Below are 57,156 nucleotides of genomic sequence, written 5' to 3'. Positions count from 1 at the left end.
GTGAAGGTGGTAAAGCGCAAAACGTGGATCAGGGGGCGGGTTTGGGAACGACGATCTTCAAACCCTTGAAGTAATCGCGGAAGAAGCCCTCGTCGCGGGTGATCAACCCGTCGCACTGGAGCATCGCGTGGGCGCCGATCAGAAAGTCGGCCACCACCCGCTCGCGCTTGCCGCCGCGCGCGCGAAAGCGCTTGTTCATATGGCCGGCGCGCACTGCCGCCGCTTCCTGGGTGGCTTCGTAGCGCACGCCGATCGAGGCCAGGGTTTCCATCAGGTCGACCTGGGTGTCGAGCATGGCCAGCACCTCGGCCACCACCGCGTCGCAGACCACCACTTCGTCGCGCGCCAGGGCGTCGCCGATGCAGATCTCCGACACTTCGCCATAGACCGGGTCGCCGATCAGGATGTCCAGCAGGACCGAGGAATCCAGGGCGATCATGGGTCGAACGGGTCTCCGGGGGCGCGGCCACGGATCACGCGCATCGCCTCGTCGGTGCTGGTCAGGCCGTCGACCAGCTTGAACTTGCCGCGCACCTTGCGCAGCGCCTCGCTGACGTCCTTGCGCAGGATGATGCGCCCGCCGTCGAGCTCGATCTTCAACGTGGTGCCCTTGGTCAGGCCCAGCGCATCGCGCACGGCCTTTGGCAGCGTGATCTGTCCGCGTTCGGCAACGGTGGCTTCCATGAGCATGCTCCAGAAAGTATGCATGCATGATACGTACTTACGCCGTCCTACTCAAGTTCGCAGATCTGTCTGGACACACCGTACGTACACACTGAATCGCTCAGAATGAGCGCCTACCTAAAGCCTTCGATGCCATAGGAGTGATGCATGAGCGATTCCTTTTCCACCCGCACCTCGCTTGAGGTCCACGGCAAGCGCTACGCGTACTACAGCCTGCCGAAGCTGGGCGAACGCTTCGATATCGGCCACCTGCCCTATTCGATGAAGATCCTGCTGGAGAACCTGCTACGCCATGAAGACGGCGGCGTGACCGTTGGCAAGGACCATATCGAAGCGGTTGCCAAGTGGGACCCTAGCGCCGAGCCCGATACCGAAATCGCCTTCATGCCGGCGCGCGTGGTGCTGCAGGATTTCACCGGCGTGCCCTGCGTGGTCGACCTGGCCGCAATGCGCGATGCGGTGGTCAAGCTCGGCGGCAATGCCGACCAGATCAACCCGCAGATTCCCTCCGAACTGGTCATCGACCACTCGGTACAGGTGGATGTATTCGGCAAGCCGGACGCGCTCGACCTCAACGGCAAGATCGAATTCCAGCGTAACCAGGAACGCTACGGCTTCCTGCGCTGGGGCCAGAAGGCGTTCGAGAACTTCAAGGTGGTGCCGCCCAACACCGGCATCGTTCACCAGGTGAACCTGGAAAACCTGGCGCGCGTGGTGATGAGCGCCGACAAGGACGGCACCTTGGTCGCCTACCCCGACACCGTGTTCGGTACCGACAGCCACACCACCATGATCAATGGCATCGGCGTGCTGGGCTGGGGCGTGGGCGGCATCGAGGCCGAAGCGGCCATGCTGGGGCAGCCCTCCTCGATGCTGATTCCGCAGGTCGTGGGCTTCAAGCTCACTGGCAAGTTGCCCGAGGGCGCCACTGCCACCGACCTGGTGCTGACGGTCACCCAGATGCTGCGCAAGCTCGGCGTGGTGGGCAAGTTCGTCGAGTTCTATGGCGACGGCCTGCAGCACCTGCCGCTGGCCGACCGCGCCACCATCGGCAACATGGCGCCCGAATACGGCGCCACCTGCGGCATCTTCCCGGTCGACGAGGAGTCGCTGACCTATCTGCGCCTGTCCGGCCGCAGCGAGGAGCAGATTGCGTTGGTCGAGGCCTATGCCAAGGCGCAGGGCCTGTGGCACGACGCCGCCACCCCACCCGCCCGGTACAGCGCCACGCTGGAACTGGACATGGGCCAGGTCAAGCCATCGCTGGCCGGCCCCAAGCGCCCGCAGGACCGCGTGCTGCTGGAAGACATGCAGTCCAACTACCGCGAAAGCCTCAAGCCGTTCGCCGACGCGCGCAGCAAGAAGCTGGCCGATCTCAAGCAGGAAGACCGCCTCAAGAACGAAGGTGGCGGCGGCACCGCCGTCGGTGCGAAGGCGTCGCAGGCAGAAAGCGCCAGCGCCAGCGGTGCCGGTTGGCAGCTGCGCGATGGCTCGGTGGTCATCGCCGCGATCACCTCCTGCACCAACACCTCCAACCCGGCTGTGATGCTGGGCGCCGGGCTGCTCGCGCGCAATGCCGCAGCCAAGGGACTGACGGCGCAGCCGTGGGTCAAGACCTCGCTCGGACCGGGTTCGCGCGTGGTCACCGACTATCTTGAAAAGGCCGGCGTGCTCGCCGACCTGGAAAAGCTTGGTTTCTACGTGGTCGGCTACGGCTGCACCACCTGCATCGGCAACTCCGGCCCGCTGCCGGACGATGTGTCTGCGGCGATCGCCAAGGACGACCTGGTGGTGTCTTCGGTGTTGTCGGGCAACCGCAACTTCGAAGGCCGCGTGCATCCCGAAGTGAAGATGAACTACCTCGCCTCGCCGCCGCTGGTGGTGGCGTATGCGATCGCCGGTACCACCGACATCAACCTCACCACCGATCCGCTGGGCACCGGTAGCGACGGGCAGCCGGTGTATCTGCGCGACATCTGGCCGAGCAACAAGGAAATCGGCGACACCATCGCCGCCACCGTCGGCCCGGAAATGTTCAAGCAGAACTACGCCGACGTGTTCAAGGGCGACAGCCGCTGGAACACCATCGCCTCCCCGGATGGTGCGCTGTACGAATGGGACGCGGCCTCGACCTACATCAAGAACCCGCCCTACTTCGACGGCATGACCATGCAGGTCGGCCATGTCGAGGACGTGCACGGTGCGCGCATCATGGGCCTGTTCGGCGACTCGATCACCACCGATCACATCTCCCCGGCCGGCAACATCAAGAAGGATTCGCCGGCGGGCCGCTTCCTGCAGGAGCGCGGCGTGCAACCGGCCGACTTCAATAGCTACGGCAGCCGGCGCGGCAATGACGATGTGATGGTGCGCGGTACCTTCGCCAACATCCGCATCAAGAACCTGATGTTCGGCGGCGAAGAAGGCGGCAACACGCTGTATTACCCAGCCAACGGCGGCCAGCCGGAAAAGCTGGCCATCTACGATGCCGCGATGAAGTACAAGGCCGATGGCGTGCCGCTGGTGGTGCTGGCGGGCAAGGAATACGGCACCGGGTCCTCACGCGACTGGGCGGCCAAGGGCACCAACCTGCTCGGGGTCAAGGCCGTGATCGCCGAAAGCTTCGAGCGCATCCATCGCTCCAACCTGGTGGGCATGGGCGTGCTGCCGCTGCAGTTCCTGGAAAACGAAAACGCCCAGACGCTCGGCCTGGATGGTTCGGAAGTGCTGGACATCACCGGCCTGCAGGACGGCGCCAGCCGCCGTGCCACCGTCAATGCGAAAAAGCCCGATGGCAGCGTCAAACAGTTCCAGGTCAAGGTGCTGCTGCTGACACCCAAGGAGGTGGAGTACTTCAAGCACGGCGGCCTGCTGCAGTATGTGCTGCGTCAGCTAGCGGCACGCAAGGCCGCCTGACCACAACGCGTATCGCGCTCCAACGATGCAACGCACTCCCGCCGCTCGGCGGGAGCGGCGTTTCAGGCCTTGTGAAACCGGCGATCACGCCGCGGTAAGCAACGCGCGCATGGCCTCCCCGCCGTTGGTGTTGCCCTATGCCATCGCCGGCACCACGGACATCGATCACCGCCGAAATGCTTGGCCGAGAAGATGGCGGCGACACCCTTGGATGACCCAGCTAACGGCGGCCAGCCGGATGAGCCACCTCTGAGCTCAGCGCCACGCGCCGGCATTACCGGGCGACCCGCGCCTGGACCGAATGCCCCACGCGCCCCGCCCATGCACCGGCACCAGGGGTCGGCCGTACCACACGGCCAGCCGCGCCCCCGCTGCGTCGGCGCGTTCAGTGCGCTGCCGGCACCCATTGCGCGTGATACAGCTGCCAGTCGCTGCCCTGCCATCGCCAACCGGTGGTGACCTGGTAGGTCTGCGCCTGATCGGGCACCCAGCGCCCGCTGCCGCCCGTCAACAACGCCGTGAAGCGCACCGTGGCGGTATCACCGGCGAGCGCCACGTCGACCGGCCCCATGGTCACGCCGATCTGTTGGTTGCCCAGCATCTGCACTCGCATCAAGCGCCGTAACCCATCGGCGTCCAATCCGTTTTCGCCAACAAAATCCTCCGCCACCGGCGCCATCGCATCGCCGATCTCGCGTGCTTCGATTGCCTGATGCATCTGCTCCAGCGTCGCGCGCAGACGTTGTTCCGGCGCAGCACGTGTGCAGCCGAGCAAGACCAGCATGCAAAACCCCACCCACACCACGCGCCACTGCCCTTGAATGCTGCTCTGCATCACGCTTCGCCTTTTCCATGCATGACGGTATGCTGCCAGCTGTTGTAGCGCCGTGGAACACACTGCGGCACGTCGAGAACACCCTGGAGGGGGGCAGATGAATCAGGCACGTCCTTGGTTGCAAAGTTATCCGGCCGGCGTTGCCGCCGAAATCGATCTTGAGCAGTTCCGCACGGTGGCCGAGGTGTTTGCCACCTCCGTGAAACGCTTCGCCGACCGGCCTGCGTACCACAGCTTCGGCAAGACCATCACCTACCGCGAGGCGGATCAGCTGGTCGAGCACTTCGCCGCTTATCTGCTTGGCGAGTTGCAGTTGAAGAAAGGCGACCGCGTCGCCCTGATGATGCCCAACTGCCTGCAATACCCCATCGCGACCTTCGGCGTGCTGCGTGCCGGCCTGACCGTGGTCAACGTCAATCCGCTGTACACCCCCCGCGAACTCAAGCATCAGTTGATCGACTCCGGCGCCAGCGTGCTGGTGGTCATCGACAACTTCGGCACCACCGTGCAGCAGGTCATCGCCGACACGCCGGTCAGGCAAGTCATCACCACCGGCCTGGGCGACATGCTGGGCTTCCCGAAGGCGGCGCTGCTCAACTTCGTGGTCAAGTACGTCAAGAAGCTGGTGCCCGATTACCGCATCAACGGCGCGATTCGCTTCCGCGAGGCGCTGGCGCTGGGCCGCAAGCACCGCGTGCCGACGCTGCAGATCGAACCCGACGACATCGCCTTCCTGCAGTACACCGGCGGCACCACCGGCGTGGCCAAGGGCGCCATGCTGACCCACCGCAATCTCGTCGCCAACATGCAGCAGGCGCACCAGTGGCTGGCGGGCACCGGCAAGCTGGAAGAAGGCAACGAAGTGGTGATCACCGCGCTGCCGCTGTACCACATCTTCGCATTGACTGCGAACGGCCTGGTGTTCATGAAGATCGGCGGCTGCAATCACCTGATCAGCAACCCGCGCGACATGCCAGGTTTCGTCAAGGAGCTGAAAAAGACCCGCTTCACCGCGTTCACCGGCGTCAACACGCTGTTCAATGGGCTGCTCAATACGCCCGGATTCGATCAGGTGGATTTCTCCTCGCTCAAGATGACCCTTGGCGGCGGCATGGCCGTCCAGCGCTCGGTCGCCGAGCGCTGGAAGAAAGTCACCGGCCTGACCTTGGTCGAAGCCTACGGCCTGACCGAAACCTCGCCGGCCGCATGCATCAACCCGATGGATCTGAAGGACTACAACGGTTCGATCGGCCTGCCGATTCCGTCCACCGATGCCTGCATCAAGGACGACGCCGGCGCGGAACTGCCGTTGGGCGAGATCGGCGAGCTGTGCATCAGGGGCCCGCAGGTCATGAAGGGCTACTGGAAGAAGCCCGATGAAACCGCCAAGGTCATGGACGCCGAAGGCTGGCTGCATACCGGCGACATCGCGCGCATGGACGCACAGGGCTTCGTCTACATCGTCGATCGCAAGAAGGACATGATTCTGGTATCCGGTTTCAACGTGTACCCCAACGAGATCGAGGACGTGATCGCCGAAATGCCCGGCGTGCTGGAAGTGGCAGCCGTCGGCGTGCCGGATGACAAGTCAGGTGAGATCGTCAAGGCGGTCATCGTGAAGAAGGACCCGGCCCTGACCGCCGACGCTGTGAAGGCGCACTGCCGCGCCAACCTCACCGGCTACAAGCAGCCGCGCGTGATCGAATTCCGCAAGGAATTGCCCAAGACCAATGTCGGCAAGATCCTGCGCCGCGAGCTACGGGACGCGCCGAAGGCGTAATACCGCTTATGCCGCAGCCGAAGGCGTTCAGCCTTCTTTGACGCCCGCAACGCCGCAAGGCCTTGCGGGCGTTCGCTTTTGCACGCATAGAATCCGATGTCGGCGCACGCTCACGCGTTCAACCTCATCTCCGTCCGAAAGGCGGCCGGCCGGACGGTCATCACGGAGAACCACCATGTCTGCAGTTCAACCCTTCATTCGCACCAACATCGGCTCGACCCTACGCATCGTTGAAGAACCGCAGCGTGACGTGTACTGGATCCATATGCATGCCGACCTCGCCGTCAACCCGGGGCGTGCCTGCTTTTCGACGCGCCTGGTCGACGACATCACCGGCTACCAGAGCAACCTTGGTCAACGACTGAACAACGCCGGCGTGCTGGCTCCGCACGTGGTGCTGGCATCCGACAGCGACGTGTTCAACCTGGGCGGCGATCTGGCGTTGTTCTGCCAACTCATTCGCGAAGGCGACCGTGCTCGACTGCTTGATTACGCCCAACGCTGTGTACGCGGTGTGCACGCATTCCATGTCGGCCTCGGCGCACGCGCGCACAGCATCGCCCTGGTGCAGGGCAACGCGCTCGGCGGCGGTTTCGAAGCAGCATTGAGTTGCCACACCATCGTCGCCGAGGAAGGCGTGATGATGGGATTGCCCGAGGTGCTGTTCGACCTGTTCCCGGGGATGGGCGCCTACTCTTTCATGTGCCAGCGCGTCAGTGCGCAACTGGCGCAAAAAATCATGCTCGAAGGCAATCTGTACTCCGCCGAAGAGTTGCTCGGCATGGGCCTGGTCGATCGCGTCGTGCCGCGCGGTCAGGGCGTGGCGGCCGTCGAACAAGTGATCCGCGAAAGCAAGCGCACACCGCATGCCTGGGCGGCGATGCAGCAAGTGCGCGAAATGACCACGGCGGTACCGCTGGAGGAAATGATGCGCATCACCGAAATCTGGGTCGATACGGCAATGCAGTTGGGCGAAAAGTCATTGCGCACCATGGACCGTCTGGTCCGCGCGCAATCGCGCCGCTCAGGGCTCGACGCCGGCTGATGCGTCGGCGGGCTATTCGCTACTCCGGGGGGAGCGCTCGTCGTCGTTGGCGCCTTGTACGCGCGCGGCGAGTGCGTCCTTTCCGGTCTGCAGCTGTTCGCGCAACGCCGACAGCCGCTGTCGCCATTCGGCCTGCAGCTGCCAATCGGCCATGCGCATCAGCTCACCGCCGCTGCCGGCCAGCTGGGCCAGCCCCAGATTGCTGGCAACGCCGCGCAACGCGTGGGCGCTTTCGCGCAGTTGTTCCCAATCCGAGCGCGTACCATCGCGCTCGATCGCGCCCACGCAGTTGTGCGCATCATCCAGACATTGCCGGACGAACTGCCGTTCGAATTCTTCGCCCATGCCCAGCGCAGCGAGTTCGTCCAGCACGCTGGCATCGAGCACGCCCTCGAAACTGGTCGATGCCTGCACCACCGGCGCCGGCGTTGCCAGTGCACGTGTGCTGACGGCAAGTTCGGCCAGCGTATCGAGCAGCTTGGCGGCCACGACGGGCTTGGCCAGGAACGCGCGTGCGCCAGCTTGTTCGCAAGCGCGGATCGCTTCTGGCGTGACGTCGGCACTGAGCACCACCACCGGGGTGTAGCGTATGCCGCTGGCCTGCATCACGCGCAACTGCTTGAGCATGTCCAGGCCGCTCATGCCCGGCATGTGCAGATCCACGATCACCGCATCGAAATCTTCGTCGGCCATCACGTCCAGCACCTGCTCGGCGCCGTTGACGCACGTCACCTTATGCCCTGCCTTCTCCAGCAATCGCTGCAACACCATGCGATTGGCTTCATGGTCGTCGGCCACCAGCATGCGCATGCTGCGCACGCGCGCGCGATGACGCAGGAACGGGTTGGAAAAGGCGATGACGTTGGAGGCTTCCAGCTCGTCGGGAGTCTCCAGTAGCGCCCCGACCGGCGAGCGATCCGGCGTCGCCGCGTCCAATACGCCGATCTCCAGCGGCAACTCGAACCAGAACACGCTGCCGCCGGATGGATTGGGCGCAAAGCCAATCGCGCCGCCCATGGCCTCGACCAGGCCCTTGGCGATCGTGGTGCCCAGGCCGGTGCCTTCATAGCGGCGCGACAAACCCACGTCCGCCTGCTCGAACGCCTCGAACAGACGGGAACGCATGTCCATCGGCACGCCGATGCCGCTGTCCTCGACATCGAAACGCAGCCGCACCGTGTCGGCACCATTGCCGGAGAGCCGCGCGACCCGCAGCAGCACATGCCCGTGTTCGGTGAACTTGACCGCATTGCCCAGCAGGTTGAGCAACACCTGGCGCAGATGGCCGGTGTCGCCCTTGAGCAGATCCGGCACGTCGGTGGCGACCTCGGTGCCGTAATCCAGTCCGCGCGTCTTGGCCTGCGGCTGCAGAATCATGTTGACCGAGCCGATCATCTCGCGCAGCGAGAAGTCGCGGCGATCGATACGGATCTTGCCCGCCTCGATCGCAGAAATATCGAGCACTTCTTCCACCAGCGACAGCAGGCTGCGCGCCGAAGCCTGGATGGTATTCAGGCATTCCTTCTGCTCTGCATCCAGACGCGTGGTGGCCAGCACTTCTGTCATGCCCGACAACCCATTCAACGGGGTGCGGAATTCGTGACTCATATTGGCCAGGAAGCGGCTCTTGGCCTGGTTGGCATGCCGCGCCTCGCGTACTGCGCGCGTCATCGCACGCAACAACGAATCGAAGTACAGCGGCACCGCGATCAAACCCAGCAACAAGCCCCAGCTCAGATAGGGGTTGGCCTTCCAGTAAGGCGAAATCAGGATGGCGCTGAGAAAACTCAGGCTGGCCATCGCCGTGGCGGCACGCAGATAGGGACTGCCATAGCGCAAGCCATTGCCGATGGTCACCCACATGCAGACCGCATACAGCGGCGACGCCGGTTCGCCCTGGATTGCCATGATCGCGCCGGTGCAGGTGTAGTCGAGCACCATGCCGATCAGGCGCCGCGTATGCGACACCTGCGGCCGCAGCAGGATCGCCACCATCAGCCCCAGCGACACCACCAGCTCGCCGACCAGGATCAACCAAGTGGCCATCAACGTGTCGCCGTGGGTGTGGTGGTAGCGCCAACCCAGGTAGGAAATGAAAAGCGTGGTGATGATGATGCGGATCAGATTCTGCGCGTGTTCCGAATCCGCCCGCCCCGAAAGACGCCGCTTCAACCATGGCAATGGAGACTTCATAGACGCCTCAGACCTGCGGTCGCTTCGATGAGGATGAAAGTGCGCTGCGCGGTCCTGCAGCATCGGCGCCATGGGCATACGCGGCGATACGCGCAGCGGCATCGGCACCATCGTGCATCGGCCACAGCAACGACAGGGGAATGACCACCAGCGCCGCCAGCAGGGCGATTCCGAACTCGATCCGCTGTTGCCCATACGGGCTGTTGGCGAGCGTCGCCCCGAAACTAAGGACAGCCGTGGCCATCGCCGTGTGCAGCGCATGCCTGCCAAAGCGCAAAACATTGCCGCGCGTGACCCACATCACCACGGCGTAGAAGCAGACCATCGGCGCGGCGAACCAGGTCATCGCCAGGCTGAGCAGGCCATCGTCCGACAGCATGGCGAGCGTCCGGCGCAGATGCGAGGGACGCGGCCTCGCAACGATCCACGCAAACAGCAGCAGTGCCCCGCCGTTCCCGATCGCGATCGGGCGCAGCAATCGCTGCAGAGGCCATCGCTCGGTTGTCGATGCGGGGCGCAGACCAGCGTATAGGCCAGGATCAGCCAGAGCATCAACGCGCACCAACGCCTGACCGTGCTCGCTGTCGGAGCGCCGTGCGAGTCGCCGACGCAGCTGGGCAAGCGCCGCCCTCACCTCACACCCCGGGTCGCGCCGATGCGGTGGAGAACTCGCCACAGATCTGGTCCAACTGCGCACGGCCACGCAACAGCGCATCCACGCAGCGCGGGTCGAACAGACGCCCACGTTGGGCATACAGATAGGCCAGCGCGGCGTCCATGGTCCAGGCTTCCTTGTACGGGCGTGGCGACAGCAGCGCATCGAACACGTCGGCCACCGCCACGATGCGCGCTTCCAGCGGAATCGCCTCGCCGACCAGGCCATCCGGATAACCGGTGCCGTCATAACGTTCGTGGTGACGCAGCGCGATCAAGGCGCCGACCTGGATGAAACGGTTCTGGCTGCCGCTGAGCAGCTCGTAGCCGATGCGCGGATGGCGCCGCATCACGCTCATCTCGTCGTCGGTGAGCTTGCCGGGCTTGAGCAGCACCGAATCGGGAATGGCGATCTTGCCCATGTCGTGCAACGGTGCAGCCATCTCGATGATGCGCACCTCTTCTTCCGACAGCCCCAGTTGCTCGGCGATCAGGCCGGCCACGTGCGACATGCGTTCCAGGAACGCGCTGGTGCCCGAATCGCGATACTCGATCGCGCGCGCAAGCCGCGACAAGGTTTCGCGCTCGCGCTCTTCGACCTCGTTCATGCTGGCCAGCAGGCGCTGCTCCAGCGACAACGCGCGTTGCTTGACGCTTTCGCTCTGCTGGCGCAGCTGCAGCAGGTTGGAACACCGCGCCCGCAACTCGCGCGGACGGATCGGCTTGACCAGGAAGTCGATCACGCCGGCTTCCAGCGCCGCCTGACGAATCGGTTCGTCGCCCACGATGGTGATCAGGATGATCGGAATATCACGGTGGCTGGGCAGCCGGCGCAGCCGACGTGCGAATTCCAGACCGTCCATGCCCGGCATGCGGTAGTCCAGCAGCAACAGGTCCACGCGCCCGGCTTCGCACCAGGCCAAGGCGTCGAGCGGATCGCCGAAGTCGTAGACCTTGAGCTCCGGCGCCATGTCCTCGATGACATGGCGCAGCATCGTCCGAGCGGACATCTGGTCATCGACAATGACGATGTTCAATCCCAGATCCGCCTTTTCCGCCCAGCTTCCCCATGTATCCGTCGACAATGCGCCGCCCGGACCCCCTAAAACATCCTGCATAGCCGTTGCTCCTCTATCTCGAGAACGGAAAAGCGATGACGCCGGCCCCTGTGCCGACTATCCCCAAACGATACGCTGTTCGGGGCTCCGCCCTAGCATATGCAGTATCTGTGCCGTCGGCACACCGCCGGCACAAAAAAATCAGGCTTCCGGACGCATGTACGGGAACAGCAGGACATCGCGGATCGAGGTGCTGCCGGTCAGCAGCATCACCAGACGATCGATACCGATGCCCAGGCCGCCGGTCGGCGCCATGCCGTACTCCAAGGCACGGATGTAATCGGCATCGAAATGCATCGCTTCGTCGTCGCCGCCGTCCTTGGCCTGCACCTGCGCCTGGAAACGTGCGGCCTGGTCTTCGGGGTCGTTGAGCTCGGAAAAGCCGTTGGCCAGCTCCTTACCGTTGATGAACAGCTCGAAGCGGTCGGTGTAACCCGGCTCGGTGTCGCTGGAACGCGCCAGCGGCGACACTTCGACCGGGTGGTCGGTGATGAAGGTCGGCTGCACCAGGGTGTGCTCCACGGTCGCCTCGAAAATCTCCAGCAGCAGCTTGCCCCAGCCATAAGACGGCTTCACGCGGATCTTGAGCCGCTCGCAATGGCGCAGCAGCGCCTCGCGGTCGGTGCAGTCGGCCGCGCTGATCTCCGGATTATGGTGACGAACGGCCTCATCCATGCGCCAGCGCCGGAAAGCCGGCGCCAAATCGATGTCGGCACCATCCCAGCTCACCTGCGTGGTGCCCAACACCGACTGCGCGGTGTCGCGGATCACCTGCTCGGTCAGGTCCATGATCTGGTGGTACGTGGCATAAGCCTCGTAGAGCTCGAGCATGGTGAACTCGGGGTTGTGCCGGGTCGACACGCCTTCGTTGCGGAAATTGCGGTTGATCTCGTAGACGCGCTCCAGGCCACCGACCACCAGACGCTTCAGATACAGCTCTGGGGCGACGCGCAGGTACAAGTCCAGGTCCAGCGCATTGTGGTGGGTAGTGAATGGCTTGGCCGTGGCGCCGCCGGGAATGTAATGCATCATCGGCGTTTCCACTTCCAGGAAGCGGCGCGCGTCCAGCCAGGCGCGCATGGCGCGGATGATCTTGGATCGCTTGATGAAGACCTCGCGCGCTTCCGGTGTCACGATCAGGTCGACATAACGCTGGCGGTAACGCTGCTCAACATCCGACAGGCCATGCCACTTGTCCGGCAACGGGCGCAGCGACTTGGTCAGCAGGCGCAGCGCGCTGGCCTTGACCGACAGCTCGCCGGTCTTGGTGCGGGTGAGCCCTCCCTCCACCGCCACGATGTCGCCCACATCCCAGCCCTTGAACGCGGTATAGGCATCGCCGAGCACATTGCCCTGCAGGAACAGCTGCACACGCCCGGATTCGTCCTGGATCTGCGCAAAGCTGGCCTTGCCCATCACCCGCTTGGCCATCAGGCGACCGGCCATCCTGACCGTACGCCCGCTGGCTTCCAGCGCTTCCGGGGTCCAGGTGTCGGCGTCGGCGAATTCTGCCTGCAGATCGCCGGCGAAGTGTTCGCGCACGAAGTCGTTCGGGTAGGCGATGCCCTGCCCGCGCAACGCGCCCAGTTTCGCGCGGCGCTCGGCGATGAGGCTGTTCTCGTCGGCGGGGGGCTGCGGCGCGGGGGTCTGCTCGGTCATGGCGGGATCGGTCTGCTGTGGGTCGGGCGGGTGCCCGGTGGGGAATGAGGAACCGGCGGTGCCGGCACGCTTATTAGAACGAGGATGTGACGGAGGCAGGCGGTTATCGGGTTACCCTAAAGCCGCAGCGCATGACCACCGCTGCGTCACAGGCACTGCGGCGATGCGCCAGGATGCCGTCGCGACGGTCACCTGGCGCGGCGGTCAGGCATCCAGGCGTTTGGAGCCCGCCGCCAGACCGGCCTTCAGGCTGGCCTCGACGAATTCGTCCAGGTCGCCGTCCAGCACCTTCTGCGTATCGCTGCGCTCGATGCCGGTGCGTAGATCCTTGATGCGGCTCTGGTCGAGCACGTAATTGCGGATCTGGCTGCCCCAGCCGATGTCGGACTTGGTCGCTTCCAAGGCATCCTTCTCGGCGTTGCGCTTTTGCACTTCCAGCTCGTACAACTTGGCGGCCAGCATTTTCATCGCGTTGTCGCGGTTCTGGTGCTGGCTGCGGCCGGTCTGGCAGGCGACCACGGTATTGGTCGGGATGTGCGTGATACGCACCGCCGATTCGGTCTTGTTGACGTGCTGACCACCGGCACCGGACGAGCGATACACGTCGGTACGCAGGTCGGCCGGATTGATGTCGATCTCGATGTTGTCGTCCACTTCCGGCGACACGAACACCGAGGTGAAGCTGGTATGCCGGCGGTTGTCCGAGTCGAACGGCGATTTGCGCACCAGCCGATGCACGCCGATCTCGGTCTTCAGCCAGCCGTAGGCGTATTCGCCCTCGATGCGCACGGTGGCCGACTTGATGCCCGCCACTTCGCCACCGGAGACTTCCATCAACTCGGTTTTCCAGCCGCGCGACTCGGCCCAGCGCAGATACATGCGCAGCAGGATTTCGGCCCAGTCCTGCGCCTCGGTGCCGCCGGCGCCAGCCTGGATGTCGACGAACGCGTTGGCGCTGTCCATCTGGCCGGAGAACATGCGCTGGAATTCCAGCTTTTCGACATGCGCCTGGTAGTTGTCCAGATCGGCGATCACCGCCACCGCAGTGTCTTCGTCCTGTTCGCTCTCGGCCAGCTCCAGCAGGTCGCCCGCATCGGCCAGGCCCGACAGCACATCGGCAATGCCGATCACGGTCTTTTCCAGCATCGAACGCTCGCGGCCCAGGGCCTGCGCGCGTTCGCCGTCGTTCCACACATCCGGACTCTCGAGCTCCCGGCTGACTTCCTCTAGACGCTCTTTCTTGGCGTCGTAGTCAAAGATACCCCCTGAGCGAGAGCACGCGATCGTTGAGATCGGTGATGCGCTGGCGGATCGGATTGGTTTCGATCATGACGGACTTCCGGCAAACAAGCGGGCTAGTTTAGCAAGCGGGCGGCGGCGGCGGAACGCGATGGAACTGCGGCCGCGCGTGCTGGGACACCTGCGACACCCCAGGCTCCTGGCTGCCGCGCGACCGCAGGCTCGGCTGGTGGCCACCATGGCGTGTCGGTGTCGCAGCAGTTGCGACCTTGCGGCGCCTGGGCCAGGGACGAATTTGGGACCAGAGGCTGGTCACCCCAGGCACCCAGCGGGGGTTATGCCACCAGTGCGTCGGATCTCGGCGCAGCGGCGCCCCGCCCGGCATGGGTACGCAAACCGGCCAGGTGGCTGCGACTGCACGGCAGCACGCTGGCATCGCGCAGATGCACGCGTGCGTCGCCGGAATAGGACGGCTCGATCGCCTGCACCTGCCCCAGATTGACCAGATAGCTGCGGTGGATGCGCACGAACACGGCCGGGTCCAGCTTCGCCTCGATCGCCGCCATGGTGCTGCGCAACGGGTAATCGTGACCGCGCACGTGCAGGTTGACGTAGTTGCCCGAGGCCTGGATCCACTCGATATCGGCGGTCGCGACCAGGAAATCGCGTCCCAGCTTGCGCACCAGAAAACGCTCCGGGCGATCCAGCGGCTCCACTGGCGGGCCTTCGTCAGGTGCGGCGAGCAGGTGCGCCTCGCCCTGACGACGCCGTGCGTACCAGGCCAGTGCGTGCTGCACCGCCACCAGCAGTGCAAAGGTGCGCAGGTCCTTGGACAGCTCGTAGACCCACTGCAGCCAGCCGCCGAAGTCGTAGTGTGCACCGGCCAGGGCATAGACCAGCATGCGCAGCACCACCATGCCGGCGACATGCAGCAGCCACCAGCCCAGTGCAGCCATCACATACGCCGGCAGGCGTCGCACCCAGACATCGGCATGCAACGGCCAGCGTGCGCAGAGCCACACCACCGCCGGCAACAGCAGCAGCGCTGCGGTGGCGCTGCTCAGCTCCCAGCTCAGCACCTGCCACACCACGATGGGCTGGCCATCGCGGCGCGCGGCAAGCCAGGCGGTCCAGACGTTGCCCAGCGCGCTCACATAGAACACCAGCGACCAGATCACCACCGCCCAGCGTGTCGCAGCGCGGCCGGCACTGTCGTGGATGATTGGCGGGCGCGCCCCGATCGATTGCATTGCACACGTCCGCAGTTGGCAGCTGCCGATCATAGAGGCCTGCGCTACAAGGCGAAACCGCCATCCCTGCCGGCCCTATTCGTCCCTGGGTGGGCACAACTGGTCACCGCGGGCCGGGCTTTCCGCCCCTGACACCACTGCTGGAGCGGGGCCGCGGGCAGGATGCAGCCACTCCTTCACCAGCCACCGACCATGACCGAGCGCCGCCACGATATCGATGCCTTGCGCGTTTTCGCCTTCGCCCTGCTGATCCTCTACCACGTGGGCATGGCCTATGTGGCCGACTGGGGGTTCCACCTCAAGAGCGTGCACACGGCCGAGTGGTTGCAGTGGCCGATGATCGTGCTCAACCGGTGGCGAATGCCGTTGTTGTTCATGATCTCCGGCATTGCGATCGGGTTGTCGCAGCCGCAAGCCGCGCCCTGGCGCTTCGCGTTGCGTCGCTGCGGGCGGTTGCTGCCGCCCTTGCTGTTCGGCATGTTCGTGGTGGTGGCGGTGCAGGCCTACTGCCAGGGCGTGAGCAACGGCAAGGTCGCCACCGGGTTCGGCAGCTTCCTGCTGCGCTACTGGCAGGTGCGCCCGTGGCCGGCCGGCAGTTTCGATGGTTGGGAACACGGCATCACCTGGAATCACCTGTGGTACCTGGCCTACCTGCTGCCCTACACCGTGGCGTTGATGGCGCTGGTGTCGCTGGCCAGGCTGGTGCGGCTGCCGGCCTTACCACCGCTTCCCGCCGCCGTGGTGGTGCCGGCCCTGCTGGTGTTGCCAATCCTGTGGGAGGCGTTCTGCGTGATGTGGGTGATGCCGCGGCATCCGCCGACCCATGCGTTGGTTGGCGACTGGTTCGTGCATGCCGAATCGTTCCCGCTCTTTCTCTTGGGCTATCTGCTGGCACGCAACCAACGCTTCTGGGCCTGGACCGTGCAACTGCGCTGGCCCACCCTGGGCTGCGCCCTGCTGGCGATCGGCACCGAACTATCGATCCGCTACGTCGGCAGGCACCTGCCTCCCGCACAACTCGACGCGCTGCTGGCAAGCCTGCCGTGGGACCGCATCGAACGCATCGCGCGTTCCGCCTATACCTGGCTCGCGCTGCTGACGCTTCTTGGCTGGGCCAGGCACCGCTTGAACCGACCGTACCGCTGGCTGCCGTATTGCACCGAAGCGGTGTTTCCCTGGTACATCCTGCATCAGAGCCTGATCATCGTGGCACTGTACTGGCTGGCCCCGCTACATCTGAATGCCTGGCTGGAACCGGCGCTGGTGATCGCCGCAACCGTGGTCGGCTGCCTGGCACTGCATGAGTACGTGATCCGCCGGGTGGGTTGGCTGCGGCCGTTGTTTGGATTGCGTGGACGCACGCAGGCGGTGAACCGCCAGGTCGGTGTTACGGCAGCTGCGTCGTAACAATCTTGCGGACGCACGCTGCTTGCAACGTGCGATTCATTGGGTGGGCCATCTTTGGACGCGCCATCTGGCGCAATCCAAGCTGCGTGTCGGGATGCGTTCGAAACCACCATGTGCCCCGCCCTGTGCGCGCCGCCGTACTGCTCGCCCGATTGCAGCTTCGCCGATCCTGTGGTCGGCATCAGGCGCGCTTGAGGCGATCGGGCCGATGCCTGATCTGCCCTCAACTTGGGCCAAGCGAGCGCTTTCAGCAGCCCACCAACTGATGTCCATCGAGATGACGACAAGTGCGACTGTCGCAAACCTTGGGGCGCCAAGACGCAGATCAGCCAGTGACGGTCACCGGCTCGCAATGCTCCACGATCAACTGCACTGCCGTGCCGCCGCGATAGTCGTCGGCGACCAACCGATAGGCCAGCCGCACCAAGCGCGCGGGATCGCTGCCACGCCAACCGTTGAAGTGGATGGCATTGAGCGGTTCCGCGCGTCCGGGGCACCGCAGTGTCAACTTGAGATGGCGTTCCTTGAGCACGCGGTGCTGCAGCACCTCGAACTGACCATCGAACAGCGGCTCGGGAAAGCCCTGCCCCCATGGACCGGCCACGCGCAGCGCTTCGGCGTGCAGGTGATCGAGTTCGTGCGCGGCCAGTTCGCCGTCGCTATGCAATTGGGCATGCAGCAGCGAGGCATCCACCATCGCCGTCACCTGCGCCTGGAAGGCCTGCTCGAACGTGGCCAATGCCGCATGGTCGATACTCAACCCGGCCGCCATCGCATGGCCGCCGAACTTCTGGATCAATCCGGGATGCCGCGCGTCCACCGCCGCCAGCACATCGCGGATATGCAGGCCGGGAATCGAACGCGCCGAACCCCGCAACTGGCTGCTGCCCGGCTCGGCCGGTGCCAGCGCGATCACCGGACGGTGCAGGCGGTCCTTGAGTTTGGAGGCCACCAGACCGATCACGCCCGGGTGCCATTCGGCATCGAACAGGCATGCGGCGATCGGCAATGCACCATCGCCATCCAGCACCACCTTGGTGACGGCGTGCTCGGCATCATCGGTCATCAACTGCTGCACTGCGCGGCGTTCGGCGTTGATCTCTTCCAGCGTGCCGGCAATCTCGCGGGCCTGGCTCCAGTCTTCGCTGAGCAACAGTTCGATACCCAGCGCCATGTCCTCGAGCCGCCCGGCGGCATTGAGGCGTGGCCCGAGCGCAAACCCGATATCGCTGGCGCTCAGCCGCGCCACATCGCGGCCGCTGGCATCGATCAAGGCACGCAACCCGATGCAGCCCTTGCCCTCGCGCAGGCGGCGCAATCCAGCCGACACCAGCGCGCGGTTGTTGGTGTCCAGCGGTACCAAATCGGCAACGGTGCCGACTGCGACCAGATCCAGCAGCACCGACAGGTCAGGCTCGGCACGCTGGGCGAAGGCGCCGCGTGCGCGCAACACCTGTCGCAATGCCAACAACACGTAAAAGATCACCCCGACCCCGGCCAGGGTCTTGCTGGGGAAGGTGTCTTCGGCCAGATTCGGGTCGACGATCGCATCGGCCGGCGGCAGCACCTCGCCCGGCAGATGGTGATCGGTGACCAGCACCGTCCAGCCGCGCGCTTTGGCTGCGGCGACGCCAGCGTGACAGGCGATGCCGTGATCGACGGTGACCAGCACATCCGGCTGCAACCCCGCCAGTTCGTCGACCAACGCAGGCGACAAGCCATAGCCATGCACCATGCGATTGGGCACGGCGTGGTGCACATCCAGCGCACCGAGCATGCGCAGGCCGCGCACACCGACGGCACAGGCGGTGGCGCCATCGCAGTCGAAATCGCCCACCACCAGAATGCGCCGTTGCTGCGCGATCGCGTCGGCCAGTAGCTCGGCGGCCACGCCGCTGTTGTGCAGCAATTCCGGCGACAACAGCTGGCCCAGTCGCGGCTGCGCGCCTTGCGCATCGGTGACACCGCGCGCTGCATAGATGCGGCGCAGCAGCGGCAACATGGTATCGGGCCAACTGCCGGCCTGCCCGGAGGGGCGCCGGACGATCCGCGGACTCGAGGTCATTGCGCCAGCTGTACCCGCGGCTTGCGCCAGAAACGCCAGCGCTGGGCGTGCGTGAGCGACACGCTTTCGCCGTCCTGAAAGTCCAATACCAACCGATCCAGTTCGCCGCGCGCCATCGCCGCCAACAGCGGCGCCACCGCATCGTCGCTGAACTGCTGCAGCGAACGCAGATGACGCAGATCCACCAGCGCATCGACGCGTTGTTCGCCCTGCGCGTCGGCACCTGCCGCCAGCGCCAGCGCGCGCAGCAGCGATTCGCGGCTGCGCACCTGGCGATGCGGCGAACTCACCGCGTGCGGCAGGACGCCGCCGCCCCAGAACCACAGCGAATTGATGGCCGGCTTGCCGCTGGCGATGCGGCCTTCATTCCACGGATGTTGATGCAGCAGCACCTGCGCCTCGGTCAGCAAGGCCCGCCAACGGCGGCCGCTGTCGCCGGCCGGCAGGTGCTCGAACAAGTCGTCGCCAATGGCGATATCGGGCGGCGCGAAGTCCGGCAATTTCGCATCCGGCGACAGGCGCAGATACCAACGCGATGGCGTGGGCGCGTCCAGCAGAAAACCAGCATCGCCGAACATCGGCTTGAGGATGGGCAAGAGCACCGCCAGATCGTCGGCGGTGGGACCGAGCGCCTCGCCGTAGCCCATCAACCGCGCGCCCTGCATATCCGGCACCACATAGGCCGGATCCGCACGCACCCAGGTGGCGCCGGCGGCATCGCCGGCATCCAGCTGGCGCGTCAACGCGGCCACCGGCCAGTGCGCCGGAGTCAGACTGAAATGGCGCTGCAATTGCGCCACTTCGCCGGCGTCGGCGGTGTGCCCGTCGGCGCGCGCAAGCGCACGCGCCACTGCCGTATCGCCCAGGGTTCCGGGCAGGCGGCGTTTTTCCGGCAGCAGCAATGTGGCGGTGGTCATCGCGCAGTGATGCCGGTCAGTCCAGGTAGGCGACGCTGACGACTTCGTACTCGCGCTGGCCGGCCGGCGCATCGATGGTGACCGAATCGCCTTCCAGCTTGCCGATCAGCGCACGCGCCAACGGCGAGGAGATCGCGATCAAGCCCATCTTGATGTCCGCTTCCAGATCGCCAACGATCTGGTAGCGCTTCTCTTCGTCGGTCTCGGTATCGGCCAGCGTCACCGTGGCGCCGAACACGATCTTGGTGCCGGCCGACAACTTGGTGATGTCGATGATTTCGGCATGCGACAGCTCGCTTTCCAGCTGCTTGATGCGGCCTTCGATAAAGCTCTGTTGCTCGCGCGCCGCATGGTATTCGGCGTTTTCCTTCAGATCGCCATGCGCACGCGCTTCGGCGATCGCATTGATCACCTCCGGGCGCTTGACCGACTTCAGGTGTTCCAGCTCTTCGCGCAGGCGCTGCGCGCCCTTCGATGTCATGGGTGCTCTCATGCTTCCAGCTCCTTGTGCAGTTCCTGCAGCGACCACACGGGGCCGGTGCCGCGGAATTCCAGCGATTGCACCAGCGCCTTGGCGCCGGCGACAGTGGTCGAATAGGTCACGCGATGCTGCAGCGCTTCGCGGCGGATCGAGAACGAATCCGAAATGGCAGCGCGACCTTCAGTGGTGTTGACGATGTAGACGATCTCACCGTTCTTGATCGAATCGACGATGTGCGGGCGGCCTTCGGCCACCTTGTTGACGATTTCGCAGCTCAGCCCGTTCTGCTGCAGCCACGCACCGGTACCGCGCGTGGCCACCAGCGTGAAGCCACGCTCCACCAGCGCCTGCGCCACCGGCAGCACGCGTTGCTTGTCCGGGTCGCGCACCGAGACGAAGGCCTTGCCCAGCGGCGGCGCCTTGATGCCACCGGCTTCCTGCGCGCGCGCGAACGCCGCGCTGAAGCTGCGGCCCACGCCCATCACCTCACCGGTGGAGCGCATCTCCGGCCCGAGGATCGGGTCCACGCCCTGGAACTTGGCGAACGGGAAGATCGCTTCCTTCACCGAGTAGTAGTCCGGCACGATTTCCTTGGTGGCGCCCTGCTCGGCCAGCGTCTTGCCGGCCATGCAACGCGCGGCGATCTTGGCCAGCGGCATGCCGATCGCCTTGGACACGAACGGCACCGTGCGCGAGGCACGCGGGTTCACTTCCAGCAGGTACACGATGTCGTCGCCCGCCTCGTTGACCTGCACCGCGAACTGGGTGTTCATCAGGCCCACTACGTTCAAGCCTTCGGCCAGCATCACCACCTGGCGACGCAGCTCGGCCTGGGTCTGCGGCGAGAGCGAATACGGCGGCAGCGAGCAGGACGAATCGCCCGAATGCACGCCGGCTTCTTCGATGTGTTCCATCACCCCGCCGATCAGCACGTTACCGTCCTTGTCGGCAATGATGTCCACGTCCACTTCCACCGCGTTGTCGAGGAAGCGGTCCAGCAGCACCGGCGAATCGTTGGAGACCTTGACCGCATCGCGCACGTAGCGCGCCAGGTCGGACTCGCCGTAGACGATTTCCATCGCACGGCCGCCCAGCACGTAGCTCGGGCGCACCACCAGCGGGTAGCCGATTTCGCGTGCCAGCACCAAGGCTTCTTCGGCATTGCGGGCGATGCGATTCGGCGGCTGCTTCAGGCCGAGCTTGTCGACCAGCTGCTGGAAACGCTCACGGTCTTCGGCCAGGTCGATCGAGTCCGGCGAGGTGCCGATCACCGGCACGCCGTTGGCTTCCAGCGCACGCGCCAGCTTCAGCGGAGTCTGGCCGCCGTACTGCACGATCACGCCCTTGGGTTTTTCCAGCTCGACGATTTCCAGCACGTCTTCCAGCGTCAGCGGCTCGAAGTACAGACGGTCGGAGGTGTCGTAATCGGTGGAGACGGTTTCCGGATTGCAGTTGACCATGATGGTTTCGAAGCCATCATCGCGCAGCGCCAGTGCCGCGTGCACGCAGCAGTAATCGAACTCGATGCCCTGGCCGATGCGGTTGGGGCCACCGCCCAGGATCATGATCTTGTCGCGATCGGTCGGCAGCGCCTCGCATTCGTCCTCGTAGGTCGAATACAGATACGCCGTGCTGGTGGCGAATTCGGCAGCGCACGAATCCACGCGCTTGTAGACCGGGCGTACCTTCAGCGCGCGGCGCAGCGTGCGTACCGATTCTTCGTTGCTGCCGATCAGCTGCGCCATGCGCGCATCGGAGAAACCGGCACGCTTGAGCATGCGCAGGCGCGGTGCATCCAGCGCCGCCATACCGTCGTCGGCCAACTGCTGTTCGTGGCTGACGATTTCTTCGATCTGGTCCAGGAACCAGGGGTCGATGAACGACAGCGCATACACATCGGCCACCGTCATGCCGGCACGGAAGGCATCGGCGACGTAGAACAAGCGCTCCGGGCCCGGTGCCTTCAGTTCGCGCTTGAGCGTGGCGATGTCGTCCTCGCTGCTCAGGTCCAGGCCGGTCGGATCCAGGCCGATCTTGCCGGTTTCCAGGCCACGCAGCGCTTTCTGCAGCGATTCGGAGAAGGTGCGGCCCATCGCCATCACCTCGCCCACCGACTTCATCTGCGTGGTCAGGCGCGCATCGGCCTGCGGGAATTTTTCGAACGCAAAGCGCGGAATCTTGGTGACCACATAGTCGATCGACGGCTCGAACGAGGCCGGGGTCAGACCGCCGGTGATCTCGTTCTTCAATTCGTCCAGCGTGTAGCCCACGGCCAGCTTGGCGGCGACCTTGGCGATCGGGAAGCCGGTGGCCTTGGAGGCCAGCGCCGAGGAACGCGACACGCGCGGATTCATTTCGATGACGACCACGCGGCCGGTGGTCGGGCTGATGCCGAACTGCACATTCGAGCCGCCGGTATCCACGCCGATCTTGCGCAACACCGCGATCGAGGCATCGCGCAGGCGCTGGTATTCCTTGTCGGTGAGCGTCTGCGCCGGCGCAACGGTGATCGAGTCGCCGGTGTGCACACCCATCGGGTCGAGGTTTTCGATGGCGCACACGATGATGCAGTTGTCCGCGGTGTCGCGCACCACTTCCATCTCGAATTCTTTCCAACCCAGCACCGACTCTTCCACCAGCACTTCGGTGGTCGGCGACAGTTCCAGGCCGCGGCCAACGATCTCGATCAGCTCTTCGCGGTTGTAGGCGATGCCGCCACCGCTACCGCCCAGGGTGAAGCTGGGGCGGATGATGGTCGGGTAACCGACGCGGGTCTGGATCTCCAGCGCTTCTTCCAGCGTGTGGGCAACCGCCGCCGTCGGGCAGTCCAGGCCGATCTCGCCCATCGCCACGCGGAACAGCTCGCGGTCTTCGGCCATGCGGATCGCTTCGCGCTTGGCGCCGATCAGCTCGACGTTGTACTTCTCCAGCACCCCGTGGTCGGCCAGGTCCAGCGCGCAGTTCAGCGCGGTCTGCCCGCCCATGGTCGGCAGCAGGGCATCGGGCTTTTCCTTGGCGATGATCTTTTCGACCGTCTGCCAGTTGATCGGCTCGATGTACACGGCGTCGGCCATGTTCGGGTCGGTCATGATGGTGGCCGGATTGCTGTTGACCAGCACCACGCGGTAACCCTCGTCGCGCAGCGCCTTGCACGCCTGCGCGCCGGAGTAGTCGAACTCGCAGGCCTGGCCGATGACGATCGGGCCAGCGCCGATGATCAGGATGGTTTTTAGGTCGGTGCGCTTTGGCATGGGGGTCCTCAGTAAAGTCGGTCCTGCCACGCCGTAGCGGCGAGCCAGGTAATTTGGTCGGGCGATCGGGCATCGATCGCGCCATGGTCGACCGCGGCGCGAACCTCTCGCTGCATCGCGGCCCAGCTGGGAGCGGCGGCGCCGATGCGCGCGCCAATCCCGTTGTTATGCGCATCCATCGCGCGGCTCGGCGTGCCAACGCCACCGCGTTCCATCACGTCAGTCACCCAATCCACGCAACGCGGAGACAAGGTGTAGGCGACGATGGCGCTCGCAAGGCTGTGTCGGTAGGCATCGGCCGGGCCGTTGCGCCCGCCGGGGAGGCCGGAACCCAACCACTGCGAATACACCGCAATCAACACGAACGCCGGATACATCGACAGCGCCAGCATCGCCAACGCAAACACCCGCCAATGGCGTGTGCGCGGCAGCGAGGCCAGCCCTGTTTTCATCAGGCGCGTGCCGCCATCAGATCCACGAACCGATCGAACAACGGCCCCACATCGCGCGGGCCGGGCGAGGCTTCCGGATGGCCCTGGAACGAGAACGCCGGTGCGTCGGTCAGCGCGATGCCCTGGTTGGTGCCATCGAACAGCGACCGATGGGTCACCCGCACATTGGCCGGCAAGGTGCTTTCATCCACTGCAAAACCATGGTTCTGCGAGGTGATCATCACCCGGCCGCCGTCCAGATCCTGCACCGGGTGGTTGGCGCCGTGATGACCGGTGGTCATCTTGAGCGTCTTGGCGCCAGCGGCCAGCGCCAGCAGCTGATGGCCCAGGCAGATGCCGAAGGTCGGCACCTTCTGCGCGATCAGTTCCTTGATCGCATCGATCGCGTAGTCGCACGGCTCCGGGTCGCCCGGGCCGTTGGACAGGAACACGCCATCGGGTTGCAGCGCCAACACCTCGGCCACCGGCGTGCGCGCCGGTACCACGGTGACGTCGCAGCCGCGCTCGGCCAGCATGCGCAGGATGTTGAGCTTCACGCCGTAATCGTAGGCCACGACCTTGAATGCGCGTTCCTCGCCAGAGCCCGCACTTGCATGTGCGGACTTTCCAATATTCAACGCACCCAGACCCAAAAAGCTGTCTGAGTTCAGATCCAGCGAGCCTTCCTTCCAGTTGTACGTGCTCTCGGTCGAGACCACCTTGGCCAGATCCATGCCTTTCAGGCCGGGGAATTTGCGTGCGGCTTCCAGCGCTTTTTCGACGTCGATGTCGCCGGCCATCAGCGCACCGTTCTGGGCGCCCTTCTGCCGCAGCAGGCGGGTCAGCTTGCGGGTGTCGATGCCGGAGATGGCGACCACACCGCGGGCCTGCAGCCATTCCGGCAAGGCCACCTGGCTGCGCCAGTTGCTGGGGCGGCGCGGCACATCGCGCACGATCAGGCCGGCCGCCCAGATCTTGCGGGCTTCGTCGTCCTGATCGGTGAAGCCCGTGTTGCCGATATGCGGATAGGTCAGCGTGACCATCTGGCGGGCGTAGGAGGGATCGGTCAGGACTTCCTGATAGCCGGTCATGGCGGTGTTGAACACCACTTCACCGACGGAAAGCCCGTTGGCGCCTACGGATTCGCCCTCGAACACGGTGCCGTCTTCGAGGACAAGGATTGCGGGTTGGGTCACGTGGGGGTCTCGCTCTGGCTGCCTGGGACTCCGATGCGCTCCCGGCCAAATTCCGGTTGCAGCAAAGCGCGGACGCGGTGCTGGGGACCGGTCCGACGCTGGTTCGGGCAAGCGAGAATTGTAAAGGCAACTGCCCCGCCATGCCAGTCTGAAGAGCATCGGATGCCGTCGCGGCATCAACGTTGAGGCATGAATAGGCCGCGACGTGCGGCTATCGTTCATGCATGGCTGCGGCGCGCCTACAGCACCAGATCGCGTACGCGGTAGCTGCCTGCCGGCTTGCCGATCAGCCGCTTGGCCGCATGCAAGGCACCGCGCGCGAAGATGTCGCGGTTGGTCGCGCGGTGCACCAGCTCGACCCGCTCGCCCAGCCCGGTGAACTGCACGGTGTGCTCGCCAACGATGTCGCCGGCACGCAGGCTGACATAGCGCGGCTGCGCGCCGCTGCCGGTCGCCGCCTCGCCCAGCGTCAATGCGGTGCCGGAGGGCGCGTCCTGCTTGTGCACGTGATGCGATTCGAGGATGTCGCAGTCCCACCCCGGCAAGGTGCCGGCCGCGCGCTCCACCAGCTCTGTCAGCACCGCAACGCCCAGACTGAAGTTGGACGCCCAGACCAGCGCAATCTGCTGGGCGGCATCGCGCAAGGCCGCACGCTGCGCCTCGTCGAGCCCGGTGGTGCCGGACACCAGCGGCTTGCCGCGCTGCGCGCACAACGCCAGGATCGGTGCGAAGCCCTGCGGCAAACTGAAGTCGATCGCCACATCGAACGCAGGCGCGCCGCCGAGTTCGCTGGCAGCGAAAAACGGCACCCCATCGACCACGCGCTGGGAGGGCGAGCGGCCCACCACGGCGCCGACCACCTGCAAGGTCTGGTCTTCGGCAGCCAATCGCAGCAACGCCTTGCCCATCCGCCCGGAGGCGCCGTGGATCAGAACTTTCACAGCAGAGGTTGTCATGGCGGCAGGCTGGCTTGGCGATGTGGGTGGTACACGATAGCCGGGATTGGGGATCTGGGATTAGCGATTCGTCACTGCGGTGCCCCATTGCGCGCGATGCGGCGTTGCGCAGTGATGCGACCGGTTACTTTCGAGGCGGGCGACGAGGCGTGGCGAACGGTTCCTGGAGATGTACTGCCGAACGGAGAGCCGCAGATGCGACTGGACTCTGCCGATTCCGCAAGCCGGCACGCAGCCAACCCTATGAGGCGATGATGTCGGCCGCTCTCCGCGTGGCTATCGCAACGTAGCGCGCAGTCGTCATGCAGGCGCGGACTGCGCGGCGCAAGCGCGTGCACGTGCTGTACTGGCCGACGTACGCAGCGACCACATCCGCCTGACACTACGCAGTAGTCTTGTTATCCCTCCTCAGTCGCCAATACCATCCAGCCGCTTGCTCCAGCTTTCCACTTCGCTGCGCTGCAGGCGGCGTTCGAAAAGGGTGCGCCAGGACGGCACGAGCGGCAGCTGCAATACCGCGGTGACGGCTGCAACATCGACCTGGCGCGCGTACAGCACCTGCTGAAGACGCGACAGCGGCCAATCCGGATGCGGCCGCGCCTGCAGGGTCAGCAGGTCGCCGGCCGCGACGCTGCCCGGCTGCAGCACGCGGTAATACCAGCCGGTACGGCCGGTTTCCTGCACCCGCCGCGCCAGCTGGCGCACACCAAAACGGTCCGACAGCTTCCAGCACGGTTGTCGCAACTGCGACACCTCCACCACCGCCGTGCCCAAGGTGAAGCGATCGCCGAGACAGACATCGGCTTCGGTCACGCCGACACTGCTGAGGTTTTCGCCGAAGGCACCTGCAGCCTCAAGCAACACGTGCGGACCAAGTTCATCGCGCCAGGCAGCGTAGTGATCGCGCGGGTAATGATGGATGGCCTTGTCCGGCCCGCCATGCACGCGCCGGTCGCCTTGCTCATCGCCCTCCAGGCCTTCGAGGCCCACCTGCACCGCTCCCTGCAGCGCGCGCTTGTCGATCGCGCTGCGGCTGCCAGGGCGAGTGAAGTCGCGCGCGCTGCCGATGGCAACATGATCGATCCTGATCGCGATCGGCGCACCCTGCTCCGCCGTCGCCACCGTCACCCGCCCAGCCCTGGCGACTCGGCCAGCGCCTCGCGCAACAGCTCCCCCAGCACCTGGATGCCGGCATCGATCTTCTCGCCGGGCACGGTGACGAACGACAGGCGCAGCGTATTGGTCTGCGGCAAGGTGGCGAAGAACGGCGCGCCGGGAACGAACGCGACATTGCGCGCGATGGCCCGCGCCAGCAACGCGGTCCCGTCCAGACCCGGCGGCAAGGTCACCCACAAGAACATGCCGCCCTCCGGGCGATTCCACTGCACCTGCGGCGGGAAGTGCCGGTCCAGCGCCTCCAGCATCAAGCCGCATTGACGCGCGTACAGCGCACGGATCTGCGGAATATGGGTCTGGAGAAAATCGTCCTGCAGCGTCTGGTACACCACGCGCTGCGTGAACGATGGGGTGTGCAGATCGGCCGCCTGCTTGGCCTGGATCAGTTTTCCCAGCACCGTTTCGGGCGCCACCACATAGCCCAGCCGCAGGCCGGGCGCGAGCACCTTGGAAAAGGAGCCCATATAGATGACGCCTTCCGGGTTCATCGACAACAGACTCGGCAACGGTTGCCCGCTGTAGTACAGCTCGCCATACGGGTCGTCTTCGACGATCGGCACGCCTGCCTCGGCCGCGCGTGCCACCAAGGCCTGGCGACGCGCCAACGGCAAGCGCCGGCCGGTGGGATTCTGGAAATTCGGCAGGCAATACAGAAAGCGCGCATCGGCCAGCAGCAACGGATCCAGCGCATCCACCACCACGCCGCCCTCGTCCGAAGGCATGCCGACGAATGCCGGCTGGAACAACGAAAACGCCTGCAATGCGCCCAGGTAGCTCGGCGTTTCCACCAACACCTTGCTGCCTTCGTCGATGAAGACCTTGCCGAGCAGGTCCAGGCCTTGTTGCGAGCCGGTGGTGATCAGCACCTGGCTGGGCCGGATGCTGGCGCCATCGCGACTCAGCCGCGCGGCCACCCATTCGCGCAGCGGCGCATAACCTTCGGTTGGGCCGTATTGCAGTGCCGCCTGCGGGGCGTCGCGCAGCACCTGGTCGCTGGCTGCGCGCATGCGCTCCACGGGAAAGGTGGCCGGCGACGGCAGGCCGCCGGCGAAGGAAATGACCTCCGGCCGTTCGGTCACCTTGAGGATTTCGCGAATCGCCGAACTGGTCAGCGCCTGCGCACGTCGGGAGATCTGGAAGGAAGTTGTCATGGCGCAAGCATAGCGAACGCAAGTGGCTGCGGCGCTGTGCAGTGCAGCGACGGATCGCTGACCGCTTGCCTCGCCCGGCACGCAGTCCAAAGGCCGGCAGCACGTCGCCCGCCATCACCAGGCAACCGTGCAGGGTGCACTGCAGCTGCCCTGGCCGCACGACACAAGCCGCAACCAGCGACGATCGCGCCACCGGGCAGCAAGCGCAGTCGTTTGGTCAACTGCGCTTATTGATACGCCGGGCCGACCCAGGCAGTGCCTTCGCTGTGGGCGATGAGCGTCTTCCAGCGCTTGCGGATCACCTTGTCGCGTGTGCGAAAGGTCATGCGCACGCCCGGCAGACCGAGCGTGGCGCGGGTTTCGACTATTGCCGAATGTTCGTCCGCGGCGATATCGATCTTGGTGATGGACTGTTTGTAGTCGATCAGCTCTTCCGGATCGGCCACGTGGCTCATCTGCCGCAGCACCTGTGCCCATTCGCCGTTGGATTTGCAATATTTCTCGCGGTTGGCGGTCTGCCGCTGCTGATGGGAATCCATGCGGTACAGCACCACCATTTCGAATTCCGGCGCGGTCATTGCGCAGAGCGCCTCGCCGTCCTGGCTCAACATCGCCTTGTCGTGCGCGGCATAGAAATCGCGCACCTGCTTCTCGTCGAGCGCGTTGCCGCCATGGTGATAAACACCCGCAACGGCGGCCAGCACCGCCAACAACACCAGCAAACGCATCACCGCCCCCTTGTCTGGCCGCGTCCTGCGGCCGCGCAAGTGTAGACCAGACGCCGGGGATCAGTGGCTGCGGGGCGGTGTCGGGCCGCAGCTGTCGCAACCGCCGCAGGCCGAGACGTTTTGGGCGGCAGGCGGCGCCACGCGACGCCCCAGTGCCTGCATCCATGCCGGCCGCCCGCGGCGCAGCAGCCCAAGCGCAAGCGCGCCACGCAGGCGACGCAATACACCGGGAAACTGTTTCTTCATCACCACCCACAGGCTGACCAGCACTGCGATGGCGATCACCAGGTATTGCAGCGTGAGCGGAAGCGTCATCTCAGCCGGCTCCCAGCAGCACGGCCAGCTGGTAGGTCACCAGCGACGCCAGGTAGGCCAGCGCGAACAGGTACACCGCACTGATGGTCATCTGCTTCCACGAGTTGGTTTCGCGCTTGATCGTGGCCAGCGTGGAGATGCACATCGGCGCGTAGATGTACCAGACCAGCAGCGACAACGCGGTGGCCAGCGACCAACCGTCGCTGATCAGCGGCGACAGCGCCTGGGCTGCCGCGTCGTCGTCGGCAGCGGACAACGCGTACACCGTGGCCAGCGAGGCCACCGCCACTTCGCGCGCAGCCAGGCCGGGAATCAACGCGATGCAGATCTGCCAGTTGAAGCCCAGCGGTGCGAAGAACACTGCCATTGCGTGACCGATACGACCGGCGAAGCTGTAGTCGATTGCCGGCAAGGTGGCATTGGCCGGCGCCTCGGGAAACGACAGCAGGAACCACAGCAGGATGGTCAGCGCCAGAATGATGCCGCCCACGCGCTTGAGGAAGATCCAGGCGCGCTCCCACAGCCCCAGCGCCAGATCGCGCACCTGCGGGACGCGATAGGACGGCAGCTCCAGCATCAACGGGTGCTCGCTCTTGTCGCGCCGCCATTTCTTCATCGTCCACGAGACCAGCAGCGCACTGACGATAGCCGCAGCGTACAGACCGAACAGCACCAGCCCCTGCTGGTTGAAGATGCCCCACACGGTCTTCTGCGGAATGAAGGCGCCGATCAACAACGCATACACCGGCAGCCGCGCCGAACAGGTCATCAGCGGCGCGACCATGATGGTGGCGAGCCGGTCGCGCGGGTCCTGGATGCTGCGCGTTGACATGATGCCCGGCACCGCACATGCAAAACTCGACAACAGCGGAATGAACGAGCGCCCCGACAAACCGGCCACCGACATCATGCGATCGAGCAGAAACGCCGCACGTGGCAGATAGCCGGATTCTTCCAATGCCAGGATGAAGGCGAACAGGATCAGGATCTGCGGCAGGAACACGATCACCCCGCCCAGCCCGGCGATGACGCCATCCTTGAGCAAGCTGTTGAGTGGACCTTCCGGCAGGGTCGCGCCGACCCAATCGCCCAAGGCAGCGGTGCCGCCGTCGATCAGGTCCATGACCGGCGCAGCCCAGGCATAGACCGCCTGGAAGATCAGGAACATCACCACCGCCAGCGTGACCAGGCCCCAGATCGGATGCACCAGCCAGCGGTCCAGCGCATCGTCCACGCGCGAGGTGCGGGTGGGCATGGTCACCGCTGCGCCGAGGATCTGCCGCACCAGCGCGTGATAATTACCGTCGGCCGGCGGATTGGCGGCGGGCGCCGCCAGGCGCGCGGCCTGCGCATCGAGCCGCTCGACCAGCACCTTGGCACCACCGCGCCGCACCGCCACCGTTTCGACCACCGGCACGCCGAGCGCCTGCTCCAGCGCCGGCAGGTCGATGACAATGCCGCGCCGCTGTGCGGCATCCATCATGTTCAGCGCCACGATCATCGGCCGGCCGAGCTCGCGCAGCTCCAACGCAAAGCGCAGATGCAGGCGCAGATTGGTCGCGTCCATCACATAGACCAGCACATCCGGCGCCGGCTCGCCCGGATAAAAGCCACGGCACAGGTCGCGGGTGATGGCCTCGTCCAGGCTCGCCGGTTGCAGGCTGTAGGCGCCGGGCAGATCCAGCACCGCAAAGTCGCGCCCCGACGGTGCGCGGAAGTGCCCTTCCTTACGCTCGACGGTGACGCCGGTGTAGTTGGCCACTTTTTGCCGGCTACCGGTGAGCTGGTTGAACAGTGCGGTCTTGCCGCTGTTGGGGTTGCCAACCAGCGCCAGACGCAGCGGAACGCTGGCAGCGCTCATGCCGATCCTCCCGCATGGCGCACCTGCACGCGCGCAGCCTCGCTGCGGCGCAGGGCAAAACGCGTGTAGCCCACCTGCACCAACAATGGCTCGCGACCGACCGGCCCGGTGGCCAGCACCGTGACTTCCTCGCCTGCGACAAACCCCAACTCCCGCAAGCGCCGGGCGATCGTGTCGTTGGGGAGACGATCCTCCACGGAATCCACGATGGCGGCGCGATGCAAAGGCATGTCGGACAGCGTCACAAAGACGGCCTGATTGTTAGGAATGGTTCTCAATTCTAGCATCGACGCACCGCGTCATGGCTCCGGCGACCCGGCCCGCTATCATGGTTCGCATCCCATTCATGGACGTACGCAATGCAGGACACCGGCTTGATTGTCGAAGACCACGGGGCGGTCCGCACCTTGCGATTGCATCGCCCCGCAGTCCACAACGCCTTCGATGCGACGCTGATCGCCGCGCTGACCGATGCATTGCGCGAGGCTGGCCGGGCCTCGCAGATCCGCATCGTCGTGCTGACCGGTGATGGCGCGGCCTTTTCGGCCGGCGCAGACCTGAACTGGATGCGCGGCATGGCCAGCGCCAACGAAGCGGAGAACGCCGCCGACGCACTGGCGCTGGCGCAGTTGATGCGCACCCTGGATGAACTGCCCAAGCCCACCATCGCGCGCGTCAACGGGGCCGCCTTCGGCGGTGGTGTCGGCCTGGTGGCGTGTTGCGATATCGCCATCGGTTGTACCGAGGCGCGCTTCGGCCTGACCGAGAGCAAGCTCGGCCTGCTGCCGGCGGTCATTTCGCCTTATGTGGTTGCAGCGATCGGTGCGCGCCAGGCGCGGCGCTGGTTCGCAACCGCCGAGATCTTCGATGCCGGCACCGCGCAGTTGCTGGGTCTGCTGCACCAACTGGTGGCCGCCGATCAGCTGGATATCGCCGTGGAGCGGCAGGTCCGTCTGCTGCTGGCTGCAGCGCCGCTGGCCACCAGCAGCGCCAAGGCGCTGGTGCGCTCGGTGCTGCCACCTGCCGACCGCGATGCCATCGATGCCGCCAATGCGGCGTTGATCGCCCGTCTGCGCGTGTCGCCCGAAGGCCAGGAAGGCCTGGGGGCGTTCCTCGACAAGCGCAGCGCCGCGTGGGTGCCGGAGAGCATGGCGTGATCGACCATATCGGCCTGGCCTGCAGCGATCTGCAAACCAGCACCGCGTTCTACCAGGCCGCGCTCGCACCCCTGGGCATCGCGCTGCTGGTGGAACTGACGGCCGCGCAGACCGGCGGCCGCGCGCATGCCGGCTTCGGCACCGAGCGCCCGTTTCTCTGGCTGGGCTCCCATGCGCAGACGCCGGGCACCACCCATGTCGCGCTGACGGCGACCGACCGCGACAGCGTCGATGCGTTTCATCGTGCTGCGCTGGCCGCCGGCGGCCGCGATCACGGCGCCCCCGGCCTGCGCCCGCATTACCACCCACACTATTACAGCGCCTTCGTGCTCGACCCTGATGGCCACAATTGCGAAGCGGTCTGCCACCTCCCCGCATGAGTATCTTTCCGATGTCCCTGGATTCCTTATTCGCGCATTCGGCCGCCACCACGCATGCGGTTGTGGCGATGCCTGTATGCGGTCATGCGCGCCGCGATGTGAGCGCATGAGCGACTTCGTCCGCATTGTCGAAGTTGGCCCACGCGATGGCCTGCAAAACGAAGCGCAGCCGATCGCCACTGCCGACAAGATCGCGTTGATCGATCAACTCTCGGCCACCGGGCTGCGCACGATCGAAGCGACCAGCTTCGTCAGCCCACGCTGGGTACCGCAGCTGGCCGACGCCGCCGAGGTGTTTGCCGGCATCGCGCAGGCGCCGGGCATCGCATATCCGGTGCTGGTACCCAACCTGCAGGGCTACGAACGCGCACGCGCCGCGGGGGCGCAGGAAGTGGCGGTATTCACCGCAGCATCGGAGGCGTTCAATCGCACCAATACCAACGCCGGCATCGACGAATCGATCGAACGGTTTCGGCCAATCCTGCAGCAGGCCGCGCTCGATGGGATACGCGTGCGCGGCTACGTCTCCACCGTGCTGGGCTGCCCGTACCAGGGCGAGGTGCCGGTGACCGACGTGGTGGATGTGGCGCAACGTCTGCACGCGCTCGGCTGCTATGAAATCTCGCTGGGCGACACCATTGGCGTGGGCACGCCGGTCAAGGCGCGTCGGATGCTGGCCGCAGTGGCGCAGGCCGTGCCGATGCCGGCGTTGGCGGTGCATTTCCACGATACCTACGGGCAGGCGCTGGCCAATATCGCGGCCTGCCTGGAGCAAGGCGTACGCGTGATCGATGCGGCCGTGTCCGGTACGGGCGGCTGCCCGTATGCCAGGGGCGCCAGCGGCAACGTCGCCAGCGAAGACGTGGTGTACCTGTTGCAGGGGCTGGGCATGCCCACCGGCATCGACCTGCCCGCCCTGGCCCGCACCGGCCGCTGGCTGGCGCGGCTGCTCGGTCGCGACACCGGCAGCAAGGTCGGCAAGGCGTTGGCTGCCGCCGGCTGAGGTCTGCCTGCCCGCGCATCGCGCATCACCTACCACCGCGATCACGCAGGGGCTTGGGCTAGAATGGCCGACCGCTCCGCCGATCGTTCGTTTGCCGCCACCACCGGCCATCAACGCGACTCAGGGAACCACCGCATGCAGCCATCTTCTGTCCTTGCCATCGTGACCGGCGGCGTCTCCGGCCTCGGCCTGGCTGTCGCACAGCGTCTCGTGGCCGACGGCGGCAAGGTCGCGCTGTTCGATGTCAACACCGACAAGGCCGAGGCGGCGCTGGCGCTGCTCGGTGCCGGCAACGCGCATTACCTCGCCACCGATGTCACCGATGAGGCCCAGGTCGCGGCCAATGTGGCGCAAGCCGCGCAGGCGCTGGGCGGATTGAATCTGGTGGTCAATTGCGCTGGCATCCTCGGCGCCGGCCGCGTATTGGGCAAGGAAGCGCCAATGCCGTTGGCCACCTTCCGCAACACCGTGCTGGTGAATCTGGTCGGCAGCTTCAATGTGGCCAAGGCCGCGGCCGATGTCATGCAACACAACACCACCGGCGATGACGGCGAGCGCGGCGTGATCGTCAATACCGCCTCGGTCGCCGCATTCGAGGGCCAGATCGGCCAGGCAGCATATGCGGCGAGCAAAGGCGGCGTGGTCGGCATGACCTTGCCGATGGCGCGCGAACTGGCCCGCTTCGGCATCCGCGTGATGACGATCGCGCCGGGCGTGTTCTGGACCCCGATGGTCGACGGCATGCCCGAGGCCGTGCAGCAATCGCTGGCCGCCTCCATCCCGTTCCCCTCGCGCCTCGGCCAGCCCGACGAATACGCCGACACCGTCGCCTTCATCCTGCGCAACCGCTACCTCAATGGCGAAGTGATCCGCCTGGACGGCGGCGTGCGGTTGGCGCCCAAGTAGCGGGGATTGGGGAATCGGGAATGGGGAATCGTAACGGCGCCCTGCTCTCAGCACCCCGGCCCCGGCTTTTTCGATTTCCCATTCCCTACTCCCGATTCCCATGAAAGCCAACGACATCAAGAAAGGCAACGTCGTCGAATACAACGGCGGCATTTACCAGATCCGCGACATCGAACGCAGCTCGCCGCAGGGCCGCGGCGGCAATGTGCGCTTTCGTTTCATCATGTACAGCGTGCCGGGCGGGGTGAAAACCGATGCCAGCTTCGATGCCGACGACAACCTGCCGGAAGTCGAGCTGCTGCGCCGGCAGTCCACGTTCTCGTACAAGGACGGCGAGGCGTTCGTGTTCATGGACGACGAAGACTTCACCCCGTACACGCTGGATGCGGACGTGATCGGCACCGACGCCGGCTACATCACCGATGGTCTGACCGGCATCTATGTGCAAGTGATCGACGAGCAGCCGGTGGCCGTCCAACTGCCGCAGACGGTGACGCTGGAAGTGGTGGAGACTCCGCCGGAATTGAAGGGCGGCACCGCCACCAAGCGGCCCAAGCCGGCCAAGCTCAACACCGGCATGGAAATCATGGTGCCCGAGTACATCACCAACGGCGAACGCGTGCTGGTCAACACCACCACGGGCGAATTTGCCGGTCGCGCCGACTGATGCGTCGCGTGGCTGTTGTCGTGGCCGTGGGTGTGCTGGCGGCCTGCAGCGTGCAGCAAGCACCGACGCAGGCCGCAACGCCTGCGCCGGTGGCCTGCACCGATCCCAAGGTGGAAGAGGAATGGCTGCAGCATCCGGCAGGCCTGTGCGGCATGCCCGAGGAGGTGCGCAAACTGGTCGAGGACTACGACACCTGCGAGCACTTCGCCGGCGAAGAGCCGTATGACGCCGACCGCCGGCATGAGATCGAAGTGGCCGTGGCACAGTTCTGCACCCCGGCACCGGCACGCCTGGCCAAGTTGATGCAGCAGTACCGCAACGATGCGCATGTCAGCCAATGGCTGCGTCAGTATGCAAAGCAAGCGGATCTGCAACCAGCCGGCTGAGATACATCGGCTCAGATGACAGCTGTGTGCCGATGCGATGGGTTACTCCTGCTAGTGGCAGCGTCGTCAGGACTCACAGCTGCGGACTGCCGCCCTTTCTTTCTCGCCGCGAGAAGATGGCGCGCCGCCCCCTCAATGAGGGCGAGGCAATTCGGGAGACTGCTGGCTGCCCTACCCTCACCCCAACCCTCTCCAATGGGAGAGGGCCAAGCAGTTCATCCGTTCCAATCAGGGTCGCGATTGCGCATGCGCAGGGGCGAGCACATCGGCGGCGGCCGCATCACCGCGCGCAAGCACGCGCAGGCGCGCACGCAAACGTTCCACATTCGCTTCGCCCTGCTCCAATCCATTGCGCACGTTGGCCGGCAGTTGCTGCCGTCCAGCCACCTGCAGCTGTTTCCAGCCGCCGACCAACACCGCGCTTTCCCGCGCCACGCGCGCGCTCAGCTGTTGCTGCTCGTCCGCTTGCGGCAAGCCATACCCCGCGCTGCCCAGCAGCACCGCCGGACGACTGAGTTGCGCCTGGCGCGCGAACAACGCTTGCAGCTGTCCCTGCACCGCGTCGCGCGCGGCCATGCCCGGTTGCAACAGGCGCTTGAGCGCATCGCGCGCCAGTAATTCCTGACGACGCAGGGCCGCCTGTTCCAGCAACAATGCCGCTGCAGTCTCGCGCAGGCCACCGCGTTCGAACCATTGCGCGCGCACCTCGGGCGCGGCATCCAGCCACTGCGCGACAGTGGTTTGCGGCACCGCGATGCCGCGCCGAAGGACATCGAACATGGCCTGGTAATGCGCCTCCGCCGATTCGAAGTAATAGCCCTGACGGAGGGCTTGTGCACGGTCGTCCAGCACCCGCAGATCGGCGATGCCGGCACGCTGCAATCGCTGCCGCACTCCGCGCGGCGTGATCGAGGACAAGTTCGCTGCAGCCAGGCGCGGCACCCCGTCATGCAGCAACTTGTAGGTCTCCACCGCGCAGTTGTTGCCGATGAAGTAATAGCGCCCGTCGTAACTCCAATGCACCTGCGCGGCGCGCTTGAGCAGGGCCGCGATCTCATCGGGCGCCAGCGTCAGCGGCACCGACGACAGGGCACGCAATTCCACCTTGGTGTATTCGTCGACCACCTGGTTCAACGGCAGCACGAACAGCCGCGACGGATACGAGCCGGTGAGCCCACGCCAGCTGGAAATCTGCACATCGCCCACGAACGCGCGGAACGACAGCACACGGTGGTACTGCAGATCCAGCCGGCATGCTGGGCCCGGTGCGTGCCCGGGTGCACAGATCACCAGGCGCAACATGCTATGGCCCCAGCGGCTCATCGGCTGCTCGTTGCCCTCTGCAAGCAGATAGTCCACCGCGTACACGCGCGCCGGATCCAGCGACAGCAACGACATCGCACCGGCATCGTTGTCGGCCTGCAGGTACGGCAACGCAGTCTCGCAGGGCGTAGCGCCCTGCGGCGTACCCAGGCGCTGCGCAAACCAGGCCGCCAGCGCAGGGCGCCGGCAGGCGTAGTCGCCGTCCAGCACGTAATGCTCGAGATTGACCGCAACGAACTCGGCCGGGCTGCGACGTTCGTACGCATCCGGGCTGCGGTCGCTGAACCGATTTGCGCCGCGCCCTACCCGCCACGGCCGTACCTGCCAGCCGGCAAGATCGCGCAGCCGCGGATCGTGCGACAACGCGCTGTGTGCGCCGCGATCGAGCACATGCGCCAGTTCGTGTATGAGCGCAGCCATCGCCGCGCGCGTGGCAGCCGCGTTGCGATCGGAACGTGCGTCGTCTGATTGCGCGCTCCACGCCTGCAACAGCGCGCGATCGAGCAGGATGCGATTGCCGATTGCACGGCCGTGTACCTGCGCCGGCAGATCGGTGCGCCATTGCAGCTGGATCGGGGCGGTCATCCGCTGCGCCCAGCCTTGCGGCAATCGCTGCGTGCCCTGCTGTACCAGCGCATTACTTGCTTCGATTTCCGCCGCTGGCAAATCCGACGGAACAACCTCGAACAACAGTTCGGCCTGCGCCGGCGGTGCGATCAAGGCGGCCAGCAGCAGCCAACCGCACCGCCGGCGCAGACTCACTGGGCCAGAATGGACTGCGCCAGCTCCAGGTCGCTGGCCAGCCGCGCCGCGTCGCTACGGCTACGCAACTGCACCAACGCCGCTTCCAGACGCGCGCCGCGGATGACGCCATCGCTGGCGACAAAGCCGGCCGCATCTTCGCGGGCGTCGGCCACCACCTTGTCGTCGCCGGAACTGCTGCCGGAAGAATTGGACGAGCCAGCCGACGAGGCACCTGCCGAAGTGCCGGCCAGGCTGGATGCGAACGCTGCCAGCGGCAGCAGCGTCAAAGCGCAGAACACGAGGGAGCGCATCATGGGCTGATCGATTCCGTGTGAAGGTGCTGGAAGACTAACCGGCGGGCGTGTTGGCAGGTGCGTCATGCGTCTCGAACAGCTTGCCGGGATTCAGCAAAAGATGAGGATCGAGCACATGTTTGATGCCGCGCATCAAGGCGATTTCCTCGGCAGAGCGCGTGCTCCATAGATAGGCCTTCTTGACCAGACCGATGCCGTGTTCGGCGGAAATGCTGCCGTCGAAACGCTGCAGGGCCTGCGCCAGCAACTTGGTGACCTGATCGCAGGCCGCAACGAAATCGGCCTGGCTGGTGGCATCGGGTTTGAGCACGTTGATGTGCAGGTTGCCATCGCCGATATGCCCGAACCACACCACATCGAAGTCCGGATACGCATCGTGCAGCAACGCCTGGGTTTCGGCCAGGAACGCCGGCATCGCCGAGATGCGCACCGACACGTCGTTCTTGTACGGCGTGTAGCGCGCCAGCGCTTCGGTGATGCCTTCGCGCAGGCGCCACAGTTGCGCGGCCTGCGCATCGCTCTGGCTGATCACGCCATCGCTGACCCAGCCCTGCTCCATGCAGGTCTCGAAGGCCGCCATCGCGGCAGCTTCCTGCGCCTCGTCGCCTGCCGCGAATTCGGTGACCACGTAATACGGGTGAACCTCGGCGAACGGCGCCTGCGCGCCATGCGCAAGCACATGCTCCAGCGCGCGATCGGTAAAAAATTCGAAAGCCTCCAGGCGCAGCTGCGCGCGAAACGCGGCGAACACCTGCATCAATACGTCGAAGGACGGCAATGCCAGCAGCATCACATTGCTGGGCGGCGGCGGGTCGGTCAGCCGCAGCGTGGCCTCGACCACGATGCCCAGCGTGCCCTCGGAGCCGATCATCAGATGCCGGAAGTCGTAGCCGCTGGAATTCTTCACCAGCGCATTGTTGAGTTCCAGCAACTCGCCGCTACCGGTGACCACCTTCAACCCGGCCACCCATTCGCGCGTATTGCCGTAGCGGATCACCCGGATGCCGCCGGCATTGGTGGCGATATTGCCGCCGATCGAACACGAGCCGCGTGCCGCAAAATCCACCGGGTACACCAGCCCCTGCTCGCGCGCGGCGTTGTGCACCGCTTCCAGCGGCATGCCGGCCTGCACAGTGAGCGTGCGATCGACTGCGTTGAGATCCAGCGGTTTGTTCAAACGCTCCAGGCTCAACACCAACTCGCCGTTGGCCGCCACTGCGCCGCCGGACAAGCCGGTGCGCCCGCCCGACGGCACCACCGCCACGGCTTGCGCGTTCGCCCAACGCACGACCGCCTGCACTTCCTCCACCGAGCCGGGCAAGGCGATCGCGAGCGGGTTCGGCGTCCAGCGGCGTGTCCAGTCGCGCCCGTAATGCTCCAGGTCGGCCGGCTCGGTCTTCAAACGCAACGCAGGCACGGCCTGTTGCAACGAAAGGATGCGGGGATCGGTCATGGCACGCGGCGCTGCGGTAGGAACCGCACAGCGTGCCAGCGCCGGCCTGCCTCGTCCAGCCGGCGCACTCCCGGCCGACGCCGCGTTGGATTCAGCTGAAACCGTTGCACCGCAAGGGCTTGGCCGGTGCGAACACTGCGTTGCGGCCACCCAATCGCGCACCCCATCTGGCATAGTTGCCGACCCGATTGCTGCATTGCGTTCCCCCATGTCGCCGAAGAAAACCTCGTTTCCCAAGCAGGACATCCGCGTGCTTTTGCTGGAAGGCATCAGCCCGACCGCCGTGGACGTGTTCCGCGCCGCCGGCTACTCGCAGATCGAACTGCACGCCAAATCGCTGCCGGAAGACGAGTTGATCGCCCGCATCGCCGACGCGCATATCGTCGGTATCCGCTCGCGCACGCAGCTGAGCGCCGACGTGCTGGCGCACGCCAAGCGCCTGATCGCAGTCGGCTGCTTCTGCATCGGCACCAACCAGGTCGACCTGGACGCGGCCGAGCTGGCTGGCATCCCGGTATTCAACGCACCCTACTCCAACACCCGCAGCGTGGCCGAACTGGTCATCGCCGAGGCGATCCTGCTATTGCGCGGCATTCCGCAGAAGAACGCGCAATGCCATCGCGGTGGCTGGTCGAAATCGGCCGCCGGCAGCCACGAAACGCGCGGCAAGGTGCTGGGCATCGTCGGCTACGGGCATATCGGCACCCAGGTCGGCGTGCTGGCCGAATCGCTGGGCATGCAGGTGATCTTCCACGATATCGAAACCAAGCTGTCGTTGGGCAATGCCCGCGCGGCGATCGATCTGGACGACCTGCTGGCACGCGCAGACGTGGTGACCTTGCACGTGCCGGAAACGCCGTCGACCAAGGACATGATCGGCGCGCCGGAGATCGCCCGCATGAAACCCGGCGCGCATCTCATCAACGCCTCGCGTGGCACCGTCATCGACATCGACGCGCTGGATGCGGCGCTCACCTCCGGCCAGATCGGCGGCGCGGCGGTGGATGTCTTCCCGATCGAGCCCAAGGGCAATGGCGATGCGTTCGAATCGCCGCTCACTGCGCACGACAACGTGATCCTGACCCCGCACGTGGGCGGCAGCACGCTGGAAGCGCAGGACAACATCGGCATCGAGGTCGCCGCCAAACTGGTGCGCTATAGCGACAACGGCAGCACCTTGTCGGCGGTGAACTTCCCGGAGGTCACCTTGCCCGAGCACGCTGAAAGCCTGCGTTTGCTGCACATCCATCGCAACGTGCCGGGCGTGCTGTCGCAGATCAACGAACTGTTTTCGCGCCATAACGTCAATATCGATGGCCAGTTCCTGCGCACCGACCCCAAGGTGGGCTACGTGGTCATCGATGTCGGCGCCAGCGAGGAACTTGCCGGCGTACTGAAGGACGAGCTGGGGCAGATCACCGGCACCTTGCGGACACGGGTCCTTTATTAAGCGGGATTGGGGAATCGGGATTCGGGATTCGCAACAGCGCTGCGCGGCAACCTGTGGGTTCACCGGTCCAATCACGCTGTAGGAGGTAGAACATGGGGGCCGGCTAGGTAGATCGGCGCCGGACCACCGCTTCTGCCAATCCCGAATCCCGAATCGCTAATCCCGGCTTTCCAGCCACTTCTCCGCCATCCGACGCAGCGACGGATCGAGCTCGGGCTCGGCAAGCAGCTCGGCAATCGGGCGCCATGCCAGTGCCAGCGATTCTTCGCTGACCTTGAATGCCTCGTCCGCACCGGCCACCACCACGTATCGCGCATCAAAGTGCCAATGCCCCGCCACGTCGCCGCGCGCCGGAATCCAGTGACGGTCCAGATCGAACAGCTGCCCATCGGCGAGCCGCAGGCCACCGAGCCCGGATTCCTCCTCCGCTTCGCGTAATGCCACCTGGGCCAGATCGCGGTCGCCGTCGGCATGTCCACCCAGTTGCAGCCAGCGCTGCAGCTTGCGGTGATGGGTCAGCAAGGTGCGTGTGCCGTCGGCGCTCACCACCCACGCCGAGCCGGTGAAATGACCTTCGACACGCTCGCGCACGAACGGATCGGTGGCATCGTCCAGCAGTTGCGCGAACTGCTCGGTCAGCGCGGCTTCCTCCGGCCAACGCAGGCGGTACGCCGCCAATTGCTGCTGCAGGGTTGCATCCACCATCGTTCTTTCTCGGTCGCCGGTGCGGGCCAGGCGGGCATTATCGCCATTCATGCTGCGTACGCGCTTGTCGTGAGCGTGTAGCTTTGGCAAGGTAGGCCGCTTGCCTGTCCCATCGGGATGCGGCGCACCAATTCGTCCGGGCGCCTGCGCCTGCGCTTTGCCACTTAGGGATGTACCGAATGCTGAAGTCTCTGTTGAGGGTCAAACCGATCGAGCCCGCCGGCCACGTCGATGCGGGCGAACCGGTCGAAGGTAGCCTGCAAGGCGAAGCCACGTTGCAACGGACCCTCACAGCCAAGCACCTGATCATGCTCGGTATCGGCGCGGTGATCGGCGCCGGCATCTTCGTGCTGACCGGCCAGGCCGCAGCCAATCACGCCGGCCCGGCGGTGATGCTGTCGTTCGTGTTCGCTGGTATCGCCTGCGCCTTCGCCGGCCTGTGCTACGCCGAATTCGCCGCGATGATGCCGGTCTCCGGCAGCGCCTATTCGTATTCATACGCCACGCTCGGCGAAGGCATCGCCTGGTTCATCGGCTGGTGTCTGGTGCTGGAATACCTGTTCGCCGGCTCCAGCGTTGCGGTCGGCTGGTCTGCCTACCTGATCAGCTTCATCACCGGGACCCTGGGGTTGCCGTTCCCCGCAGAGTTGGCGGGTGCGCCGCTGGCCTGGGACGGCCACGGCTTTGTCAGCTCCGGCAACCTGGTCAACCTGCCGGCCGTGCTGATCGTCGCCGCAGTGAGCATCCTGTGCTACGTCGGCGTCACTCAGTCGGCGTTCGCCAACGCGATCGTGGTGGCGATCAAGGTCGTGGTGATCTGCCTGTTCGTGGGTTTCGGCATTGCCTATATCGACCCGGCGAACTGGCACCCCTTCATCCCGGAAAATACCGGCCCTGGCCAGTTCGGCTGGGACGGGGTGTTTCGCGCCGCGTCCATCGTGTTCTTCTCCTACATCGGCTTCGACGCGGTTTCCACCTCCGCCGGCGAGACCAAGGATCCGCAGAAGAACATGCCGATCGGCATCCTGGTATCGCTGGCGATCTGCACCATCATCTACATCATCGTCTGCGCAGTGCTGACCGGCCTGCTGCCCTACACCCAGCTCGGCACCGCCAAGCCGGTGGCCACCGCGCTGGAAGCCCATCCGCAACTGACCTGGCTCAAGACCGCGGTGGAAATCGGTGCCATCGCCGGCCTGTCATCGGTGGTGCTGGTGATGCTGATGGCACAGCCGCGCATCTTCTACACCATGGCCAAGGATGGGCTGATGCCCAAGCTGTTCGGCAAGGTGCACCCGAAATTCCGCACGCCTTACGTCGGCACGCTCTTCGTGGGCGTGGTCGCCGCGCTGCTGGCCGGGGTGATCCCGTTGAACGTGCTGGGCGAACTCGTCTCGATGGGTACCCTGCTCGCCTTCGCCACGGTCTGCGCTGGCGTGCTGGTGCTGCGCTTCACCAAGCCCGACCTGGCGCGCCCGTTCCGGGTGCCGCTGGCGATGGTGATCTGCCCGCTGGGCGCGTTGGCCTGTCTGTTCCTGTTCTTCCAGGCCTTCCAGGAACACTGGAAGGTGTTCGTGGGCTGGACCGTGATTGGCCTGGCGATCTACTTCGGCTACGGCATCCACCACAGTCGCCTCGCGAAACGGGCCTAACCTTCTCTCAAGACCGGCGCGCGACGCCGGTCTTCTTGTTCAATGATCGCGCGTAGCGCCAAGCCGGAACCGCTTCATGTTCAAACAACTTTGGGCCACCAAACACCCGCACGCCAGCCATGAGGCGGCCGATGGGCTGGGCCTGCAACGCGCGCTTGGCCCCTGGGGGCTGACAGCCCTGGGGATTGGGGCGGTGATCGGCGGCGGCATCTTCGTCATCACCGGCCAAGCGGCGGCCGACCATGCCGGCCCGGCGATCATGCTCTCGTTCGTGCTCGCAGCGGTGTGCTGTGCGTTCTGTGCGATGGCCTACGCCGAATTCGCTGCGATGGTGCCGGTCTCCGGCAGCGCCTACACCTACACCTACGCCACCTTCGGCGAGTTGGCCGCGTGGTTCATCGGCTGGATGCTGGTGCTGGAATACGGCGTGTCCGCCTCGGCAGTGGCGGTCAGCTGGACCGGCTACTTCTTGAGCCTGCTCGAGCATTTCGACATCCACCTGCCGGCCGCATTCGTCAGCGCGCCGCTGGACGGCAAACTGCAACCCACCGGGGCCATCGCCAACCTGCCGGCGGCCGGCATCGTGCTGCTGCTGACCTGGCTGTGCTACGTCGGCATCCGCAAGTCGTCGGCAATGAACATGGCCATGGTGATCCTCAAGACCGGCCTGATCCTGCTGGTGATCGCGGTGGGCTGGAAATACGTGGACACCTCCAACTGGCACCCGTTCATTCCGGCCAACGAAGGCCCGGGCAAATACGGCATGGAAGGCGTGCTGCGCGGCGCAGCGATGGTGTTCTTCGCCTATATCGGCTTCGAAGCGGTGTCGGTGGCAGCGCAGGAATCGCATCGCCCGCAACGCGACCTGCCGATCGGCATGATCCTGTCGCTGGTGATCTGCACCGTGCTCTACATCGCCATGGCGGCGGTCATGACCGGCTTGGTGCCGTACACCTTGCTCGGCACCGACGAGCCGGTGGTGACCGCGGTGGCAGCGCATCCGCAGCTGGCCTGGTTGCGCGTGGTCGTGGAAGTGGGCGCATTGATCGGGCTATCGTCGGTGGTGCTGGTGATGATCATCGGGCAGCCGCGCATCTTCATGATCATTGCGCGCGATGGCCTGCTGCCCTCGATCTTCACCCGCATCCACCCCAAGTACCGCACCCCGCATGTCAATACCGTCATCACCGGTGTCGGCATCGCGCTGCTGGCAGCGGTGTTCCCGCTGGATGTGCTGGGCGAACTGACGTCGATGGGCACGCTGATTGCCTTCGCGGCGGTCTGCGCCGGCGTGCTGATCCTGCGTCGCACCCATCCGGAACTGCCGCGCCCGTTCCGCATGCCGGCCGCCTGGCTGATCTGCACCGCCGGCGTGTTGAGCTGCCTTGCGCTGCTGTCGGCAATGACGCTGCACAACTGGATGCTGATGGGCCTGTGGACCCTGGTCGGGCTGGTGATCTACTTCGGCTACGGGTATCGCCACAGCCGTCTGCGCGACGGCCGCTGAGCCCACGCATGATCCGGCGTCGGCGCGGCAGGACGACGCCTGCTGCGCTGCACCTGCCCATGCACCGGGGGCGCAGTAGAATAGGTCCATGAATGCGACCACTGCCCCCCTGCCCTATAGCGCCGCGCGTCTGCACGAGCTGGCGCATCTGCTGATCGCCAATATCCGCGAGCTGGCCCATGCCGGCTGGACACCCGCGACCAGCAGCAATTTCTCCCACCGTCTGGACGAACAGCACGCGGCCATCACCGTCTCCGGCCGCGACAAGGGTCGCCTGGTCGAAGAAGACATCATGGTGGTGGACTTCGATGGCCTGGCCGTCGGCCGCCCGTTGCGCCCGTCTGCCGAAACCCTGCTGCACACCCAGCTGTATCGCCGTTTCCCGGAGATCGGTTGCGTACTGCACACGCACTCGCCGGTGCAGACGATTGCCTCCCGCCTGTATGCAGGCAGCGGCGTGATTCGGCTGGAAGGCTATGAACTGCTCAAGGCCTTCGATGGCAACACCACCCACGAAACCGCGATGGAAGTGCCGGTGTTCGCCAATACCCAGGACATGGAGGTGCTGGCCGCGCAGGTCGATGCCTTGCTGGACAAACAGAGCATGTGGGGGTATCTCATCGAAGGACACGGCCTGTATGCCTGGGGCCGCAACATGGCCGAGGCACGTCGTCATCTGGAAGCGTTCGAATTCCTGCTGCATTGCGAACTCGAACTGCTGAAACTGCGCGGCACGCGCTGAGTAATGCCCGCCCCCCATTCGTGAGCCAGACCGCCATGAGCCGACTGCGTATCTTTGCCGACACCAATCCCGCCACACCCGAGTTCGATAGCCGCGACGGCGATGCGATCGCCGCCGAGCTGGTCAAGATCGGCGTGACTTTCGAACGCTGGCATGCCAGCGCGCCGGTCGAACCGGGCGCAACGCCCGAGCAGGTGATGGATGCCTACCGCGCCGATATCGACCGCATCAGTGCCGAGCGCGGCTTCAAGACCGTGGACGTGGTCAGCATCGCGCCGGACAATCCCAAGCGCGAAGAAATGCGCGCCAAGTTTCTGGACGAACACTTCCACAAGGAAGATGAAGTGCGGTTTTTCGTCGCCGGCTCGGGCCTGTTCACGCTGCACGTCGATGCCAAGGTTTACGAGATCGAATGCGTCAAGGACGACCTGATTGCCGTGCCCGACGGCACCCTGCACTGGTTCGACATGGGACCGGAACCGCACTTCGTGGCGATCCGCTTCTTCACCGAGCCGGACGGCTGGGTCGGGCACTTCACCGGTACCGAAATCGCCAAACAATTCCCCCGCTACGCCCCCGAGAAACCTCACAAGGCCAGCTGACGATGACACGACCGCAAGCGATCCTCACCGATATCGAAGGTACGACCAGCAGCATTTCGTTCGTCAAGGACGTCTTGTTCCCGTATGCGCGCCGTGCCATGCCGGCCTACGTGCGCGACCACGGCAATCATCCGCAGGTGCGCCATTGGCTCAACCAGGTGGCCGATGAAATCGGCGAGGACGTGCCGGACGAGGTGCTGATCACCACGCTGCAGACCTGGATCGACGAGGACCGCAAGCACACCGCGCTCAAGGCCTTGCAGGGCCTGATCTGGGGCGACGGCTACAAGACGGCCGACTTCACTGCGCATATCTACGCCGATGCCGCGATCCAGCTCAAAGCCTGGCACGCAGCGGGCATCCCGCTGTATGTGTATTCGTCCGGCTCGGTGCCGGCGCAAAAATTGTTCTTCGCGCACAGCGACGCGGGCGACCTGAGCGGACTGATCACCGACTGGTTCGATACCGAAGTCGGCCCCAAGCGCGAAAGCGCCAGCTACCGCCGCATCGCCGAGCGCATTGGCGTGCCGGGGCCGGAGATCCTGTTTCTGTCGGATGTGATCGAAGAACTCGATGCCGCCAAGCGTGCCGGCATGCGCACCGCGCTGCTGGATCGCCTGGACGACTACCCCACGCCGCGTTCGGCCGACGAGGTCGGCAGCCACCAGCGCGTGGAGAGTTTCAGCCAGCTAGTGCTGTAAGCACGATCTGCAAGCCGATTGCGCTCCTGGCCGTTTGAGCGCAATCGGGCGTTGGCGCTGCGCAGGCCGCTGAAATGTTCCAGCTGCGACGCGCCGCATGCATCTCTCTGTCGGGGGTGATGGTCTGCACTGCGGGCATCGTGCTCCGCCGCTCCACCCTGTCTTCTCTGGACCTCGGCGCGCCATGTCGCTGCATTCCCCTTTCGCACCACATGCAGTATGGCGTCGACTTTCCACGCTGATCGTCGTGGTGGCGTTGATGGCCGGCTGCCATCCGGACGCTGGTGCGGCGTTACAGGCTCAGCCTGCCGAGAACCACGATGAGGTCGATCCGGTCGATCAGGCCGCCTTGGCGCAAGCGCTGAAAGCGTTGCAACCGCAGCGCCCAGGCGTCACCGATCTGTACGTGGTCGGTTTTGCCGGCGATGCCAGCGACGATGTCTTCCGCAACGAGACGCTCTACCTCAAGCAGCTGTTCGAGCAACGCTTCGATGCGCGCGGGCGCGTGGTCACGCTGGTCAACAACCCGGACAACCTGGGCGAACATCCCTACGCCCCACTGGCGACCTACGACAATCTCTACGACACGCTTGCCGCGATCGGCAAGCATATGGATCGCAAGGAAGACGCACTGCTGCTGTTCGTCACCACCCACGGTACCGAAGACCACAGCCTGTACGTGCAGGTGGACGACAAGGAAGAGGATTTCATCAGCCCGCAGGATCTGCGCAAGGCGCTGGACGAAGCCGGCATCGACAATCGCGTCATCGTTCTATCGGCCTGCTATTCGGGAGGTTTCATTCCCGCACTGCGTTCGCCGCAAACGCTGATCCTCACCGCTGCGCGCGCCGACCGGCCCTCGTTCGGTTGCGGCAATACCTCCAACGCCACTTATTTCGGGCAAGCTTGGTTGATCGATGCGATGAACCAGAGCGACGACCCATTGGCCGCATTCGACATCGCCAAAGCCGCCATCACCGCACGCGAAAAGCAGGAAGGCGAGCAGCCCTCGTTGCCGCAGCAGTCGTTGGGCAAGCGCATCGCGCCGGTGCTGGCGCGCTGGCGTGCCGGCGTGCATCTCGGTCCGGCAGTGGCGTATCCGTATCCGCCAGTGGACATGGAGACCGAGTCGGACCAGGGCATCGAGTCAACCGACTCACCGGACGATGCGCCCGTGGACGCCGCGCCTGGTTCGAAGGCCCCGGCACCCGCGAACCCGCCAACCACGCCGCCAACTGCACCTGCAGCATCCAAGCGATAACCACGGCGATTGCTGAGACTAATTCTCATTTCGGCAGCACTGACCGGGCATCGCTACACTCGCGCAGCCAGCCAGCAACCGCCAGCCAGCACCGATCTTCGCCAGCGCGCCAACGCCTGCCAGCCCGGATCCCAACACGCCTCCCTTGTGGAGGCGTTTGTGTTGGTGGCGATCAGGGAGGCTGCGTCGCAGCTGACGCATGCTTCAACGTCGCGATGTCGCAGCCGCGCTTGTGTCCATGCTGGATCACGCAGACACAGCGCCCTGTCGCTGCATCAAGAGCAAGGTAACAAGCAACCGTTTGGTGCGATTGGATGCTTGGCGCGAGGTGCCGCAGGATTGGGTGATGTCATGCATTGCGCGCCCCCTCATCCACCCTTCTGAGCGCCTTCTGCCGGTGGGGGAAGGGCATTAGGCGACTGTCACTGTTAGCCGCCTTACGGCTCAGCGGCTTGCAGGCGGTACACCGTGCTCGCGCTGTATTGCCCAGTGGGCAGGGTCGCGCGCACCTGGACGGTGTGTTCGCCCACCGCCAGCGTGGTCGGCAATGCGCCGCGCCAGAGATGCGTGGACGGCGTGGCCTCCGGCGAGCGGTCGTAACCGCGCAACGCGTCCGCCGCATCGTCGCGCACATTCTCTGCCAGCACGCGCGGATCGCCACGCTCTACCCGCTTCATCGGCTGCCATGCGCCGTTATCGATGCGCATCTCGACCACGGTGTCGTCCTGGCCCATGAAGACGTTGGCGTAGATGCCCCACGCCGCATACGCGCCCTTGCGCAGTACCTTGGGCGCGTGCAGCAGCAATTGCGCATCGTCGGCCGCGCGCGCGGCGTGATAAGCCAGCGTGTAGTTGCCGCTGGGGGCAACCTGCAGCACCGCATAGCCATTGGGAGTGCCATCGCTCATCGTCGCATCGGGAATGCCGTCGGCATCCTTGGCGCCCGACCAGAACGCACCGCAGGCAGCGCCGACGTTGTACTCGTGCAGCGGGCGTGCACCTTGCCAACCTTCGTCCGCACCGTGATCCACCTGGCGCTGGGTGTGGCTATGGCCGCTGAGCACCAATACATGCGGAAACTCTTTCAACAATGCGAACAGGCGACGGCGATCGGCATGCCGGAAGGTTTCCTGCCCCGGCACTGCATCGAACAGGTGGATGTGCATGCCCAGCACCAATAGCCTGTCGCGTGGCAGCTGCGCCAGGTAATTCTGCAGGAACGCGAATTGATCTTCGCGCAGGCCACCGATGTAGGCCTGCTTGCTGCCCGGCGTGTAGATCACATCGTCCAGGAACACGAAGCTGGCATTGGCCTCTTCCACCGCATAGGTGTCCGGACCGTAGACCGCATGCCAACTGTCGAGCGACTGCGCATCGTCGTGCGCGTCCAGGTTGAGATCGTGGTTGCCCGGCACGTGGAACCACGGCACGCTCAGCTGCGTGGTGACCTTGTTCAAAGCCGGATACAAGCTTAGATCGTCGCTGACGATATCTCCCAGCGTGGTGCCCAGCCTGGCGGTGGTCTTGCCGATGATCGGTTGCACGATGTCGCGCTGGTAGTAGCCAACGTCGGCAAGGCTGGCGGTCTGGCTGTCGGCAAACACCAGCATCTGGAAACCATCGGCCGCGGTGTTTGCGCGTGGCGTCAGCGCGAAATCCCAGTTGCGCGTGTTGCGGCCGGTCGCGGCGACACCGCTGTAACGATGCTTGGCAGAACCACGCGGTGCGTAGTGGCGCCAGAATGCAGGCAGACCGTCGGCGGCGGGCAAAAAGCGGCGGTCGCCCGGCTTGATCACGAAGACCGTCTGCCCGTCGCGCACCGGCAGGCGGTAGCGCCCCTGTGCGTCGGTACGTACGATTTGCTCGCCATTGGAAACCGCCACATCGGCGACGCCCGGCTCATCCGCGCTGCGGCCGGCGCGCCCGTCGCGTTCTTCATAGACGATGCCATCGACCGTGGTGCCGCGCGCGTAAGCGCTTACTGCGAGCAAGCCGATGGCCAACAAAGCGAAGCGAGGTTGCATGCGTTTTCCCGCGCGAAGATCAGCGGAAATTGTACATGCCATCGCCAGGCGCACAGCGCGAAGGACACGCCGACACGTACCCTGTAGGAGCGCACCCGGGCGCGATGGGCGTTACCGATAACGCGCCGCGCCCGGGTGCGCTCCTAGGCGACCGCGTTATTGATGCCGCGACTCCAGCAACGCCGCCGCATCGCCAAGCCCCAGCCCACGTGCGCGCAGCAGCACGATCAGGTGATACAGCAGATCGGCCGATTCGCCGAGCAACGCGTCATCGTCCTGCACCACACCGGCCAGCGCGGTTTCAACGCCCTCCTCGCCTACCTTCTGCGCGATGCGACGGATGCCTTGCTCGAACAGCTTGGTGGTGTAGCTACCGTGCGGGCGTTCGCGCTCGCGCTCGGCCACCAGCGCATCCAGGCTGCCCAGAAACTGCCCGGGCGCAGACGGGAAGCAACTGGTGCGGCCCAGGTGACAGGTCGGGCCATGCGGGCGCGCCTGCACCAGCAACGTGTCGGCATCGCAGTCGGTCTGGATAGACAACACGCGCAACACGTTCCCCGAGCTCTCGCCCTTGGTCCACAAGCGCTGCTTGCTGCGGCTGAAGAAGGTGACCTCACCACGCTGCTGGGTCACGGCCAACGCTTGGGCATTCATGTAGCCCAGCATCAGCACGCGCAGGTTGTCGGCGTCCTGCACGATCACCGGCAACAGGCCCTCGCCCTTGCTCCAATCCAGCGTTGCGAGCGGGTCGCCCGTCGCCACTTCGTTACTGCCCATCGCGTACCTCGATCTGTTGCGCGCGCAAGAATTGCTTGAGTTCCGGAATCGGAATCGCACCACTGTGAAATACGCTGGCCGCCAGTGCGCCATCCACATCGGCCTGGTCGAACACATCGGCGAAGTGCTGCATTTCGCCTGCACCGCCGGAGGCGATCAGCGGCACGCGGCATAACGCGCGCACCTGCCGCAACTGGACGATGTCGTAGCCGCGACGCACGCCGTCGTTGTCCATGCAATTGAGCACGATTTCGCCTGCGCCCAGCCGCTGCGCTTCGGCCACCCAATCCAGCGTGCGCATCGGCAACGCCTGGGTCTTGCTCGGATCACCGGTGTAGCGGCGCACGCGCCACTGACCATCTTCCTCACGAATCGAATCGATGCCGACCACGACACATTGCACGCCAAAGGCATCGGCCAGCTCGGAAATCAATTGCGGGCGGCCAAGCGCGGGCGAGTTGATCGATATCTTGTCGGCACCGGCGTGCAGCACCGCGCGCGCTGTTTCCACATCGCCAATACCTCCGGCCACGCAGAACGGAATATCGATCAGCCGCGCCACCCGCTCGACCCAGGTGTAGTCGACCGAGCGTCCTTCCGGGCTGGCACCGATGTCGTAGAACACCAGCTCGTCGGCGCCCTGCGCGCGGTAGCGCAATGCCAGTTCGACGATGTCGCCCATGTCGATGTGATCGCGGAACTTGACGCCCTTGACCACGCGCCCATCGCGCACGTCCAGGCACGGAACGATGCGACGGCTCAGCATGCCAGTGCCTCGTCGAGATTCAGATGCCCTTCGAGCAAGGCCTTGCCCAGCACGATGCCGGCGCAGCCCGCGGCCTTGGCAGCGGCGACATCGGCCAGATCGCGCGCGCCCCCGGAGACCTGCACCTGCAACTGCGGCGTCAGCGCGCGCAAATGCCCGTACAGCGCCATGTTGGGGCCGGACAGCATGCCGTCGCGGGCGATGTCGGTACACAGCAAATGCTGCAGCCCGGCTTGCGCGTAGCGCACGGCCAATTGATCCAGCGTGGCGTCTGCAGCTTCGGTCCAGCCGTGCACCGGCAACTGCCAGACGCCATCGGCGTCCTGGCGCGTGTCCAGCGCTATCGTCAGGCGATCGGTGCCGAATTCCTGCAGCCAGCCAACCACCATCTCGCTATCGCGCACTGCTAATGAGCCGATCACCACGCGTGCGGCGCCTGCGTCGAGGATGCGCGCTACATCCTCGCGCGAGCGCACACCGCCGCCGGTCTGCACGCGCAAGCCGGTGGTACGCGCAATCTCGCCGAGTGTGCTGGCCAGGGTGTAGCCGCCCGCCTTGGCCGCATCCAGATCGACCAGATGCATCCACTGCGCACCGGCATCGGCGAATGCCTGCGCACGCGGCAGCACGTCGTCGCCGTACTGCGTTTCGCGCGCGTAATCGCCCTGCAACAGGCGCACCACGCGAGCGTTGCGGATATCCAGCGCCGGGTAAACGGTGAAACTCATGGGAAGCTCATCTCAAGAAAATTGCGCAGGATGCGTGCACCGGTCTCGGCCGAACGCTCAGGGTGGAATTGCGCGCCGCAGCGCAGCCCGTTCTGCACCACGGCGGTGAACAACCCGCCGTGATCGCAGGCGGCCACGGTGTCGGCCGTCACCGGCGCCGCGTAACCATGTACGAAATACGCACTGGCGCGCTCGGGCAGACCGGCCAGCAACGCGGAGTCGCGCATCGGCACCAGCTGGTTCCAGCCCATGTGCGGAACGCGAATGCCAAGCGCAGGCGTCATGTGCCGCACGATGCCCGGCAGCAGACCCAGGCACTCGACATCGCCTTCTTCGGAATGTTCGAACAGCAACTGCATGCCCAGACAGATGCCGATCAACGGCACCTGCAGTTCCCGCAACGGCTCGACCAAGCCCTGCGCGCGCAGACGCGACATCGCCTCTGGCGCCGCCCCGACGCCGGGCAGGATCACCCGCTGCGCGCCCTGCAGGCCAGCCGCATCGCGCACCACGCGTGCATCGATGCCCAAGCGCTCCAATGCATAGCGCACCGAGCCCAGGTTGGCGCCACCGGCATCGATCAGCGCAACGTCGGTCATAGCGCGCCCTTGGTGGTCGGCAACGCGGTGCCCTCACGGCGAATCGCCTGACGCAATGCCCGCGCCAAGGCCTTGAAGCAGGCTTCCACCTTGTGGTGATCGTTCTCGCCACGCACGGTCAGATGCAGATTCAAGCCGGACGCATCGCAGATCGAACGGAAGAAATGCGGCACCAGTTCGGTGGGCATGTCGCCGACGCGCTCGCGCTTGAATTCGCCCTCGAAGACGAAATACGGGCGACCACTGAAATCCAGCGCCGCACTGGCAATGGTTTCGTCCATCGGCAACGTGAAGCCGTGCTGCGGCGTGTCGCCCGCGACACGCCAGGGGCTGCTTTCCGGATCGAAGCCGTAACGGCCGATGCCGCGTTTATCGCCCAGCGCTTCACGCAGCGCTTGGCCCAGCGCAAGGCCGGTGTCTTCGATGGTGTGGTGCTCATCGATATGCAGATCGCCTTCGGCACGGATCTCCAGCGCAAAACCGCCATGCTTGCCGATCTGTTCCAGCATGTGGTCGAAGAACGGCAGACCGGTGGCAGTCTTCGGCTCGGCGACACGATCCAGATCCAGTTCGACGCGGATCCTGGTTTCCTTGGTATTGCGCTGGACCAGCGCACGGCGTGGCGCATCGGCCAGCTCGTGGGCGATGCCGGACCAGTCCCACTCGCCGCCGAACTCATCGGTGCGCAGCTGAAACCCGCGGATATTCAGATTCTGCGCGAACTGGATGTCGGTGATGCGGTCGCCCACCATCGCCGAGCGTGCCCAGTCGATGGTGCGGTCCTGCAGATACGGCACCATCAGGCCGATACCGGGCTTGCGCGTGGGCGCATTGTCGGCAGGCCAGCTGCAATCGATCAGCACTTCGCGAAATTCGATGCCCTGGCTGGCGAAGATCTGCAGCATCAGATTGTTCGGGCCGTCGAAGGACGCGCGTGGGTAGCTCTCGCTGCCCAACCCATCCTGGTTGCTGACGATGACGAACTGATAGCCGGCATCGCGCAGCTTGAGCATCGCCGGAATCACGTGATCGACCAAGCGCAATTTTTCGTAGGCGTCGATCTGGTAATCGGCCGGCTCGGCGATCAGCGTGCCGTCGCGGTCGACAAAAAGAATCGGGGTCATGCGGCGGCCTCCTGCGTGCGTTGTAGCGCGCTCAGCACGCGCTGGTTCTGTTCGTGCGTGCCCAGCGTGATCCGCAACGCGTCGGCCAGGCGCGGCACTGCGCGTTGATCGCGCACCACCACCCCGGCCTCCAGGAGCGCCTGGAATGCGCCTTCGGCATCGTCGAAACGCACCAGCAGGAAGTTGCCTTGCGAGGGATAGACCTGACGTACGCCGGGCAGCTGCACCAACGCCTTGTGCATACGTTCGCGTTCGCTACGCACCTCGGCGATGCGGCGGCGGGTAACCTCCAGCGCTGGCGCAGACAAAGCCTGCTCGGCCATGGCTGCACATGGTGTAGGCACCGGGTACGGCGCCTGGCAGCGGCGCAGCAAGGCGATCAACTCGGCATTGGCGATCAGCGTGCCGATACGTGCCGCCGCCAATGCATGCGCTTTGGAAAGCGTGCGCAACACGGCGAGATTGTCGTAACGCCCGAGCAGGCCGACCGCCGAAGGCACATCGGAAAATTCGCCGTAGGCCTCGTCCACCACCACCAGCGCCTTGCCTTGCAAGGCCTGCAGCGCTTGTTCGATCTGGTCCAGCGCGATGGCCGAACCAGCAGGATTGGACGGCGAACACAGGAACACCAACTTGGCGTTCGAAGACAATGCCGTTGCCACGATCGCCGGGATATCCGTATGGAAACCGTCGGGCCCATCGACCAGCGGCACGTCCACAAGCGGCGCGTTCTGCAGCCGTGCGCACACGGCGTACATGCCGAACACCGGCGGCGTGACCAGCACCGCATCGCGCTCTGGCACGCACAGGCCACGTACCAGCAGATCGATCGCCTCGTCGCTGCCGCGGCCGATCAACAGCTGCTCCGGTGCGCAACCGTACAGCGCCGCAAGCGCGCTGCGCAGGCCCTTGGGTTGCGGGTCGGGATAGCGCCGCGCGCTGGCGTCGGGATCGGCGGGATTGGCCCAGGCAGACTCGTTGGCGTTGAGCCACACATCGCCTTGCAACGCGCTGGTGCGCGCCGACGAATAGCCCGCGAATGCACGCAGGTCTTCGCGTACCAGATCCAGAATCGACGACGCGCTCATGCCGCCACTCCCATGCGTAGCGCCACCGCGTTGGCATGCGCATCCAGCCCCTCGGCCCGTGCGAGGACCAAAGCGCATGCGCCGATACCGTCGATGCCGGCCTTGCTGGCTGCCTGCACGCTGACCATGTTCTGGAAGCTGGCCACGCTCACGCCGCTGTAGGCGCGCGCCGCACCGCTGGTCGGCAATACATGATTGGTGCCGCTGCAGTAGTCGCCAAGCGCTTCGGGCGTGTAATCGCCGAGAAACACCGATCCGGCCGCTTCGACTTGCGCCAACCATCCGCGCGGTTCGCGCAGCGCAAGAATCAGATGTTCCGGCGCATAGCGATTACTGATCGCAAACGCCTCATCCAGCGTCTGCACCTTGATCAGCCGCGATTGCGCCAGCGCCTGGCGCGCAATGTCGGCACGCGACAGTTGCGCCAGCTGAACTTCCAGCTGCGCTCGCACCGCACCGATCAACGCGTCGCTGTCGGAGAGCAACAGCACCTGCGAATCGGGCCCGTGTTCGGCCTGCGACAATAGGTCAGCAGCCACGAACGCCGGTTGCGCGCCCGCATCGGCGATCACCAAGACTTCCGAGGGGCCGGCCGGCATGTCGATCGCCGCCGCACCGGACTGGGCCACCTGCTGCTTGGCTTCGGTGACATAGCTGTTGCCCGGGCCGAACAGCTTGTCGCAGCTGGGCAGCGATTCGGTGCCATACGCCATCGCCGCGATCGCCTGCGCACCGCCGAGCTTGAACACGCGGCGCACGCCGGTGAGCCGCGCGGCCACCAGCACCGCCGGGTCCACGCTGCCGTCCTTGCGCGGCGGCGTGCACAACACCACCTCGCGGCATCCGGCCAGACGCGCAGGCACGCCGAGCATCAATGCCGTCGACGGCAACGGCGCGCTGCCGGCCGGCACGTATAAACCGACACGACCGATCGGACGCACGATCTTTTCGCACACCACACCGGGCGCGGTTTCCACCGCATAGCCCCCGCTCATACCGGCGCGGTGGAAGGTGTCGATGCGTGCAACCGCATCCTGCATGGCCTGGCGCAGCTCCGGTGGGACGGCCGCTTCGGCGGCGGCGAATTCGGCTTCGCTCACTGCGAAGCTGTCCAGCGACACGCCATCGAAATGCGCGGTGATCTCGCGCAATGCGGCATCGCCGCGCGTGCGTACGTCGGCAATCAACGCGGCGACCGCATCGCGCGTTCGTGCGGCCACGGTCTGCACCGGGCGGGTCAATGCGTCGGTCTGTGCGGCACCGTCGAGTTGGGACCAATCGAGAATCTTCATGCCAGCGAGCGCTCCACCGTCAACACCATCAAGCCTTGCGCACCTGCGCGTTCGAGTTCTTCCAGGCGCTGCCAGGTCACCGCGCCGTGGCACATGGTCTGCAAGCGCAGCGCGCCGTTGCCATCGTCGGGCAACTGCACCAACGGATCAGCATCGGGCAGCAGACGGCGCAGCGCATCGACCTTGGTCTGTTCGGCACGGAACATCAGCAGCTTGCTGTCGCGCAGCTTGAGCACGCCGTCCATGCGCCGCAGCAGCATTGCCAGCAGGCCGGCACGCGCATCGGCAGGCTCGCGCACCGCGCCGGCCAGCACCGCTTCGCTTTCCATCACTAGTTCGACCGGCTTGAGCTGGTTGGCGGCCAGGGTGGCGCCGCTGGAGACCAGATCGCAGATCAGATCGGCAGTGCCCAGGCGCGGTGCGATTTCCACCGAACCGGACAACTCCACCACCGTCGCTTCGATGCCCTGCCGCTCCAGCCAATCGGCCAGGATCGC

51 protein-coding genes and 1 pseudogene (1 of these 52 cut by a window edge) are annotated in these 57,156 nt (G+C 65.3%); 17 read left to right on the top strand and 35 right to left on the bottom strand.

Annotated features, from left to right (window positions below):
- Window positions 1–28: 28 nt before the first annotated feature.
- Together EO156_RS04015 and EO156_RS04010 are read right to left on the bottom strand one after the other, a co-directional pair.
- Window positions 29–439 (bottom strand): type II toxin-antitoxin system VapC family toxin, encoded by a 411-nt coding sequence (locus EO156_RS04015; protein WP_003486318.1) that lies wholly within the window; start codon window positions 437–439, stop codon window positions 29–31.
- Window positions 436–684 (bottom strand): AbrB/MazE/SpoVT family DNA-binding domain-containing protein, encoded by a 249-nt coding sequence (locus EO156_RS04010; RefSeq protein WP_016851223.1) that lies wholly within the window; start codon window positions 682–684, stop codon window positions 436–438. The genes EO156_RS04015 and EO156_RS04010 overlap by 4 nt, the downstream gene beginning before the upstream one ends.
- Before the next feature lie 147 nt (window positions 685–831).
- On the opposite strand from EO156_RS04010, the gene acnA reads away from it, so the two are divergent.
- Window positions 832–3,600, top strand: a complete 2,769-nt coding sequence (acnA, locus tag EO156_RS04005) for an aconitate hydratase AcnA (RefSeq protein ID WP_016851222.1) — start codon at window positions 832–834, stop codon at window positions 3,598–3,600.
- 385 nt (window positions 3,601–3,985) lie between these two features.
- On the opposite strand, the gene EO156_RS04000 is transcribed toward acnA, so the two are convergent.
- Window positions 3,986–4,435 (bottom strand): hypothetical protein, encoded by a 450-nt coding sequence (locus EO156_RS04000; RefSeq protein WP_003486311.1) that lies wholly within the window; start codon window positions 4,433–4,435, stop codon window positions 3,986–3,988.
- Window positions 4,436–4,532: 97 nt separating this feature from the next.
- Between EO156_RS04000 and EO156_RS03995 the strand changes: the two genes are divergently transcribed.
- On the top strand, window positions 4,533–6,215 hold the full coding sequence (locus EO156_RS03995; RefSeq protein WP_003486310.1) for a long-chain fatty acid--CoA ligase: 1,683 nt from the start codon (window positions 4,533–4,535) through the stop codon (window positions 6,213–6,215).
- A 175-nt stretch (window positions 6,216–6,390) separates the two neighbouring features.
- Complete coding sequence (locus EO156_RS03990) at window positions 6,391–7,260, top strand: crotonase/enoyl-CoA hydratase family protein (protein WP_003486308.1); 870 nt, start codon at window positions 6,391–6,393, stop codon at window positions 7,258–7,260.
- 12 nt (window positions 7,261–7,272) lie between these two features.
- Here the strand turns inward: EO156_RS03990 and EO156_RS03985 are convergent, their stop codons facing one another.
- The 6 genes and pseudogenes from EO156_RS03985 to EO156_RS03960 all read right to left on the bottom strand — a co-directional run bounded on the left by EO156_RS03985 (window position 7,273) and on the right by EO156_RS03960 (window position 15,406).
- Complete coding sequence (locus EO156_RS03985; protein ID WP_016851221.1) at window positions 7,273–9,453, bottom strand: ATP-binding protein; 2,181 nt, start codon at window positions 9,451–9,453, stop codon at window positions 7,273–7,275.
- 7 nt (window positions 9,454–9,460) lie between these two features.
- Window positions 9,461–10,087, bottom strand: a pseudogene (locus tag EO156_RS03980) (RpfH protein).
- 1 nt (window position 10,088) lies between these two features.
- Window positions 10,089–11,225 carry a two-component system response regulator gene (locus EO156_RS03975; RefSeq protein WP_016851220.1) on the bottom strand — a complete coding sequence of 379 codons (1,137 nt, stop codon included), beginning with the start codon at window positions 11,223–11,225 and terminating at the stop codon, window positions 10,089–10,091.
- A gap of 141 nt (window positions 11,226–11,366) precedes the next feature.
- On the bottom strand, window positions 11,367–12,884 hold the full coding sequence (gene lysS, locus EO156_RS03970; protein ID WP_003486300.1) for a lysine--tRNA ligase: 1,518 nt from the start codon (window positions 12,882–12,884) through the stop codon (window positions 11,367–11,369).
- Between the two features lie 204 nt (window positions 12,885–13,088).
- Window positions 13,089–14,214 (bottom strand): peptide chain release factor 2 gene (gene prfB, locus EO156_RS03965; protein ID WP_103791175.1). Its coding sequence is split into 2 segments (ribosomal slippage): window positions 13,089–14,138 and window positions 14,140–14,214, totalling 1,125 coding nucleotides; the frame shifts between segments, so codons are not numbered across the junction.
- A gap of 244 nt (window positions 14,215–14,458) precedes the next feature.
- Window positions 14,459–15,406: a LytTR family DNA-binding domain-containing protein gene (locus EO156_RS03960; protein WP_026007247.1), complete on the bottom strand. Its 948-nt coding sequence runs from the start codon at window positions 15,404–15,406 to the stop codon at window positions 14,459–14,461.
- Between the two features lie 159 nt (window positions 15,407–15,565).
- On the opposite strand from EO156_RS03960, the gene EO156_RS03955 reads away from it, so the two are divergent.
- Entirely contained in the window at window positions 15,566–16,780 is a 1,215-nt protein-coding gene (locus EO156_RS03955; protein WP_016851217.1) for an acyltransferase family protein, read from the top strand.
- A 325-nt stretch (window positions 16,781–17,105) separates the two neighbouring features.
- Here EO156_RS03955 and recJ read toward each other — a convergent pair whose 3' ends face one another.
- The 13 genes from recJ to EO156_RS03890 all read right to left on the bottom strand — a co-directional run bounded on the left by recJ (window position 17,106) and on the right by EO156_RS03890 (window position 31,553).
- Window positions 17,106–18,845: a single-stranded-DNA-specific exonuclease RecJ gene (gene recJ / locus EO156_RS03950; protein ID WP_016851216.1), complete on the bottom strand. Its 1,740-nt coding sequence runs from the start codon at window positions 18,843–18,845 to the stop codon at window positions 17,106–17,108.
- Window positions 18,842–19,762 (bottom strand): hypothetical protein, encoded by a 921-nt coding sequence (locus EO156_RS03945; protein WP_005915426.1) that lies wholly within the window; start codon window positions 19,760–19,762, stop codon window positions 18,842–18,844. Before EO156_RS03945 ends, recJ begins: the two co-directional genes overlap by 4 nt.
- Before the next feature lie 16 nt (window positions 19,763–19,778).
- Complete coding sequence (gene greA, locus EO156_RS03940; RefSeq protein WP_003486289.1) at window positions 19,779–20,243, bottom strand: transcription elongation factor GreA; 465 nt, start codon at window positions 20,241–20,243, stop codon at window positions 19,779–19,781.
- Window positions 20,244–20,251: 8 nt separating this feature from the next.
- A complete protein-coding gene (gene carB / locus EO156_RS03935) occupies window positions 20,252–23,494 on the bottom strand; it encodes a carbamoyl-phosphate synthase large subunit (protein WP_003486287.1) in 3,243 nt (1,080 codons plus the stop codon).
- An 8-nt stretch (window positions 23,495–23,502) separates the two neighbouring features.
- Window positions 23,503–23,946 (bottom strand): hypothetical protein, encoded by a 444-nt coding sequence (locus tag EO156_RS03930; RefSeq protein ID WP_005915422.1) that lies wholly within the window; start codon window positions 23,944–23,946, stop codon window positions 23,503–23,505.
- On the bottom strand, window positions 23,946–25,121 hold the full coding sequence (gene carA / locus EO156_RS03925) for a glutamine-hydrolyzing carbamoyl-phosphate synthase small subunit (protein WP_016851215.1): 1,176 nt from the start codon (window positions 25,119–25,121) through the stop codon (window positions 23,946–23,948). Before carA ends, EO156_RS03930 begins: the two co-directional genes overlap by 1 nt.
- 239 nt (window positions 25,122–25,360) lie before the next feature.
- A complete protein-coding gene (gene dapB / locus EO156_RS03920) occupies window positions 25,361–26,077 on the bottom strand; it encodes a 4-hydroxy-tetrahydrodipicolinate reductase (protein ID WP_005915418.1) in 717 nt (238 codons plus the stop codon).
- 408 nt (window positions 26,078–26,485) lie between these two features.
- Entirely contained in the window at window positions 26,486–27,205 is a 720-nt protein-coding gene (locus EO156_RS03915; protein WP_016851214.1) for an MOSC domain-containing protein, read from the bottom strand.
- Window positions 27,202–28,404 (bottom strand): PLP-dependent aminotransferase family protein, encoded by a 1,203-nt coding sequence (locus tag EO156_RS03910; protein WP_026007246.1) that lies wholly within the window; start codon window positions 28,402–28,404, stop codon window positions 27,202–27,204. Before EO156_RS03910 ends, EO156_RS03915 begins: the two co-directional genes overlap by 4 nt.
- Window positions 28,405–28,631: 227 nt before the next feature.
- Entirely contained in the window at window positions 28,632–29,132 is a 501-nt protein-coding gene (locus tag EO156_RS03905) for a hypothetical protein (RefSeq protein WP_029828929.1), read from the bottom strand.
- Window positions 29,133–29,192: 60 nt separating this feature from the next.
- Window positions 29,193–29,447, bottom strand: a complete 255-nt coding sequence (locus tag EO156_RS03900; protein ID WP_011051184.1) for a DUF6587 family protein — start codon at window positions 29,445–29,447, stop codon at window positions 29,193–29,195.
- Window position 29,448: 1 nt separating this feature from the next.
- Window positions 29,449–31,308 (bottom strand): ferrous iron transporter B, encoded by a 1,860-nt coding sequence (locus EO156_RS03895; protein WP_005931040.1) that lies wholly within the window; start codon window positions 31,306–31,308, stop codon window positions 29,449–29,451.
- Window positions 31,305–31,553, bottom strand: a complete 249-nt coding sequence (locus EO156_RS03890) for a FeoA family protein (protein ID WP_003486267.1) — start codon at window positions 31,551–31,553, stop codon at window positions 31,305–31,307. The genes EO156_RS03895 and EO156_RS03890 overlap by 4 nt, the downstream gene beginning before the upstream one ends.
- Window positions 31,554–31,667: 114 nt before the next feature.
- Between EO156_RS03890 and EO156_RS03885 the strand changes: the two genes are divergently transcribed.
- The 6 genes from EO156_RS03885 (at window position 31,668) to EO156_RS03860 (ending at window position 35,807) form a co-directional block, all read left to right on the top strand.
- A complete protein-coding gene (locus EO156_RS03885) occupies window positions 31,668–32,465 on the top strand; it encodes an enoyl-CoA hydratase-related protein (RefSeq protein ID WP_003486265.1) in 798 nt (265 codons plus the stop codon).
- The gene (locus tag EO156_RS03880) at window positions 32,462–32,845 is read left to right on the top strand and encodes a VOC family protein (RefSeq protein WP_003486262.1); all 384 of its coding nucleotides are present in this window, start codon (window positions 32,462–32,464) and stop codon (window positions 32,843–32,845) included. The genes EO156_RS03885 and EO156_RS03880 overlap by 4 nt, the downstream gene beginning before the upstream one ends.
- Before the next feature lie 106 nt (window positions 32,846–32,951).
- Window positions 32,952–33,848, top strand: a complete 897-nt coding sequence (locus tag EO156_RS03875; protein WP_003486259.1) for a hydroxymethylglutaryl-CoA lyase — start codon at window positions 32,952–32,954, stop codon at window positions 33,846–33,848.
- A 135-nt stretch (window positions 33,849–33,983) separates the two neighbouring features.
- Window positions 33,984–34,754 carry an SDR family NAD(P)-dependent oxidoreductase gene (locus EO156_RS03870; protein ID WP_026006758.1) on the top strand — a complete coding sequence of 257 codons (771 nt, stop codon included), beginning with the start codon at window positions 33,984–33,986 and terminating at the stop codon, window positions 34,752–34,754.
- 100 nt (window positions 34,755–34,854) lie between these two features.
- The gene (gene yeiP / locus EO156_RS03865; protein WP_003486255.1) at window positions 34,855–35,421 is read left to right on the top strand and encodes an elongation factor P-like protein YeiP; all 567 of its coding nucleotides are present in this window, start codon (window positions 34,855–34,857) and stop codon (window positions 35,419–35,421) included.
- The gene (locus EO156_RS03860) at window positions 35,421–35,807 is read left to right on the top strand and encodes a hypothetical protein (RefSeq protein WP_005915400.1); all 387 of its coding nucleotides are present in this window, start codon (window positions 35,421–35,423) and stop codon (window positions 35,805–35,807) included. The genes yeiP and EO156_RS03860 overlap by 1 nt, the downstream gene beginning before the upstream one ends.
- Before the next feature lie 228 nt (window positions 35,808–36,035).
- On the opposite strand, the gene EO156_RS03855 is transcribed toward EO156_RS03860, so the two are convergent.
- The 3 genes from EO156_RS03855 to EO156_RS03845 are packed head-to-tail and all read right to left on the bottom strand — an operon-like array spanning window position 36,036 to window position 39,641.
- Window positions 36,036–37,892, bottom strand: a complete 1,857-nt coding sequence (locus tag EO156_RS03855; protein WP_016848635.1) for a DUF4105 domain-containing protein — start codon at window positions 37,890–37,892, stop codon at window positions 36,036–36,038.
- Window positions 37,889–38,188: a DUF2388 domain-containing protein gene (locus EO156_RS03850; RefSeq protein ID WP_005915396.1), complete on the bottom strand. Its 300-nt coding sequence runs from the start codon at window positions 38,186–38,188 to the stop codon at window positions 37,889–37,891. The genes EO156_RS03855 and EO156_RS03850 overlap by 4 nt, the downstream gene beginning before the upstream one ends.
- 34 nt (window positions 38,189–38,222) lie before the next feature.
- Window positions 38,223–39,641: an FAD-binding oxidoreductase gene (locus EO156_RS03845; protein WP_016848636.1), complete on the bottom strand. Its 1,419-nt coding sequence runs from the start codon at window positions 39,639–39,641 to the stop codon at window positions 38,223–38,225.
- Between the two features lie 208 nt (window positions 39,642–39,849).
- On the opposite strand from EO156_RS03845, the gene serA reads away from it, so the two are divergent.
- Window positions 39,850–41,091 (top strand): phosphoglycerate dehydrogenase, encoded by a 1,242-nt coding sequence (gene serA, locus EO156_RS03840; protein ID WP_005915394.1) that lies wholly within the window; start codon window positions 39,850–39,852, stop codon window positions 41,089–41,091.
- A 156-nt stretch (window positions 41,092–41,247) separates the two neighbouring features.
- On the opposite strand, the gene EO156_RS03835 is transcribed toward serA, so the two are convergent.
- Window positions 41,248–41,796 (bottom strand): NUDIX hydrolase, encoded by a 549-nt coding sequence (locus EO156_RS03835; RefSeq protein WP_005915392.1) that lies wholly within the window; start codon window positions 41,794–41,796, stop codon window positions 41,248–41,250.
- 179 nt (window positions 41,797–41,975) lie between these two features.
- Between EO156_RS03835 and EO156_RS03830 the strand changes: the two genes are divergently transcribed.
- The 6 genes from EO156_RS03830 to EO156_RS03805 all read left to right on the top strand — a co-directional run bounded on the left by EO156_RS03830 (window position 41,976) and on the right by EO156_RS03805 (window position 48,261).
- Entirely contained in the window at window positions 41,976–43,448 is a 1,473-nt protein-coding gene (locus EO156_RS03830) for an amino acid permease (protein ID WP_003486242.1), read from the top strand.
- A 76-nt stretch (window positions 43,449–43,524) separates the two neighbouring features.
- On the top strand, window positions 43,525–44,955 hold the full coding sequence (locus EO156_RS03825; RefSeq protein WP_003486240.1) for an amino acid permease: 1,431 nt from the start codon (window positions 43,525–43,527) through the stop codon (window positions 44,953–44,955).
- Between the two features lie 88 nt (window positions 44,956–45,043).
- Window positions 45,044–45,697 carry a methylthioribulose 1-phosphate dehydratase gene (locus tag EO156_RS03820; protein WP_016848637.1) on the top strand — a complete coding sequence of 218 codons (654 nt, stop codon included), beginning with the start codon at window positions 45,044–45,046 and terminating at the stop codon, window positions 45,695–45,697.
- A 35-nt stretch (window positions 45,698–45,732) separates the two neighbouring features.
- The gene (locus EO156_RS03815; RefSeq protein ID WP_005915388.1) at window positions 45,733–46,299 is read left to right on the top strand and encodes an acireductone dioxygenase; all 567 of its coding nucleotides are present in this window, start codon (window positions 45,733–45,735) and stop codon (window positions 46,297–46,299) included.
- Between the two features lie 2 nt (window positions 46,300–46,301).
- A complete protein-coding gene (gene mtnC, locus EO156_RS03810) occupies window positions 46,302–47,000 on the top strand; it encodes an acireductone synthase (RefSeq protein WP_003486234.1) in 699 nt (232 codons plus the stop codon).
- Between the two features lie 184 nt (window positions 47,001–47,184).
- The gene (locus EO156_RS03805; protein ID WP_026006759.1) at window positions 47,185–48,261 is read left to right on the top strand and encodes a C13 family peptidase; all 1,077 of its coding nucleotides are present in this window, start codon (window positions 47,185–47,187) and stop codon (window positions 48,259–48,261) included.
- 437 nt (window positions 48,262–48,698) lie between these two features.
- On the opposite strand, the gene EO156_RS03800 is transcribed toward EO156_RS03805, so the two are convergent.
- From EO156_RS03800 to hisG, 9 genes are all read right to left on the bottom strand, one after another.
- On the bottom strand, window positions 48,699–50,285 hold the full coding sequence (locus EO156_RS03800) for a calcineurin-like phosphoesterase family protein (protein WP_016848638.1): 1,587 nt from the start codon (window positions 50,283–50,285) through the stop codon (window positions 48,699–48,701).
- 156 nt (window positions 50,286–50,441) lie between these two features.
- Window positions 50,442–51,062, bottom strand: a complete 621-nt coding sequence (gene hisIE, locus EO156_RS03795; protein ID WP_016848639.1) for a bifunctional phosphoribosyl-AMP cyclohydrolase/phosphoribosyl-ATP diphosphatase HisIE — start codon at window positions 51,060–51,062, stop codon at window positions 50,442–50,444.
- On the bottom strand, window positions 51,052–51,828 hold the full coding sequence (gene hisF, locus EO156_RS03790) for an imidazole glycerol phosphate synthase subunit HisF (RefSeq protein ID WP_016848640.1): 777 nt from the start codon (window positions 51,826–51,828) through the stop codon (window positions 51,052–51,054). The genes hisIE and hisF overlap by 11 nt, the downstream gene beginning before the upstream one ends.
- Window positions 51,822–52,556, bottom strand: a complete 735-nt coding sequence (gene hisA, locus EO156_RS03785) for a 1-(5-phosphoribosyl)-5-[(5-phosphoribosylamino)methylideneamino]imidazole-4-carboxamide isomerase (RefSeq protein WP_016848641.1) — start codon at window positions 52,554–52,556, stop codon at window positions 51,822–51,824. Before hisA ends, hisF begins: the two co-directional genes overlap by 7 nt.
- Window positions 52,553–53,155, bottom strand: coding sequence for an imidazole glycerol phosphate synthase subunit HisH (gene hisH, locus EO156_RS03780; protein ID WP_005915374.1), 603 nt, complete (start codon window positions 53,153–53,155; stop codon window positions 52,553–52,555). The genes hisA and hisH overlap by 4 nt, the downstream gene beginning before the upstream one ends.
- Window positions 53,152–54,279: a bifunctional histidinol-phosphatase/imidazoleglycerol-phosphate dehydratase HisB gene (gene hisB, locus EO156_RS03775; RefSeq protein ID WP_005932038.1), complete on the bottom strand. Its 1,128-nt coding sequence runs from the start codon at window positions 54,277–54,279 to the stop codon at window positions 53,152–53,154. Before hisB ends, hisH begins: the two co-directional genes overlap by 4 nt.
- Window positions 54,276–55,367: a histidinol-phosphate transaminase gene (gene hisC / locus EO156_RS03770; protein WP_016848642.1), complete on the bottom strand. Its 1,092-nt coding sequence runs from the start codon at window positions 55,365–55,367 to the stop codon at window positions 54,276–54,278. The genes hisB and hisC overlap by 4 nt, the downstream gene beginning before the upstream one ends.
- A complete protein-coding gene (gene hisD / locus EO156_RS03765) occupies window positions 55,364–56,659 on the bottom strand; it encodes a histidinol dehydrogenase (protein WP_005932042.1) in 1,296 nt (431 codons plus the stop codon). The genes hisC and hisD overlap by 4 nt, the downstream gene beginning before the upstream one ends.
- Window positions 56,656–57,156: the 3' portion of an ATP phosphoribosyltransferase gene (hisG, locus tag EO156_RS03760; protein WP_005932045.1), read on the bottom strand. The gene runs 414 nt beyond the window's last position; only the last 501 of its 915 coding nucleotides appear in the window; the start codon falls outside the window, past its right edge — the gene reads right to left on this strand; its stop codon occupies window positions 56,656–56,658. Before hisG ends, hisD begins: the two co-directional genes overlap by 4 nt.

The organism is Xanthomonas sp. DAR33341 (assembly GCF_003992815.1).
Taxonomy (GTDB): Bacteria; Pseudomonadota; Gammaproteobacteria; order Xanthomonadales; family Xanthomonadaceae; genus Xanthomonas; species Xanthomonas cissicola.
Note: the sequence above shows the minus strand (reverse complement) of the source record. Positions and strands in the feature narration are given on the sequence as shown.

What these genes read in the sequence shown, in the direction of transcription:
- EO156_RS04010 (WP_016851223.1), bottom strand. Translation starts at nt 684, where the DNA reads ATGGAAGCCACCGTTGCCGAACGCGGACAGATCACGCTGCCAAAGGCC.
- EO156_RS03930 (WP_005915422.1), bottom strand. Translation starts at nt 23,946, where the DNA reads ATGAAAACAGGGCTGGCCTCGCTGCCGCGCACACGCCATTGGCGGGTG.
- mtnC (WP_003486234.1), top strand. Translation starts at nt 46,302, where the DNA reads ATGACACGACCGCAAGCGATCCTCACCGATATCGAAGGTACGACCAGC.
- EO156_RS03830 (WP_003486242.1), top strand. Translation starts at nt 41,976, where the DNA reads ATGCTGAAGTCTCTGTTGAGGGTCAAACCGATCGAGCCCGCCGGCCAC.
- EO156_RS03960 (WP_026007247.1), bottom strand. Translation starts at nt 15,406, where the DNA reads ATGATCGGCAGCTGCCAACTGCGGACGTGTGCAATGCAATCGATCGGG.
- EO156_RS03900 (WP_011051184.1), bottom strand. Translation starts at nt 29,447, where the DNA reads ATGACGCTTCCGCTCACGCTGCAATACCTGGTGATCGCCATCGCAGTG.
- EO156_RS03875 (WP_003486259.1), top strand. Translation starts at nt 32,952, where the DNA reads ATGAGCGACTTCGTCCGCATTGTCGAAGTTGGCCCACGCGATGGCCTG.
- dapB (WP_005915418.1), bottom strand. Translation starts at nt 26,077, where the DNA reads ATGACAACCTCTGCTGTGAAAGTTCTGATCCACGGCGCCTCCGGGCGG.
- EO156_RS04000 (WP_003486311.1), bottom strand. Translation starts at nt 4,435, where the DNA reads ATGCAGAGCAGCATTCAAGGGCAGTGGCGCGTGGTGTGGGTGGGGTTT.
- EO156_RS03815 (WP_005915388.1), top strand. Translation starts at nt 45,733, where the DNA reads ATGAGCCGACTGCGTATCTTTGCCGACACCAATCCCGCCACACCCGAG.
- hisB (WP_005932038.1), bottom strand. Translation starts at nt 54,279, where the DNA reads ATGACCCCGATTCTTTTTGTCGACCGCGACGGCACGCTGATCGCCGAG.
- EO156_RS03820 (WP_016848637.1), top strand. Translation starts at nt 45,044, where the DNA reads ATGAATGCGACCACTGCCCCCCTGCCCTATAGCGCCGCGCGTCTGCAC.
- hisC (WP_016848642.1), bottom strand. Translation starts at nt 55,367, where the DNA reads ATGAGCGCGTCGTCGATTCTGGATCTGGTACGCGAAGACCTGCGTGCA.
- yeiP (WP_003486255.1), top strand. Translation starts at nt 34,855, where the DNA reads ATGAAAGCCAACGACATCAAGAAAGGCAACGTCGTCGAATACAACGGC.
- EO156_RS03955 (WP_016851217.1), top strand. Translation starts at nt 15,566, where the DNA reads ATGACCGAGCGCCGCCACGATATCGATGCCTTGCGCGTTTTCGCCTTC.
- EO156_RS03975 (WP_016851220.1), bottom strand. Translation starts at nt 11,225, where the DNA reads ATGCAGGATGTTTTAGGGGGTCCGGGCGGCGCATTGTCGACGGATACA.
- hisA (WP_016848641.1), bottom strand. Translation starts at nt 52,556, where the DNA reads ATGAGTTTCACCGTTTACCCGGCGCTGGATATCCGCAACGCTCGCGTG.
- recJ (WP_016851216.1), bottom strand. Translation starts at nt 18,845, where the DNA reads ATGACCTCGAGTCCGCGGATCGTCCGGCGCCCCTCCGGGCAGGCCGGC.
- EO156_RS03850 (WP_005915396.1), bottom strand. Translation starts at nt 38,188, where the DNA reads ATGATGCGCTCCCTCGTGTTCTGCGCTTTGACGCTGCTGCCGCTGGCA.
- EO156_RS03835 (WP_005915392.1), bottom strand. Translation starts at nt 41,796, where the DNA reads ATGGTGGATGCAACCCTGCAGCAGCAATTGGCGGCGTACCGCCTGCGT.
- hisIE (WP_016848639.1), bottom strand. Translation starts at nt 51,062, where the DNA reads ATGGGCAGTAACGAAGTGGCGACGGGCGACCCGCTCGCAACGCTGGAT.
- acnA (WP_016851222.1), top strand. Translation starts at nt 832, where the DNA reads ATGAGCGATTCCTTTTCCACCCGCACCTCGCTTGAGGTCCACGGCAAG.
- EO156_RS03860 (WP_005915400.1), top strand. Translation starts at nt 35,421, where the DNA reads ATGCGTCGCGTGGCTGTTGTCGTGGCCGTGGGTGTGCTGGCGGCCTGC.
- EO156_RS03845 (WP_016848636.1), bottom strand. Translation starts at nt 39,641, where the DNA reads ATGACCGATCCCCGCATCCTTTCGTTGCAACAGGCCGTGCCTGCGTTG.
- EO156_RS04015 (WP_003486318.1), bottom strand. Translation starts at nt 439, where the DNA reads ATGATCGCCCTGGATTCCTCGGTCCTGCTGGACATCCTGATCGGCGAC.
- hisD (WP_005932042.1), bottom strand. Translation starts at nt 56,659, where the DNA reads ATGAAGATTCTCGATTGGTCCCAACTCGACGGTGCCGCACAGACCGAC.
- EO156_RS03995 (WP_003486310.1), top strand. Translation starts at nt 4,533, where the DNA reads ATGAATCAGGCACGTCCTTGGTTGCAAAGTTATCCGGCCGGCGTTGCC.
- EO156_RS03805 (WP_026006759.1), top strand. Translation starts at nt 47,185, where the DNA reads ATGTCGCTGCATTCCCCTTTCGCACCACATGCAGTATGGCGTCGACTT.
- EO156_RS03985 (WP_016851221.1), bottom strand. Translation starts at nt 9,453, where the DNA reads ATGAAGTCTCCATTGCCATGGTTGAAGCGGCGTCTTTCGGGGCGGGCG.
- EO156_RS03945 (WP_005915426.1), bottom strand. Translation starts at nt 19,762, where the DNA reads ATGACCACCGCCACATTGCTGCTGCCGGAAAAACGCCGCCTGCCCGGA.
- EO156_RS03800 (WP_016848638.1), bottom strand. Translation starts at nt 50,285, where the DNA reads ATGCAACCTCGCTTCGCTTTGTTGGCCATCGGCTTGCTCGCAGTAAGC.
- lysS (WP_003486300.1), bottom strand. Translation starts at nt 12,884, where the DNA reads ATGACCGAGCAGACCCCCGCGCCGCAGCCCCCCGCCGACGAGAACAGC.
- EO156_RS03910 (WP_026007246.1), bottom strand. Translation starts at nt 28,404, where the DNA reads ATGACAACTTCCTTCCAGATCTCCCGACGTGCGCAGGCGCTGACCAGT.
- carB (WP_003486287.1), bottom strand. Translation starts at nt 23,494, where the DNA reads ATGCCAAAGCGCACCGACCTAAAAACCATCCTGATCATCGGCGCTGGC.
- EO156_RS03870 (WP_026006758.1), top strand. Translation starts at nt 33,984, where the DNA reads ATGCAGCCATCTTCTGTCCTTGCCATCGTGACCGGCGGCGTCTCCGGC.
- EO156_RS03905 (WP_029828929.1), bottom strand. Translation starts at nt 29,132, where the DNA reads ATGCGTTTGCTGGTGTTGTTGGCGGTGCTGGCCGCCGTTGCGGGTGTT.
- EO156_RS03885 (WP_003486265.1), top strand. Translation starts at nt 31,668, where the DNA reads ATGCAGGACACCGGCTTGATTGTCGAAGACCACGGGGCGGTCCGCACC.
- EO156_RS03825 (WP_003486240.1), top strand. Translation starts at nt 43,525, where the DNA reads ATGTTCAAACAACTTTGGGCCACCAAACACCCGCACGCCAGCCATGAG.
- hisF (WP_016848640.1), bottom strand. Translation starts at nt 51,828, where the DNA reads ATGCTGAGCCGTCGCATCGTTCCGTGCCTGGACGTGCGCGATGGGCGC.
- hisH (WP_005915374.1), bottom strand. Translation starts at nt 53,155, where the DNA reads ATGACCGACGTTGCGCTGATCGATGCCGGTGGCGCCAACCTGGGCTCG.
- EO156_RS03895 (WP_005931040.1), bottom strand. Translation starts at nt 31,308, where the DNA reads ATGAGCGCTGCCAGCGTTCCGCTGCGTCTGGCGCTGGTTGGCAACCCC.
- serA (WP_005915394.1), top strand. Translation starts at nt 39,850, where the DNA reads ATGTCGCCGAAGAAAACCTCGTTTCCCAAGCAGGACATCCGCGTGCTT.
- EO156_RS03990 (WP_003486308.1), top strand. Translation starts at nt 6,391, where the DNA reads ATGTCTGCAGTTCAACCCTTCATTCGCACCAACATCGGCTCGACCCTA.
- greA (WP_003486289.1), bottom strand. Translation starts at nt 20,243, where the DNA reads ATGACATCGAAGGGCGCGCAGCGCCTGCGCGAAGAGCTGGAACACCTG.